The sequence below is a fragment of the Asanoa sp. WMMD1127 genome (assembly GCF_029626225.1).
Classification (GTDB): domain Bacteria; phylum Actinomycetota; class Actinomycetes; order Mycobacteriales; family Micromonosporaceae; genus Asanoa.
On record NZ_JARUBP010000001.1, the window covers coordinates 2,732,619 to 2,789,615 of the forward strand.

A 56,997-nucleotide genomic window follows, 5' to 3' on the forward strand; every position below is an offset into this window, starting at 1 on the left:
ATCGACTACGGCACTTCCCACACGGTGGCGGTTTTGGCCGAACCGGGTCGCGAGCCGCGGACCGTGCTGTTCGACGGCTCGCCGCTGCTGCCGAGCGGCGTCTGCGCCGACGGCACCGGGCGGTTGCTGGTCGGTCGCGACGCCTGGCACACGGGGTTGTCGACGCCGGCCGCCTTCGAGCCGTTTCCCAAGCAGCGCATCGGCGACGGGGTCGTGCTGCTCGGTGAGCGCGAGCTGCCGGTCGAGGAGCTGATCGCCGCGACGCTGGCCCGGGTCGGGCAGGAGGCGGCCCGGATCGCGGGGGCGCCGCTGGCGTCGGCCACGGTGACGTACCCGGCGGCGTGGGGCGCGCAGCGACGGCAGGTGCTGTCGGCCGCCGCCGCGTCGGTATTTCCGTCCGTCGACCTGGTGGCCGAGCCCGTCGCCGCGGCCAACCTGTTCGCCGGGGTCGCCGGCCAGGCGGTGCCGGTCGGGCGGTGCGCGGTGGTCTACGACTTCGGGGCGGGCACGTTCGACGTGTCGGTGGTCCGGCGGGAGCCCGCCGGCTTTGCCGTGCTGGCCAGCGAGGGGCGTGCGGACTGCGGCGGCCTCGACGTCGACGCGGCGATCGTGCGGCGGTTGGGCGAGACCGTCGGCCGGGCGGATGCGGCGGTCTGGGAGCGGCTGGCCAACCCGGCGTCCACTGGTGACCGGCGGGCCAGCCGGCAGCTCTGGGACAACGCGCGGTCGGCCAAGGAGATGCTTTCGCGGGCCGCCAGCACCGTTCTGCACGTTCCGTTGCTCGAGGTCGAGGTGACGCTCGGGCGGGAGGAGCTCGAAGAGCTCACGGAGCCGATCGTGGCCGGCACGATCGAGGCGACCAGGGCGGCGCTGTCGTCGGCGGGGATCGCGTCGGCGGACCTGGCCGCCGTCTACCTGACCGGCGGTTCGAGCCGGATGCCGGCGGTCGGCACGGCGTTGCACCGGGCCTTCGGGGTGGCGCCGGTGCTGGTCGAGCAGCCGGAGCTGGTGGTGGCGGAAGGCAGCGTGCGGTCGGCGACCGTCGACCCGCCGGCGGTGCCGGTCGCGACGCCGGTGCGGCCCGCGCGCCGTACCCGGCGGGTCGCGGTGTTGTCCGGTCTGGTCGTGCTGGTCGCGGCGGCCGCCGTGGCGGTGGTCCCGTTGCTGGGCCGCGGCGATGGTGGTGGTCGGAAAGCTGTGAACGCGGCGGTGTCGTTCTCGCCGTCGGTCTCCGCGCGGCCGTCGTCGTCGGTCACGCCGTCGCGTTCGCCCTCGGTCGATCCGTGCGTGCTGGGTCGGTGGCGGTCGACCGCGAAAGGCCAGATGATGATCAAAATCGACGGCGTGGAGACCGCGTTCAAGGGCGGCGGGGGAGTCGTACAGACCTACACGGCCGACGGCGCCGCCAAACTGGTCTACCGGAACACCACCTGGGCGGCGACGGTCAAGGGTTCGAAGTGGACCTACAAGGTCAACGGCACGGCCAGTGCCAAGGTCTTCCACCAGGGCGGCTACGAGTACGTGGCCGCCACCACCGGCGACGGCGAAGGCGTGCTCTACGAGGACGGCCGGCGCGACAACTCCATCAAGCTGGACCTGGTGAACGGCCGGGAGAAATACTTCTGCACGGGCAACACCCTGGTGTTCGTCAACGGCGGCGACACGTCGGAATGGGTGCGCCAGTGACTCACCCGGACGCGTCGAAGGTCTCGATCCTTACGCGATAGGCCGGCTCGCCGGCTTCCGGGTTGAGCAACACGACGAAGTCCGGCAGAGCGTCGGGCCCGGGCCCACCATCGGCGCGTTGCTGGCCCGGCTCGGCCGCCCAGTCGACGAGAGCCACGCGGACCCTCCAATGTGCACAGTCCGGCAACGGAACCCGCAGTCCCGTTTCGGTGCCCACGTGCTCGATGCCACTGATCACGGCATCGTGGTCCGGAGCGACGAACCGATAGGCGTCCGACACCACGGCGGCGTACCGCCGTTCCCGCCCACTCAACCCAGCCGGCGCCGCGACCGACCCGACCCGAGCGACGAACTGAAACGCCCCGTCGGCCCCGATGTTGATGGGCACAAAGGCACCGGCAGCGATGTGCCGCATGACGTCCTCGTCATCGAGCAGCTCACCCTCCCAGTCGGTGGTCGGCGGAAAGCTCGCAGGAGACCAGAGCCCGAACAGCCCCGCCTCGGTAGCCAACGCCTCGGTGACCTCCATGGTTGCCGAAACCTACACCCGAGCGACGGCCCCGCACATGGCACTCCGCGGCCACGGCCCCGGCGGCTGAGCCCCGGCTGCGCGAGGCAGGCCGGAAGGGCGGCTGCCGCCGCTGTCACTGCTCGCGACACCGACCCGCGACCGTGCTGCGCACAGGCCGCCGACGGCAGGTCCCGCAGCTTCACGGCTCGCGTCGCTCACCCGCCGCCCGCCGCCGGCCGCCGGCCGCCGGCCGCCCGTCGCCGGCTACCCGCCGCCCGCCGCCGGCCGCGCCGCCCGCAGCCGCCGGGCGGGACGCCGTCGACGGCAGGTCGCGCAGCTTCACGGCTCGTGTTGCTCACCCGCAGCCCCGCCGCCGCCGGTCGGGGCGGCGCCGACGGCAGTTCTTCGCCGCCGTCACCCAGGCGAGGGCGCCACCCGGCCGCGCGCGGCTGCGGACGCGGCTCCCTCGGCGCGCAACCGCCGGACTGCCCGCAAGCGGCGTTGCCCACCCCGCAGCTGCTGTGGGCGTGCCGCCCTTGACGCGGCGTCCCCGCGTCCCCGCGTCCCCGCGTCCCCGCGTCCCCGCGTCCCCGCGTCCCCGCGTCCCCGCGTCCCCGCGTCCCCGCGCTGGCGCGGTGCGGCGGTGGCGTGGTGGTCAGATGCCCTTCGGGTGCCAGACCGTCTTGGTTTCCAGGAACATGGTCATGCGGCTCAGGCCTGGGTCGGCGGACCAGTTGGGTCGGCCGGCCGGTGGGCGGACGACGCGTTTGAGGTTGCCGGCGGCCGCTTCTTCGAGCGACGCCGCCAGTTCGGCGTCTTCGACGCCGGCCAGGTCGATGGCGTTGACGTCCATGTGGGCGGCCAGCCACGGCGCGGTCTCGGCGGGGTTGCCGGTCAGGATGTTGACCACGCCGCCCGGTAGGTCGGAGGTCGCCAATACCTCCGCCAGGGTCACCGCGGCCAGCGGGCTCTCCTGGGCGGCCAGCACGATCACCGTGTTGCCGGTGACGATCGCCGGGGCCACGACGCTGACCAGGCCGAGGAACGACGGCGGGGCGACCAGGCCGACCACGCCGGTCGGTTCCGGCGACGACAGGTTGAAGTAGGGGCCGGCGACCGGGTTGGCGCCGCCGTAAACCTGCGCCAGCTTGTCGGACCAGCCCGCGTACCAGACCCAGCGGTCGATCGCCTCGTCGACCTCGGCGGCCGGTAGGCCCAGGCCGACGAACTGGTCGCGGCGGCCCTCCAGCATCTCGGCGACGCGGTAGAGGATCTGGCCGCGGTTGTAGGCGGTCGCGCCCGACCAGGCCTTCACCGCCGCGCGGGCGGCGACCACGGCGTCTCGGACGTCTTTGCGGGAAGCCAGGGCCACGTTGGCATCCTGTGCGAGGTAGGAGCGGCCGGACTCGCTGCGCGGGAACTTGCCGCCGATGAACAGTTTGTAGGTCTTGCGGACCGCCACGCGTGCGTCAGACATCGAGGTATGCCTCCAGCCCGTGGCGACCGCCTTCACGGCCGTAGCCGGACTCCTTGTAGCCGCCGAACGGCGACGTGGGGTCGAACTTGTTGAACGTGTTGGCCCAGACCACACCGGCCCGCAGGCGGTCGGCCATCCAGAGGATCCGGGAGCCCTTCTCTGTCCAGACGCCGGCCGACAGCCCGTAGGGCGTGTTGTTGGCCTTCTCCACCGCTTCCGCGGGGGTGCGGAACGTCAGCACCGACAGCACCGGGCCGAAGATCTCCTCGCGCGCGATGCGGTGCGCCTGGGTCACGCCGGTGAAGATCGTCGGGGCGAACCAGAACCCCTGGTCGGGTAGCTCGCACGGCGGCGACCACCGCTCGGCGCCCTCTTCGCCGCCGATGTCGGACAGCGTGCGGATGCGCTCGAGCTGAGCCGCCGAGTTGATCGCGCCGATGTCGGTGTTCTTGTCGAGCGGGTCGCCCACCCGCAGCCGCGCCATCCGCCGCTTGAGTGACGCCAGCACCGGCTCGTAGACCGACTCCTGCACCAGCAACCGCGAGCCCGCACAGCAGACATGGCCCTGGTTGAAGAAGATGCCGTTGACGATGCCTTCGACCGCCTGGTCGATCGGCGCGTCCTCGAAGAGCACGTTGGCGGCCTTGCCACCCAGCTCGAGCGTGACCTTCTTGCGCGAGCCGGCCACGGCGCGGGCGATCGCCTTGCCCACCTCGGTCGAGCCGGTGAACGCGATCTTGTTGACGCCGTCGTGCTCGACCAGCGCCCGACCGGTCTCGCCGGCGCCCGTGACGATGTTGACGACGCCCGGCGGCAGCTCGGCCTGCTGGCAGATCTCGGCGAACAGCAGCGCGGTCAGCGGTGTGGTCTCCGCCGGCTTGAGCACCACCGTGTTGCCGGCGGCCAGCGCCGGCGCGATCTTCCAGGACAGCATCAGCAGCGGGAAGTTCCACGGGATGACCTGGGCCGCGACGCCGAGCGGGCGCGGCGACGGGCCGAACCCGGCGTGCTCGAGCTTGTCGGCCCAGCCCGCGTAGTAGAAGAAGTGCGCCGCGACCAGCGGGATGTCGACGTCGCGGGACTCGCGGATCGGTTTGCCGTTGTCGAGCGACTCCAGGACGGCCAGCTCGCGGCCGCGCTCCTGGATGATCCGGGCGATCCGGTAGAGATATTTCGCCCGATCACGGCCCGGCATCTTCGACCAGACCTTGTCGTACGCGGAGCGGGCCGCCGCCACCGCGCGGTCGACGTCGGCCGGGCCGGCCTCGGCGATCTCGGACAGGACCTCTTCGGAGGCGGGATTGATCGTCTTGAAGCTCGCACCGTCGGTCGGGTCGACGAAGGCACCGTCGATGAACAGCCCGTAGGACGGCTTGATGTCGACGACCGCGCGGGACTCGGGGGCGGGGGCGTATTCGAACATCGTCAGTCCAGCGTGAAGTAGTCGGGACCGGAGTAGACCCCGGTCGTGAGCTTGGTGCGCTGCATCAGCAGGTCGTTGAGCAGCGTCGAGGCGCCGAACCGGAACCAGTCGGGATCGAGCCAGTCGTCGCCGGCGGTCTCGTTGACCACCACCAGGTATTTGATCGCGTCCTTGGTGGTGCGGATGCCGCCCGCCGGCTTGACGCCGACCTGGCGCCCGGTCAGGTCGCGGAAGTCGCGCACCGCCTCGAGCATCACCAGCGTCACCGGCAGTGTCGCCGCGACCGGGACCTTGCCCGTCGACGTCTTGATGAAGTCGCCGCCGGCCAGCATGCCGATCCACGAGGCCCGGCGGACGTTGTCGTAGGTGGCCAGCTCCCCGGTCTCGAGGATGACCTTGAGGTGGGCGTCGCCGCAGGCCTGCTTGACGGCGGCGATCTCCTCGAAGACCTCGAGGTAGCGGCCGGCCAGGAACGCGCCCCGGTTGATCACCATGTCGATCTCGTCGGCGCCCGCCGCGACGGCGGCCTTCGTGTCGGCCAGCTTGACCTCGAGCGGCGCCTGGCCGGAGGGGAAGGCGGTCGCGACGCTGGCCGTGTGGATGCCGGAGCCGGCCAGCGCCTCGGCGGCGACCGGGACCATCGCCGGGTAGACGCAGATCGCGGCCACCGGCGGGCAGGTCGGGTCCGCCGGGTCGGGCCGTCGCGCCTTCGCGCACAGCGCGCGGACCTTGCCGGGGGTGTCGGCGCCTTCCAGCGTGGTCAGGTCGACCATGCGGATCGCCAGGTCGATCGCCCAGGCCTTGGCGGTCGTCTTGATCGACCGGGTGCCGAGCATCGCGGCGCGCTGCTCCGCGCCAACCTGGTCGACCCCGGGCAGACCGTGCAGAAATGTCCGAAGGGCCGCGTCGGAGCTTGTTACTGAGGACAGGTCCGACGCCGTCGTCGCTGTCATGCGCACGAGTGTACGGGTGCCGCCAGAGCGCGCGGAGTTATCCACAGGCGGGCGGCTGTCCACAGGCCCGCCCACAGATCTCGCCCTACCGGTACGTTGACCAACCGTGGACGTACAAGTAATCAACCATCCCCTCGCCGCGACGCGCCTGACCGCGATGCGGGAGAAGGGCACCGAGCCCGGCAGCTTCCGGGCGGCGCTGCACGAGCTCACCACCATGCTCGTCTACGAGGCGGCGCGCGCCTTCCCGACCGAGAGCTACGCCATCGAGACCCCGGTCGCGCCGACCGAGGGCATCCGGCTGGCCAACCCGCCGCTGCTCGTCCCCGTCCTACGCGCCGGGCTGGGCATGGCCGACTCGGCGCTGGCGCTGCTACCCGAGTCGTCCATGGGCTTCGTCGGCCTGGCCCGCGACGAGGAGACCTTCGAGCCGCGCGCCTACCTGGAGTCACTGCCCGCTGTCCTGTCCGGCATCCCGGTGCTGGTCCTCGACCCGATGCTGGCCACCGGCGGGTCGCTCGAGCACTGCTGCCGCCTGCTGGCCGACCGCGGCTGCACCGACATCACCGTGATCTGTGTGCTGGCCGCCCCAGAAGGCATTGCCCGGCTGGAGCGCTCCGGGTTGCCGTTGCGCCTCGTGACGGCCTCGGTCGACGAGCAGCTCAACGAGAAGATGTACATCGTGCCCGGCCTGGGCGACGCCGGCGACCGGCAGTTCGGTGGAATGCCCCGATTTTGACGCATGGACGACCAGTGAGTGCGGCGCGGGCGCGAAGCGGCTACCGTTCCGGGCCATGACCACTGTTCCCATCGCCGAGGAGCTGTTGCTGCTCGCATACGACAACGAGTCCGGAAAAGCGACCGGTTCGCGCATCGGGCTCGACCTCGGCATGGCCGCGGCAGTGCTGGTGGAGTTGGCCCTCGCGGGCCGGATCGCGTACGCGGACGGCAACATCGTGGTGGTCGACTCGACACCGACCGGCGTGCCCGTGGCCGACGCCGTCCTCTCCAAGATCGAGTCAGACGTGCCCCACACGCCCGCGTCGTGGCTCCAGCGCCTTCGCCACAAGCTGCGCGACCGCATCCTCACGGACCTGGTCAACCGGGGCGTGATCCGCGACGTCGACGAGGTCGAGCTCGATTTCATCCACGTCCACCGCTACCCCTCGGTCGACGCGACGGTCGAGAACGAGACCCGCGGCCGCCTGGCCGCCGCCCTGGCCGGCGAGGGCGCCACCGACGAGCGCACCGCCGCCCTGGCGACCCTGATCGCCGCCACCCGCATGGAGGCCGCGCTGGGCCTGACCGGCGAGGAAGCCGCGACCGCCCACGAGAAGCTCGAACGCATTGCCAGCGGCGCCGGCTTCTCCGGCGGCGTCAGCCTCGACCAGTCGACAGTCCGCCCGTCGGTCGCCCTGGTCGTCATCGCCCTCGGCAAAGCCATCCAGGCGGCCCTGGGCACCCCCCGCCCGGTCACCCACTAACCGCCCTGCTCGCCCAGTCGACCAAGCCGGCGCCCGACGAGGCCCTGGCAATGCCCAGGCCGCAGGCATCGCGGGTGTGCGCGTCGCTGGTAAGTCGCTGTGGGCGCGGGCGATGGTGACATCGGACAGCGACCGCCCCACTACGCTGTGAAATCGTGGCGTCTGCCGTAAGTGACCCCGTTTCGCCCGGTGGGGTGCAGCGGATCACTCCGGCCTGGGTCGGTCCGGCCGTCACGGTCGCCGTGGCGGTGCTCTACCTCGGGGCCGCGTTCGCCGTGACCAGCGGCTTCTGGGGAGACCTCGGCACGGCCACCCCGGCAGTCAACCCACAGGACCACGTCTTCTTCCAATGGGTGCTCGCCCACGGCGGCCAGGTGGCCGAGCACGGGATCTATCCCTTCACCACCAAGTCGCTGAACATGCCCGACGGCGTCAATCTCATGGCGAACACGTCGGTGCTCGGGCTGGGCATCCCCATGTCGCCGATCACCCTGTTCGTCGGGCCGCAGGCCGCGTTCGCCGTGCTGCTGGTGATCGGGCTCGCGGGCACCGCGTTCGGCTGGTACTGGGCGTTCAGTCGCCACCTCGGCACCGGCAACCGGCTGGTCGCCTTCGCCGGCGGAGCGCTCTGCGGGTTCGCGCCCGGGATGGTCAGCCACGCGCAGGGGCACGTCAACTGGACCGCGCAGTTCGTGGTGCCCTGGCTGGTCGTCGCGGTCATCCGGCTCGGCCGGCCCGGCCGCGCGATCCGGCGGGGGATCTGGCTGGGGATCCTGGTCACCTACCAGGCTTTCGTCAACGAGGAGGTGCTGCTCTACACCGCCCTCGGGATCTTCGTCTTCGTGCTCTGCTACGTGATCTTCAATCCGCGGGCCGTCAAGGAGCGCGTCCCGAGCTTCCTCGGCGGGCTCGCCGTCGCGATCGTGCTGGCCGCCGCGCTGCTCGCGTACCCGCTCTGGGTCCAGTTCTTCGGCCCGCAGAGCTACCGCGGCGTCCCGACGGCGGTCAAGGACGTGAGCACCGACCTGGCCGCCTACCCGGCCTTCGCCCGGCTGTCGATCGCCGGCAGCACCGCCGAGGCCGAGCGGCTCACGCAGGGCCCGGCCGAGGAGAACAGCTTCCTGGGCTGGCCACTGCTGATCGTCTGCCTGATCGCCGTCGTGCTCACCTGGCGCCGGCGCACGACGTGGGCGCTGGTCGTCACCGGCTTCGTCTTCACCGCGCTCTCGCTGGGCCCGCGCATCATGATCGACCAGGACGACACCGGCGTCGACGGCCCGTGGCGGTGGCTGGAGAACCTCCCGATCTTCAACTCGGTCGTGCCGACCCGGCTCTCCCTGATCGTCGTCCCGGTGGCCGCCGCCCTGCTCACCGTCGGCGCCGGCCGCGCCCTCGAGCTCGGCCGCGGCCGCCGGCCCCCCGTCACCAAGACGATCCGCGCGCTGACCGCCGCCGCCGTCCTGGCCGCGCTCATCCCGCTCGCCCCCAAGGCGATCCCGACCACGGACGTGGCGCCGACTCCGGCGTTCGTCACGGCCGGCCTCTGGCGCGACTACGCCACCGACGGGCGCGCGCTCGTGTTCGTGCCGGTGACCGACAACATCTACCTCGACGGCATGCGCTGGGCCGCCCAGGCCCAGATCGGATTCGCGATCGCCGGCGGCTACTTCCTGGGCCCCGCGACCGAGGGCTCCGACAACCGCGCCATCTTCAACGCGCCGACCCGCTTCACCACGGCGCTGTTCGACCAGACGAGCCGCTCCGGCGACCTGCCGCCGGTCACCGACGAGACCCGCGCCAAGTTCACCGACGACCTGACGTTCTGGCGCGCCGACGCGTTGGTCCTGCCACAGACAGAGACCAACGCGGGCCAACTCCGGCTGCTGGTAGTCGACCTCACCGGCGAGATCCCGGACGACATCGGCGGCGCCTGGGTCTGGCGGCTCTAGATCACCAGATCCCGAGAGCCGCCGCCGTCTCGGTGCGCAACGCCCGCACGGACGCCGCCGCCCGCTCCCGCGCCGCGCCCACGTCACCGTCGACCACGGGCTCGACCACCTCGAGATACGCCTTCAGCTTCGGCTCCGTCCCGGACGGCCGCACCACCACCCGGGCCGACTCGGTGCGCAGGATCAGGACGTCGTTCTCCGGCGCCATGTCCTCGACCGCGATCACCGGATCGTCGAGCAGCGACCCGGGCGTCTTCGTCCGGATGTACGTCATCGCCGTCTCGATCTCCGGCAGCGCGTCGACGCGCACCGACAGCTGATCTGTCGCGTAGACGCCGAACTCGGCCGCGAGCTCGTCGAGCCGGTCACCGATCGTCCGCAGCGACGCCTTCAACCCCGCGGCCATCTCGGCCACCAGCAGCGCCGCCGTGATGCCGTCCTTGTCGCGCACCAACTCCGGCGCCACGCAGTAGCCCAGCGCCTCCTCGTAGCCGTACGCCAGATCCTCGCCGGCCCGCACGATCCACTTGAACCCCGTCAGCGTCGCCCCGTAGGGCACGCCCCGCCGCGCGCACAGCTCCGACAGCAACGACGACGAGACGATCGTCGTCGCATAGCGCCCGGCCACCCCGCGCCGCTGCAGGTGGTCGGCGAGCAGCACACCCACCTCGTCGCCGCGCAGCATGCGCCAGCCCAGCGGCCCCGGGATCGCCACCGCGCACCGGTCCGCGTCGGGGTCGTTGGCGATCGCGATGTCCGCACCGGTCACCGTGGCCAACTCGACCACCCGGTCGATCGCCCCGGGCTCCTCCGGGTTGGGGAACGCGACCGTCGGGAACATCGGGTCGGGCTCGGCCTGCTCCGCCACCTCGTGCGGCCGCGCGAACCCGGCCCGCGCGAACGCCGCCGCCAGCACCGGCGCGCCGACTCCGTGCAACGGCGTGTAGGCCACCGCGAGATCCCGCGGCCCGTCCGGGTCGACCACCCGGGCCGCATTCTCCACATAGGACTCGACAATGTCGTCGTCGAGGACCACACCCAGATCACCCAGGGGTACGGTCGACAGGCGCCCGACGGCCGCGATGGCGGCCGAGATCTCGGCGTCGGCCGGCGGCACGATCTGCGCGCCCGCGCCCAGAACGCCGCCCAGCTCCGCCCCGAGGTAGACCTTGTAGCCGTTGTCCTGCGGCGGGTTGTGACTCGCCGTCACCATCACGCCGGCGGCCGCGCCCAGCTTGCGCACGGCGTACGCCAGCACCGGGGTCGGCAGTGGACGCGGCAGCAACATGGCCTCGCGCCCGGCGCCGGTGGCGACCTGGGCCGTCCGCTCCGCGAACGCCCGCGAGCCGTGCCGCGCGTCATATCCGATGACCAGAGGCCCGGAAGCGCCGCGGGCCCCCAGCCAGTTGACCAGCCCGGCCGCAGCCTGGGTGACCACCGCCAGGTTCATCCCGTTGGGTCCCGCCCGCAGCGGGCCGCGCAGCCCGGCCGTGCCGAAGGTCAGCGGCCCGGCGAACCGGTCGGCCAGGTCGGCGGCGGTGCCGGGCAGCCCGTCGAGCACCCGGGCCAGCTCCGCCCGGCTCGCGTCGTCGGGATCGTCGGCGAGCCAGGCCCGCGCGCGGGCCGCCAGGTCGTCCAGCTCAGTCATCCCGCTTTGATAGCACGAGCCGGAGCCACGGGCCGGACCGGCCGGGTCAGCCGGTGGTGAGCTCGAACGACCGCACCATCTCGTCGAAGATCGGCTTGCTGTCGGCGAACCGCTCCTCGGTGCTGGTCAGGAAGAAGGAGTACGCCTTCCCGTCGGCGATCACCGCGCCCCAGACGCCGTGCCGAGCCGAGTCGCCGCAGGTGTATTCCAGCTCGCCCGACTTGCGCCCGGCCAGCTCGCCCTCGCGCAGCTCCACCCGACCGTACGGCTTCGGGCACGACTTGCTGTTGCCCTTGAGCCCGCGCTCGGCGGTCTGCAGGAACCCGGCCGCGGTCGCCTTGGAGCTGACGTCCTCGACCAGGATGCGGACCTTGCGCCCGGAGTCCTCGGGGTCGATGTAGTCGTAGTAGACCGACTTGCCCCCGCCGGCCTTCTTCCAGCCCTTGGGGACGTTGACGGAGACCCCGCGCTCGGTGTGCCGCTGCGTGGCGAACGACGCGGCGGACGGGGCCGCCGAGGTGCCACCCGCCTGCACGGGCGTGGTGCCGCCGTCGCCACCGTCGCCGCGGAACGCGAAGAAGCCGATGAGCACCAGGACGACGGCCAGGCCGCCGGCGACGCCCAGCTGGAGGTTGCGCGGCCAGCCCTTGACCGTCTCGACCAGATCGCCGCCGCGCCGCTTGAGCCCGGCCAGGCCGCCGCCGGAGGAGGACGACGGGGCGGACGGCGGCACCGGAGACCAGCTCGGCGCCGGCATCTGCCCGGTCGGGGCCTGCAGCGGCCCGGTGGGCGCCTGCGGCGGGGGACCGGACCCGAGCCGATCGGTGAGCGACTCGCCCGGCGCCAGCATCGCCCGCCCGCCGATCTTGCCGGTCGGCCGGTTGTCGGCCTGCGGTGCCGGCGGCTGCCAGGGGGAGCGCTGCGCGGGCACGACCGCATAGGGGTCGGTCATCATGTGCGCCGGCGCCTTGCTGGCCAGCGGGCCGGCGAGCAGCTCGCGCAGCATGCCGCGGGCGGTCGCGACGTCGTAGCGGCGGGCCGGGTCCTTCTCCAGCAGCCCCATCAGCACGTCGTTGAGCACGCCGGCCCGGTGGGTCGGTGCCGGCGGGTCCTCGACGACCGCGTGCATGGTCTCGATCGGGTCGCCCTTGTCGAACGGCGGCCGGCCCTCGACCGCGGTGTAGAGCGTGACGCCGAGCGAGAACAGGTCGCTGGGCGGGCCGAAGTCCTGGCCCATCGCGCGCTCCGGCGAGATGAAGTGCGGCGAGCCGAGCACCATGCCGGGCGTGGTGAGCTGCACGTCGGTGGGCATGCGAGCGACGCCGAAGTCGGTGAGCACGCACCGGCCGTCGGCGCAGATGAGCACGTTGGCCGGCTTGACGTCGCGGTGCAGCACGCCGTTGGCGTGGGCGATCTCCAGCGCGCCGAGCAGGGCGATGCCGATCTTCGCGACCGCGCGCGGCGCGACCGGGCCGTCCTCGATGACCATGTCGGCGAGGCTGCGGGCGTCGAGCAGCTCCATCACGATCCACGGCCGGCCGTTCTCGTGGACGACGTCGTAGACCTGGACGACCGACGGGTGCTGGAGCGCGGCGGCGGCGCGGGCCTCGCGCATCGTCCGCTCGTACATCGAGTCGCGGTCGCTGGGAGCGAGCCCCGGCGGGAGCACGACCTCCTTGACGGCGACGTCGCGGCGCAGCAGGACATCACTGGCGCGCCAGACGGTGCCCATGCCGCCGTGGCCGACCGCGGCCCGGAGCGAGTAGCGACCGCCGATCGTCGCACCCGGCGCCGCCCGGCTGGAGACAGCGGTCCCACCAGGTGCTGAGCTGCCGGATCCGGAGGTGGCGGAGCTGCTCCACGTCGGAATCTGAGTCACTGAAAAGCCGCCGGGGGGTCGAGGGCCAGTTACCAACCTCCCTATCTTGGGGGAGCCGGCCCGATAAGGGAAACCGCATCACCTGTTGTGATGGATCATCGACGTTGGGTACGAACGACCCGAACCGTCTGTGCCCGATCCCTCACGGGCCACGGCCCCCGGCGAGGCTTAGGATCCGTTAATGGCGCAGCGAAAGACGGAGTCGGGCTTCCCGGTCAAGCCGGTCTACGACCAGTCGGATCTCCCCGGTGACCTCGACAAGCGGGTCGGCCAGCCGGGCGAATACCCGTACACCCGGGGCGTCTATCCGACGATGTACACGTCGCGCCCGTGGACCATGCGCCAGTACGCCGGCTTCGGCACCGCCACCGAGTCGAACGCCCGCTATCACCAGCTGCTCGAGCACGGCACGATGGGCCTGTCGGTGGCGTTCGACCTGCCGACGCAGATGGGCTACGACTCCGACGACCCGATCGCGCACGGCGAGGTCGGCAAGGTGGGCGTGGCGATCGACTCGCTGGCCGACATGAAGACGCTCTTCGACGGCATCCCGCTCGACAAGGTGTCGACGTCGATGACGATCAACGCGCCGGGCTCGGTGCTGCTCCTGCTCTACCAACTCGTCGCCGAAGAGGCGGGCATCCCGGCCAGCGCGCTCAACGGGACGATCCAGAACGACATCCTCAAGGAATACATCGCGCGCGGGACCTACATCTTCCCGCCGAAGCCGTCGTTGCGCCTGGTCGCCGACACGTTCGCGTACTGCCGCGCGGAGGTGCCGAAGTGGAACACCATCTCCATCTCCGGCTACCACATGGCGGAGGCCGGCGCGACGCCCGTGCAGGAGATCGCGTTCACGCTGGCCAACGGCGCCGACTACGTACGCGCGGCGATCGCGGCCGGCCTGGCCGTCGACGACTTCGCCCCCCGCCTGTCGTTCTTCTTCGTCGCGCGCACCACGCTCCTGGAAGAGGTGGCCAAGTTCCGGGCGGCCCGGCGGATCTGGGCCAGGCTGATGCGCGACGAGTTCGGCGCGCAGAACCCGAAGTCGATGATGCTGCGCTTCCACACCCAGACCGCCGGCGTGCAGCTGACCGCCCAGCAGCCCGAGGTCAACCTGATCCGGGTGGCGGTGCAGGGTCTGGGCGCGGTGCTCGGCGGGACGCAGTCGCTGCACACCAACTCCTACGACGAGGCGATCGCGCTGCCGACGGAGAAGGCGGCCCGGCTGGCACTGCGCACCCAGCAGGTGCTCGCCTACGAGACCGACCTGACCGCCACCGTCGACCCGTTCGCCGGCTCGTACGTCGTGGAGGCCATGACCGACGAGATCGAGGCGCAGGCCACCGCCCTGATGGAGCGGGTGGCGTCCTACGGGTCGGCGGTCGACGCGATCGAGGCCGGCTTCCAGAAGAACGAGATCGAGACCTCGGCCTACCGCGTCGCGCAGGAGATCGACAACGGCGACCGGGTGGTGGTCGGGCTCAACCGCTTCCGGATCGCCGAGGAGGAGCCCTACGAGCCGCTGCGGGTCGACCCGGCGATCGAGGCGGCCCAGGCGAAGCGGCTCGCGGCGATCCGGGACGCGCGCGACGGTGCCGCGGTCGAGCAGGCCCTGGCGGCCGTCAAGCGCGCGGCGGCCGGCACCGACAACGTGCTCTACCCGATGCGCGAGGCCCTGCGGGCGTACGCCACGGTTGGCGAGGTTTGCAACGCTCTTCGCGAGGTATGGGGTGTCTACCACCCGGTCGAGAGGTTCTGACCGGACGCCTTGTTACGGTGCGTTAAACTCGCACTGGAACTGCACGGTTACTCAGAGCGACCAAGATCTGCCGGACCAGGTGTGCGGCTGCGACGACCCAGAACGTGTCAGCGTAAGTGGTCTCACCCGGCAAGGTGACCATCCGCCGGGTAGATTGATGACCAGATAACCGGATTTCCCGCGCGATCAGCGGTGTGCCCGTGTCCACCGCCACCATCACGCGTTGTAGGAGGTGTGGGACAGTTGGCAGGTTTCAATGCGCCCGCCGACGCGACCCCGCCACTCGACGAACGCTCCTACCAGGGCTTTCGTGACCCTGCGCGATCCGATCACTACCGTAATGATGTTGCGCAGCGTCACCGTCGGAGGTCTAGGCTAGCCGAGTCCCTTTCCGCCCAGAGTGATCGAGATTTTCACGTGACGAGTGCGTTGACGCTGCCGCCCGACAGCAGCCCGCTGGCGTCAGCTTGGCCGGAGACGCCCCCGGGCGCCGACCCCCTTCCAGGTCAGCTCGACCGCTGGCTTGCCGCGCGGGGCGCCGAACTCGTAGCCGTACGTCGTCACATCCATGCCCACCCGGAGCTGTCCCACCAGGAGTTCGAGACCGCTTCCCTGGTCGCCCGGGAGCTGGCCGTCGCCGGCCTGACGCCGCGCCTGCTGCCCAAGGGCAATGGCGTGATCTGCGACGTCGGCGAGGGCGACCGGGTGATCGCGCTGCGGGCCGATCTCGACGCGCTGCCGCTGCCGGACGGCAAGGACGTGCCCTACCGGTCCACCGTCGACGGTGTGGCCCACGCCTGCGGCCACGACGTGCACACCACGATCCTGCTCGGCACCGGCCTGGCGCTGGCCCAGCTGGCCGAGCGCGACGAGCTGCCCGGCCGGGTCCGCCTGCTGTTCCAGCCCGGCGAGGAGTGCATCCCGTCCGGCGCCCCCGAGGTGATCACCGCCGGCGGTCTCAAGGACGTCGCCGCGGTCTACGCGCTGCACTGCGCGCCGCAGCTGCCGGTCGGCCTGGTCGGCGTGCGCTCGGGCCCGTTCACCGCGGCCGCCGACACGATCGAGGTCAACCTGCGCGGCACGGGTGGCCACACCGCCCGCCCGCACCTGACCACCGACCTCGTGCACGCCATGGGCCGCGTGATCGTCGACGTGCCGTCGCTGCTCGACCGCCGCGTCGACGCGCGGGCCGGCGTCTCGATGGTCTGGGGCCGGGCGCACGCGGGCGAGGCCTACAACGCCATCCCGGCCGAGGCAAACCTCAAGGGCACGGTCCGCATCCTCAACCGCGAGGCCTGGCGCGAGGCGCCCGAGCTGATCACCAAGCTGATCCGCGACGTCGTGGCCGCGACCGGCGCCGAAGTGGAGATCACCTACACCCGCGGCGTGCCGCCGGTGATCAACGACCGGATGGCCACCGCGGTGGTCGCCGGCGCGGCCGGCGCCGCCCTCGGCCCCGACCGGGTGGTCGAGGCCGAGATCAGCATGGGTGGCGAAGACTTCGCCTTCTATCTCGAGCAGGTGCCCGGCGCGATGATCCGGCTCGGCACCACGCCGCAGGGCGCGGAGGTCAAGCCCGACATCCACCAGTCCACGTTCGACGTCGACGAGCGGGCGATCGGCTACGGCGTGCGCGTCATGGTGCACACCGCGCTGGCCGCCCTCGCCGCCGGCACCTTCTAAGCGTCCTCCCGCTCCGGCTCGTCGGCCCGCGCCGGCTGGGTCGGTATCGTCGGTCCGGCCAGCGCGACCGCGGGCCGGGGCCGGCGCCGTCGCACCCACCAGAAGGCGAGCAGACCCAGGCCGGCCAGCACGAGCCAGGGGATCAGCGCGCCCAGCACCGTCAGCACGACGCCCAGCGTGGCCACGAACGCGTTCCAGCCGCCGCGCAGGCCGGCCATGAAGCCCGTGTCGTCGTCGTCCGGCGGGAGCGCGGGCGCCTGCGCCTGGGGGCCGAGCAGGGTCGCGGTGATCGTGGACAGCGCCGTGAGGTCGTCGAGCCGCCGCTTCTTGCCCTCGAGCGACGCCAGGTCGGCCTCGCGCCGGCCGAGCTCGTTCTCCAGGGAGACCAGCTCGTTCATCGTCTTGGCCTGGGCCAGCAGGCGGCGGGCGCTCTCCACCCGGGCGCGCTGGGTGGTGATGCGGGCGTCGAGGTCGACGACGTCCTCCGTCACGTCCTCGGTGCTGATCTCGCGCCGGTCGTCGGTGCCCTTGCCGGCGATCTCGTCGACGACCGCGGTGAACCGGTTGGCCGGCACCCGCAGCGTGAGCACCGCCTCGGACCGGCCGCCGTCGTCGGTGCGCTTGTCGCCCCCGACGAAGCCGCCGGCGCCCGTGACCGACGACGTGATCTCGGCCGCCGTGCGCTCGACGTTCTCCACCCGGATCGTGATCGACCCGGTGTAGATGATCTGACGCTGGTCGACCGCAAGCTTTTCGGCGGGTGTTCCGCCCTGGGCCTGCTGCGCAGCCGACCCGCCCTCGGCCGCCTTGGCCTCCGGCGCGCTGGCGTCGCGGCCGGCGCCCGGGGCGACCGCCGCGTTGTCCCGCGTGCCGCCGTCGCTGGCGGCCATGGGTTCCGCGGCGCCGCTGCTGCCCGAATCCTCGGCGCCGCTGCAACCGGCCAGGGCCAGCCCAGCCGCGAGCCCACCGGCCGCGAGCGCGGCCAGCGCCCGCCCCCGTCGTACGCTGCCCATATCAGTCCCCTCCGAATTCGTCCGCGAGTTCGTCGGTCAGACGTGCCGCGTGCGCACGCCGGTTCCGGCAGACTCGCCAGGGGACATCACGATTCGGCAGCCAGGGGGTCACGAGATGCGACTGACCAAGTTCGGCCATTCCTGTGTACGCGTCGAGCAGGACGGCGCCGTGCTGGTCATCGATCCCGGCAGCTTCACCGAGCGGGCCGCGCTCGACGGTGTCGACGCCGTGCTGATCACACATGAGCACCCCGACCACCTCGACGTCGACGCCGTGGCCGACGCGCTGAGCAAGCGTTCCAACGTCACCGTCCACACCAACTCCGACGTGGCCGCCAAGCTCACCGCGCTCGGCGACGTCGTCACCACCGTCGAGACCGGACAGTCCTTTTCGGCCGCCGGGATGCCGGTGCGCGCGTTCGGCGGCGTACACGCCGAGATCCATCCCGACATCCCGCGGATCGCCAACCTCGGCTTCCTGGTCAACGACTCGCTCTATCACCCCGGCGACTCGTTCGACGTGCCCGAGGGAGCCCGCGTCGAGACGCTCTTCGTGCCGGTGTCGGCGCCCTGGTTGAAGATCAGCGAGTCGGTCGACTTCGTGCGGGCGGTCGCGCCGCGCCGGGCGTTCGCGCTGCACGACGGGATCGTCAACGACGCCGGCGGCAAGCTCGTCGACGGCGTCCTCGGGCGCCTGCTCAAGGTCGACTACCAGCGCCTGGCCCCGGGTACGAGCGTCGATGCCTGACCCGGTCGTCGAGCTCTACACCGCACCGCCGGACGGGTTCATCGCGGCCCGCGACGACCTGGTGGCGGAGGCCAAGGCGGCCGGCCAGAAGGACCGCGCCAAGCAGCTGGGCAAGCTGCGCAAGCCCACCGTCGCCGCCTGGGTCGTCAACCTCCTGGCGATCCGCAAGCCGGAGCTGATCGACCAGCTCGTGGAGCTTTCGGCCGCGCTGCGGTCGGCCCAGCGCGAGCTGAAGGGCGACGCCCTGCGCGAGCTGACCAGACAGCGCCGGGACGCGGTCAACGCGCTGGTCAAAGAGGCGGTGTCGCTGGCCACCAAGGCCGACCCGGGCAACCGCGGCAAGCTGCCGGTCGCCGACGTCGAGGCCACCCTGACCGCCGCGGTCTCCGACGCCGAGGTCGCCGAGCAGCTGCGCTCGGGCCGGCTGGTCCGGGCCGCCAGCTACGCCGGGTTCGGCGAGGTGCCCCGTCCGCAGCTCCGGCTCGTTACCGACGAGCCGCCCGAGCCCGCGCCGGCCGAGGAGGACGGCCGCGGCGCGAAGCGGGCCGCCGAGGCGGAGCGCGCGGCCCAGAAGCGGGCGGCGCAGCGGGAGCTGCACGCGGCGCAGACGGAGGAGAAGAGCACCGCCAAGGAGCTCGACAAGGCCACCAAGGCCGAGGCCGACGGCGTGGCGGCGGTCGAACGGGCGGAGGCGGCCCTGCAGGCGGCCGAGCGGGCCCGGGCCGACGCCGACGCCGCGCTCGGCCAGCTCCGGGCGGCCCGCAAGGCGGCCGAACGCGCCGCCACCCAGGCCCGCCGCCGCGTCGGCGAGGTCGAGGCGGTCATCGAGGCTTTGGACGAGGACGAATGACCCCGGAGCAGACCGCGCAGGCGTCGCGGGAGGTGGTGGTGGAGCTCGGTGGCGCGTACGCCGAGTGCCCCCGGACCTTGCGCCGCGCCCGCCAGCTCGGGCTCTCCGGTTGGGCGTTCTACGTGGCCGGTCGGGGTGGCGCGCTCGGTGACGTGCGGCCCGACACGGTCGCGGCGGCGCTCGGCTTCATCGCGCCCGAGGCGGTGGCCGACGGCTGGGACGGCGCCCGCCGGGTGCTGCCGCCGCCCGAGGTCGCGGCCGTGCACCTGGCCGAGTGCTGCCGGTGGGGCGTCGAGCAGCTCGGCGACTTCCCCCGGGTCGAGCGCCTGGTCGAGCTGACGCAGCGGGTGGTGCTGCACGCCGACGCGTCCGCGTTGCCGCTGTTCGCCGCCTGGCGGGCCATGCCGGTGCCCGACGACCGGCCGGGCGCCCAGGCGGCGGTGCTGCTGCACCTGCTGCGGGAGCATCGGGGCGGCGCGCACCTGCTGGCCGTGCGGGCGAGCGGGCTGAGCCCGCTGGAGGCGATCATCTCCGGACCGGAAGGCGAGGCGGGGGCCGTGGCGTGGGGCTGGCAGCCGCCGTACCCCGGTGTCGGTCCGCTGCTCCGCCGCCGGGTCTGGGCCGAGGCGGTGACGGACCGGATCGCGGCGTCGGCGTACGCGGCGCTCACCCTGGAGGAGCGGATCGAGCTGCTCGGCCTGCTCGACAGCGCGCGCAAGGGCATCCGTCCGGCGCGCACCGAGCCGGACCCGGACGGCGCCGCCCGCGCCTAATTCACTCGCGTCGACGCCCGGCGATGTGAGACAACCTCCGGGTGACGTTCCCCGACGGCTGGACCACGCGCCGGCCCACCCTCGACGACCTGCCGGCGATCCTGGAGCTGATGCGGGCGAGCGACATCGCGGCCACCGGCGAGCCGGAGACCGGCGAAGACGACATCCGGGCCGCGCTCACCTCGCCGCACGTCGACCCGGCAAAGGACCTCTGGCTGGCCTACCTGCCCGACGGCCGGCTCGGCGGCTGGGCCTACATCGACAACGAGAACGGCGGCGACAGCGAGTTCGTCGAGGTCTACGTGCACCCCGACGGCGGGGCGCCGGGCCGGGCGCCGCTGCTCGACCTGGTGGTGCGCCGGGTGGCGGAGCGGGCCACCGAGCGCGGCTTCGCCACGGTGACCGCCAAGGCCGGCGCGCTGCCGGCCGAGCGCGACTACGTCGCCGAGATCGAGGCGCGCGGGTTCACGTTCGTCAAGCGCTACGCCCGGATGCGCCGCCAGCTTGATGGCCAGATCCGGCCCCCGGAGCTGCCCGACGGCGTGACGATCCGGCTGGTGCGGCCGGACGACGAGGCGGACATGCGCCTGTTCCACCGGGTCTACGACACGGGCTTCCGCGACGCCTACGACTACCAGCCGCGCGACTACGACGCCTGGCGGACCTCCGTCGACAAGCTGAGCTCGGTGGCCTGGGACGAGTGGTTCGTCGCCGAGGTCGACGGCGTGCCGGCCGGCATCCTGATGTCGTCCGACCAGATGCTCGAGCAGAACGAGGGCTGGATCAAGAACCTCACCGTGCTGCGGGAGTTCCGCCGGCGCGGGGTCGGAGGCGCGCTGCTGCGGCACGCGTTCGCGGTCTACGCCGCCAAGGGCCGCACCCAGGCCGGTCTCGGCGTCGACCTGTCCAGCCCGACCGGGGCGGCCAACGTCTACCTCGCCGCCGGCATGACCCCGATCTACGAGGCCGACATCTTCGAACAGCAGATCGCGGCGGCCTAGACCTCTGGCGTCGCGGTCTTGGTGGGGCGGCCGCGGAGCTCGTTGACGTAGTCGTCGGGGGCGCCGGCCTTCTGGGCGGCGTTGGCGATCTCGGAGAGATACCACGCCGTCGGCAGGCCGCCCTCGTAGCCGTTGAAGACGTAGACCCAGACCGTCTGGTCGCCCTCCAGCGTGACCGCGCGCAGGTGCAGCTTGCGGTAGGTCTCACCGGTCACCCCCTCGACCTCGTCGAGCTGGGCGGCATCCCACGGGTGGACGTCGTAGAGCGCGACGAAGACCCGGTCGCCGGGTGACTCGACGATCGTGGTGACCGCGCCCTCCCACCCGATGACGTCTTCGCCCGCGAAGGTGAGACGCCAGCCTTCGAGCCAGCCGGTGCCCACCATCGGCGAATGCGGACAGTAAGCACGCATTCGGGCGGGATCGAGGTTTGAGCCGTACGCGGCGTAATGACGCACGGCGATGACGATAGCCCGGTTGGCCGGTGGTGGAGAATACGACACGTGACACGAATCGTTATCGTGGGTGGCGGCCCGGCTGGCTACGAGGCAGCGCTGGTCGCCGCGCAGCTCGACGCCGACGTGACCGTCGTCGAGGCGGAGGGCGCCGGCGGCGCCTGCGTGCTGTCGGACTGCGTGCCCTCAAAGACCTTTATTGCCAGCTCAGACGTGGTGACGGCCTACCGTGACACCGAGCGCTTCGGCGTCCACTCCGGTGGGCTCGACGCCGTGACGGTCGATGCCGCGGCGGTCAACGCGCGGGTGAAAAACCTGGCCCAGGCCCAGTCGAGCGACATTCACAACAAGCTCGTCAAGGCGGGCGTCACCTTCGTGGCGGGCACAGCCCGGCTTGGCGCTGACACGTTGGGTCACACCCATCGGGTCGAGGTCACACCGGCGAGTGGTGACGCGCCGTACGCGGTCGATGCCAGCACGGTGTTGATCGCGACCGGGGCCACCCCGCGCGTGCTGCCGACGGCGACGCCCGACGGCGAGCGGATCCTCGACTGGCGCCAGCTCTACGACCTCCCGGAGCTGCCCGAGCACCTGATCGTGATCGGCTCGGGCGTGACCGGCGCCGAGTTCGCCAGCGCCTACCTGGCGATGGGCGTACGCGTGACGCTGGTCTCCAGCCGCGACCGGGTGATGCCGCACGAGGACGCGGACGCCGCGCAGGCCATCGAGCGGGTCTTCCGCTCGCGGGGCATGACGATACTCAACAACTCCCGGGGCAACGCGGTGCGGCGCACCGCCGACGGCGTCGAGGTGGAGCTGAGCGGCGGCGGCACGGTCACCGGCTCGCACGCCCTGATCGCGGTCGGCTCCGTGCCCAACACCGAGGGTCTGGGGCTGGAGGAATACGGCGTGGCGGTGGCCAAGGGCGGCTACGTCACCGTCGACCGGGTCTCCCGCACCAACGTCCCGGGGATCTACGCGGCCGGCGACTGCACCGGCGTCCTGCCGCTGGCCAGCGTGGCGGCGATGCAGGGCCGCATCGCGATGTGGCACGCGCTGGGCGAGGCGGTCCAGCCGCTGCGGCTGCGCACCGTCGCGGCCAACGTCTTCACCGACCCGGAGCTAGCGACCGTCGGGGTCAGCCAGAACGACGTCGACGCGGGGCGGGTGCCGGCCCGCGAGGTGATGCTGACCTTGGGCGGCAACGCCCGGGCGAAGATGGCCGACCTGGGCGACGGCTTCGTCAAGCTGTTCTGCCGGCCCGCCAGCGGTCAGGTGGTGGGCGGCGTGGTGGTGGCGCCCAAGGCGTCGGAGCTGATCCTGCCGATCACGCTGGCGGTCGAGAACAACATGACCGTCGACCAGCTCGCGCACACCATCACGATCTATCCCTCGCTGTCGGGGTCGATCACTGAGGCGGCGCGTCAGCTGATGCTGCACGAACTGGAGTAGCGTCCAGCGGCGCCGGTTGGGGTTGGCTGCGCAGGGCCGCCGGCTTCCACAGGGCCAGCCCCCAGCCGGCGCCCGCGAACACGACCGCGGCGATCACCGCCACCACGATCAGGCGCCACCCCGACGAGGTGAGCGCCGCGCCGCCGAGGTGGCCGACCAGCGTGCCGTAGGTGGCCCAGCCCACCGCGGCCAGCGCCTGGTAGAGCGTGAAGTGCTTGTAGGGGTAGCGGGCGCGGCCGGCCGAGAAGCACGCGGCCATCCGGCCACCGGGCACGAACCGGCAGATCAGGATGACGACCGGCCCGGGCTCGCGCAGCCCGCGGGTCAGCTTGCGGGCGGCCCGCCGGGCCTTGCCGGTGGGGGCCGCCGCCGACTTGGCGACGTCGTCGGTCTGGATGCCGCAGCGCTGCCGCAGCCGGGCGATCAACCCGGTGCGGTGGTGGGTGGACCGGCCCAACAGATAGCAGGCCCAGTCGCCGACGATGACGCCGAGCGCGCCGACCGCGATCGTGGTGGGCAGGCTCAGGTGTCCGTATGCGGTCAGCGCCCCGCCTGTGATCATGATGGCCTGGGTGGGGATCACCGGCACGAAGGCGTCGACGATCAGCAGGCCGAGCAGCAACAGGTAAGCGGACACGGGAGACGTCACCGTGCCGAGCACGTCCGCCATCCGCCCCACCCTCCATCCCCGCCGGGCTCAGGATAGTTTCCGAAAAGCCCAGATGGGGGGCACTTGACCAGCGGCACCATGCCGCTGTCCGGCATTCGACCCTACAGACGTCGGAGTGCTGGCGGCGTACCGTGGAAATGTGCGGTCCGGCACGTCGGGTCCCCCGTTCCTGGTGTGCCGGGCCGCCACCCGCTGGGCCGTCGGCAGGTCCCGTGCCGACGGCCCTTGGTGTTACAGAGCCGCAACGACCGCGGCGTAGCGTGCGCCCATGGCGGACCTGTTCGAGGACTATCGGCTGGGCCCGGGCTGGGACGAGATGTTCGCCGCGGCGGGGATGCCACGGGAAAGCTACGAGACGCTGCACGCCACCCTCCAGCCGCTGTCCAGCGCCGACCTCGGCGTGCGGGCCGACGTGCTGGCGCGCGCCTTCCTGGACCAGGGCATCACGTTCGCGCTCAAGGGCGTCGAACGGCCGTTCCCGCTCGACATCGTGCCTCGGATCATCACAGCGGCCGAGTGGGCGGTGGTCGAAAGCGGTGTAGCGCAACGGATCCGGGCGCTGGAGGCGTTCCTGGCCGACGTCTACGGCGCCGGCGAGGTGCTGGCCGACGGTGTCGTGCCACGGGCCGTCGTGGTGACCAGCGCGCACTTCCACCGCGAGGCGGTGGGCATCAAGCCACACAACGGCGTACGCGTGCACGTCGCCGGCGTCGACCTCATCCGCGACGAGGCCGGGGCGTTCCGGGTGCTCGAGGACAACGTGCGGGTGCCGTCCGGGGTCAGCTATGTGATGGAGAACCGGCGGGCGATGAGCCACGTGCTGCCGGAGGTGTTCGCCTCCACCCGGATCCGGCCGGTCGAGTCCTACCCCAGCCAGCTCCTGGGCGCCCTGCGCGCCGCGGCGCCCGCCGGGGTGCGCGAGCCCACCGTGGTGGTGCTCACACCGGGTGTCCACAACTCGGCGTACTTCGAGCATGCGCTGCTGGCCCGTGAGATGGGCGTCGAGCTGGTCGAAGGGCGCGACCTGATCTGCGCCGGCAACCAGGTGGCGATGCGCACCACGGCCGGCGAACAGCGTGTCGACGTGATCTACCGGCGGATCGACGACGAGTTCCTCGATCCGGTGCAGTTCCGGTCCGACTCGATCCTCGGCGTCGCCGGACTGCTGAACGCCGCCCGGGCCGGCCAGGTGACGATCGCCAACGCGGTGGGCAACGGGGTCGCCGACGACAAGCTGCTCTACACGTACGTCCCCGAGCTGATCCGCTACTACCTCGGCGAGGAGCCTGCGCTGCCCAACGTGGAGACCCACCGGTTGGCCGACCCGGACGTCCTCGCGTACGTCCTGGACCGGTTGGACACGCTGGTGCTCAAGCCGGTCGACGGCTCCGGTGGCGCCGGCATCGTGATCGGCTCGCAGGCCACCGACGCGGAGCTGGCCGAGCTGCGGCTGGCACTCCACCGCGACCCGCGGGGCTGGATCGCCCAGCGCGAGGTCAAGCTCTCGATGGTGCCGACGCTGATCGGCAACCGCCTCCGGCCGCGACACGTCGACCTGCGGCCGTTCGCGGTCAACGACGGCGACCGGATCACGGTGCTGCCCGGCGGGTTGACCCGGGTCGCGCTGCCGGAGGGTGCGCTGGTGGTCAACTCCAGCCAGGGCGGTGGCTCCAAGGACACCTGGGTGCTGGCCGCTCCCCAGGCGCCCGTCGAGCCGCCGCCGGCGCCGATCTCCCACCGCAGCGCCGAGGCGCCACGCCCCGATCCCGGGCCGGGCGTCACCTCGGCCCAGCAGCAGCAACAGCAGCAGACGGGTGGTGTGCCGTGCTGAGCCGGATCGCCGAGTCGCTCTACTGGATCGGCCGCTACGTCGAGCGGGCCGAGGACACCGCTCGCATCCTGGACGTCCACCTGCACCAGATGCTCGCCGACCCGTGGGTGCCCGAGGAAACCGCGTGCCGCTCGCTGCTGTCGGTGATGGGCGCGCCGGTGCCGGACACGGGACCGCTCTCCGCCGCCCGCGTGGTCGCGCTGCTCGGGCTCGCCGCCGACAACCCCAGCTCGGTGGCCGGCGCGCTGGCCGCGGCCCGGGAGAACGCCCGAGGCGCCCGCGAGACCGTCTCGTCCGAGATGTGGGAGTGCCTCAACGCCACCTGGCTCGCCCTGCCGGAAGCGCGCGCCCGGGTGGAGCAGCAAGGCGTGCACGCCTTCTTCGGTTGGGTCCGCGACCGCTGCGCCGTGCTGGCCGGCCTCACCGACGCCACGATGAGCCGCGACGAGGGTTGGCTGTTCCTCGTGCTCGGCCGCAGCGTCGAACGGGTCGACATGTCGGCGCGGTTGCTGTCGACCCACGTCCAGGCCGGGGGCTCGATCCCGTCGTGGCTGACGCTGCTGCGGTCGTGCGGGGCGTGGGAGACGTTCCTGCGCACCTACCGCGGCTCGCTCGACGACCGGCACGCCGCCGAGTTCCTGCTCCTCGACCGGCTCTTCCCGCGGTCGGTGTTCGCGGCGCTGTCGACCGCCGAGTCGTGCCTGACCGAACTGGCGCCCGGCCCGGGCCGGGCCGGCGTCGCGACGGACGCGCAGCGGATCGTCGGCCGGTCCCGGACCAACCTCGAGTTCCGGGGCGTCGACGAGCTGCTGGCCGACCTGGCCGGCGTCCTGGACGGTGTGGAGCGCACGTGTTCGCAGGTCAACCAGGCGGTGTCCACCCGGTACTTCCGGCAGACCTCCGCGGTGAGCTGGGTTACGGGGGCGGTGGCGTGAACAGCTGGCGGCTGGAGATCGAGCACAGGACCGGCTTCCGGTACGACGGCCAGGTCGCCGCTTCCTACAACGAGGCCCGGATGACCCCACGGGACGAGCCGCACCAGGCGGTCCTCGACGCGCGGGTGGAGGTCTGGCCCGAGGCCAGCACCCATCGCTACGTCGACTACTGGGGCACGGTGGTGACCGCGTTCGACGTGCACACGCCGCACGACCGGTTGACCGTCACCGCCACCGCGGTGGTCGAGACGCTGCCGCCCGGCGACCTGCTGGCCACCGCGACCTGGGCCGAGCTGGCCGACCCGGGCACGGTGGACCGTTGGCACGAGCTGCTGCTGCCGAGCCCGCACACCGCGCTCGACGACGAGCTGACCGCACTGGCCGACGAGATCCGGGGTGGGCACGGCACGCCGCACGCCGCCGCTCGGGCCGTGTGCGAGACCGTGCGCGCCGAGGTGGCGTACGTGGCGGGTTCGACCGGTGTGCAGACCGACGCCGTGCAGGCCTGGCGGCAGCGCAGCGGCGTCTGCCAGGACCTCAGCCACCTGACCGTCGGGCTGCTCCGATCGATGGGCGTGCCGGCCCGGTACGTCTCCGGCTATCTGCACCCCACGCCGGACGCGCCGGTCGGCGAGACCGTCGTCGGCCAGAGCCACGCCTGGGTGGAATGGTGGGCCGGTCGGTGGATGGGCTTCGACCCGACCAACGGCGTGCCGATCGGCGAGCGGCACGTGGTGATCGGCCGCGGCCGGGAGTACGGCGATGTGCCGCCCCTCAAAGGCGTCTACGCCGGCCCGCCCAACACCGGCCAGGGCGTCGAGGTGAAGATCACCCGGGTCCGCTAGCGGTCGACGGTGTCGGTGGCGGCCATCACGCGCAGGGCGTTGGCGGCCAGGCCGATCCGCAGCGGCGTGTAGCCCCGCGGCTCCCCGTCGACCTCGACCGGCACCGGGCGGTCGGTCTCGACCAGGATCTCGTCGGTGGCCAGGAACGGATCCTCGCCGTGGGAGCGGCGGTGGCCGGTCGCCGCGTTGCGGGCCGTCTCGCGCAGGAGCCGCGCGCGGTTGGCGTCGCCGACGGGGTACGCGACCAGCAGCCGGTCGTCGGCGTCGGCGTCGGCGGTGATCGGGCGGCCGGCGTGGAACCCGCCATTGGCGACGTAGAGCTGATGGGTCACGTAGTCGTGCGACCGGCCGTCGGTGCGCACGGTCACCCGCATCGCCCGGTGGCGGGTGAGCAGGGCCAGCGCGGTCGCGGGATAGGCGAGGCGGCCGATGACCTTCTTGAGCCGCGGCGGGGCGGTCGCGAAGATCGCGGCGGACAGGCCGATGCCGACGTGGTTGGCGAACGGCATGTCGCCGGCCAGGCCCAGGTCGACGTCGATCACCTTGCCGCCGGTCAGGATGGCGACGGCGGCGTCGAGGTCGAGCGGGATGCCGAGCGTACGGGCGAAGTTGTTGGTCGTGCCCAATGGCAGCAGCCCGAGCGCGACGTCGCGGTGCGCCAGATGCCGGGCGGCAGCGCCGATCGTGCCGTCACCGCCGCCGACGACGAGCAGGTCCGGCCCGAGCTCCGTCGCCGACTCCAGGCTGCTGCGCAACTGTCTCGGGTCCTCGATCGGGAACCGGCCCAACAGCTCGAACCCGGCGGCCTCGACCCGGCGCAGCACCTCGGGATAGAGCCGGCGGCCCCGCCGGGAGTGGGCGTTGACCAGCAGCACGGCCCGGCGGCCCGTGCGGATCGCCGAGGTCAGCTCCGGCTTCGTGCGCATGGGGGGTCCTCGTCGGTCGGGGAGATATTCGGGTGCGTCCCGGGCGGCCGGCTCGCTAGCCTGGCGACATGGTTGGGCCAGCACGCACGACGACGCCGGGATGTCCCGGCGTGCCTCGCTGACCCTACCGTCATCGATCCAGCCCCGGGCGACTCCGCCGGGGCTGTGCTGTTGGTGGGGTCGTCGCGGCCGTCTCAACAGGAGCCACCATGATCGACCATCGCAAGCTCGGGCGTGAGCTCGGCATCTTCCATTCTGATCCACGCTCGGGTGCGGGCCTGCCGCTGTGGTTGCCGGCGGGCGCCGCGGCCCGGCACGCGGTCGAGGAATACCTGCGCGACCTCGAGCAGCGCAACGGCTACCAGCACGTCTACTCGCCACCGTTGGGGCGACGGGAGCTGTTCGAGCTGTCCGGCCATCTCGGCTACTTCGCCGACGACATGTTCCCGCCGATGCGGCTGTCGTCCGACGACGAGCTGATGCTGCGGCCCGCGCTCTGTCCGCACCACTGTCTGGTCTACCTCGCGCGCGGGCGCTCGTACCGGGAGCTGCCGTTGCGGATAGCGGAGATCGGCGGCATGTACCGCAGTGAGCGGTCCGGCGTGCTCGGCGGGTTGTCGCGGGTCCGGGCGATCCATCTCAACGACGCCCACATCTTCTGTGCCCTCTCGTCCGTCGGCGAGGAGGTGGCGTCGGTGCTGTCCCTGGTCGACGCCGCGCATGCGGCCCTCGGCGTGCGGGTGAGCTCGCTGCGGCTCTCGCTGCGGGGGCCTGGCGCGAAATACATCGGGTCGCCCGAGTCGTGGGAGATGGCGGAGTCGCTGCTGCGGTCGGCACTGGGCGACCGGTCCTATGTGGAGGCGCCCGGTGACGCGGCGTTCTACGGGCCTAAGATCGACATCCAGGTGGCGGACGCGGCGGGGCGGGAGTGGACCCTGTCGACCGTACAGCTGGATTTCGACAAGCCGGAGCGCTTCGATTTGTCCTATGTGGATGCGTCTGGTTCGCGGCAACGGCCTGTTCTCGTGCACCGCAGCCTGGTGGGCAGCATGGAGCGGCTGTTCGGTTACCTGATCGAGGCGCACGAGGGTGCGTTCCCGGTCTGGTACGCGCCGGTGCAGGTGCGGGTGCTGCCGGTGTCGGAGGGTGTCGCGGGGGCGGCGTACTCGTTCTCGGCCGCGGCGGCGTCGCGCGGTCTGCGGGTCGACGTCGACGTCGAGGGCGGGTCGCTGGGGGCCCGCATCCGCGACGCGGCGGCGCTGCGGGTGCCCTACGTGGCGGTGATCGGCGAGCGCGAGGCCGCCGGCGGTCAGGTGGCGTTGCGGCTGCGCGGCGGTCGCGAGCTGCCGCCGATGCCGATCGCGGACGCGCTCCGGCTGATCGGCGAAGAAGGAAGGCTCCCTTCCTGACGGGAGCGGTCAGCGCTGGTAGACGTCGGGCACGCCGTCGGCGTCGTCGTCGCGCTCTTCCTCTTCCACGAGCGTGCGGTAGTGGCGGTTGCGGGCGCGCAGCACCACGCTCGCCACTATCGCCGCCACCACCGAGCCGGCGAGGATGCCCAGCTTCGCGGCTTCGTCGCGGGGGCTGCCGGGGCCGAACGCGAGCTCGCCGATCAACAGCGAGACGGTGAAGCCCACGCCCGCGAGCATCGCCACGCCGAGCACGTCCCACCAGGACAGCCCTTCGCTGAGTTGGGCGCGGGTGAAGCGCTGCACCAGCCAGCTCGAGGCCAGGACACCGACGGTCTTGCCCACCACCAGGCCCAGCACGATGCCGATCGTCACCGGGTCGGTGACCGCGTCGCCGCCCGCGATCGTCACTCCCGCCGCGAAGAAGGCGAACAGCGGCACCGCGAAGCCGGCGGACAACGGGCGCCACCGGTGCTCGAAGTGCTCGGCCAGCCCAGGCCCCTCGCCAGGCGCGCGGCGGCGCACCGGGACGGCGAACGCGAGCAGCACGCCGGCCACGGTGGCGTGCACCCCGGACGCGTGCACCAGCGCCCACGTCACCAAGGCCAGGGGCAGCAGCAGCCACCACGACCGCACCCGGCGCTGCACCAGCACCGCGAAGGCGGCGAGCGGCACGAGCGCCAGCAGCAGGGGCACCAGGTGCAGGCTCGACGTGTAGAAAACCGCGATCACCACGATCGCCAGCAGGTCGTCGACCACCGCCAGGGTGAGCAGGAACGTTCGCAGCGAGCTGGGCAGGTGGGTGTTGATCAGGCCGAGCACGGCGAGCGCGAACGCGATGTCGGTCGCGCTCGGAATGGCCCAGCCCCGCGGCGCGCCGTCGGCCGCGGCGAGGTTGACCACCGTATAGATCAGCGCGGGCACTGCCATACCGCCGACCGCGGCGGCGACCGGCAGGGCAGCCCGCCGCGGATCGCGCAGGTCACCGGCGACGAACTCCCGTTTGAGCTCCAGGCCGGCGACGAAGAAGAAGATCGCGAGGAGACCGTCCGCCGTCCATTCGGCAATGGACAGGTTCAGGTGCAGGGCGCTGGGTCCGAAATGCGCGTCGGAGATCCGCTCGTAGGTGCCCGATACCGGGGAGTTCGCCAGAATCACCGCGATCAACGCGGCGGCGACCAGCAGCAACCCACCGGCCGTCTCCGTGCGCAGGATGTCGGCGATGCGGGTGGACTCGACGAGGCTGCCCCGACCGAAAAGTCGGTTTGCTGGCTTTTGGTCGGTCACAGGCGTCTCCCGGCACGGTCGGCAACGGCATCGCCGACCAGCCTTCCCGGCACACCTCCCTCGACCCTACTTGGTCAACTCGTGGTTGGCTGTGGCCCGTGCTGCATCTACGGATCATCGTGCCGGCCGCGCTCCGGCCGGACGTCGAGCGCCTGTTGCACGGCACGGCGGCCGTGACCCATGTCGTCGTGCTCCCCGGCGCGGCCACCCAGCCGGTCGGCGACCTCGTGCTGGCCGACGTCGTGCGGGAGGGTGCGAGTGACGTCATCGAGGCGCTGCGCGCCCTCGGGGTCGAGGCGATCGTCGCGGAGAACGTCGACGTGCCGCTGTCCCGGTACGCCGACCGGGCGGCCCGCCGCACGCCGGGCCTCGGCGTCGACGCGGTGGTGTGGGAGGAGATCGAGCACCGCACGGGCGAGGAGACGGAGCTGTCCGGCGCGTACCTGGCCTTCATGATCGTCGCCACCGCGATCGCCGGCATCGGTGTGCTGCTCGACCAGCCGATCCTGATCGTCGGCGCGATGGTGGTGGGTCCGGAGTTCGGTCCCCTGGCCGCGTTGTGCGTCGGCCTGGTCCAGGGCCGGTGGGCCCTGGTGCGGCGCTCGCTGATCGCCCTGGTCGTCGGGTTCGCGGTGGCGATGCTGGTCACGGTCGGCACCACCTGGCTGCTCGACGCGGCCGGCCTCGTCAGCAAGGAGATGCTGGTAGCCCCACGGCCGCTGACCGACTTCATCTGGCGGCCCGACGCGCTGTCCTGGGTCGTCGGCTTCCTCGCCGGCGTCGCCGGAATGCTGTCGCTGACCTCCGCCAAGTCGGCGACGCTGGTGGGCGTGCTGATCTCCGTAACCACGGTCCCAGCGGCGGCGAACGCCGCGGTGGCCCTGGCCTACGGCGTACGCGGGGAGGCGGTGGGTTCGGCGGCTCAGCTCGCGATCAACCTTGCCGCGATCGCGCTGGCAGGGGTGCTCACCCTGCTGGTCCAGCGGTTGTGGTGGCGGCGCACACGCCGGGCCCGGCCGGCGCCCACACCGATCGCCGGCAAGCGCGCCGACGCGTCCACGCCCTGAGGTCCGCGGCGCGGCTGCGGCCTCGCGGCACGGGTGGTCGTCCGGTCGTCGGGCGCTCGAAACTACCTATGAACCGATGCCATCGCGAAAACCCTTGGCGCCCGGTGATACGTCCGTCGACTGGAATACCGCAGGTATTCGGTGGCGGTTGGAATAGCGAACCTTTTCGACATGCCAACCACCCGGCGCCGCATGCTTCTTTGATTGTCTGCGTTTCGCAGCGGTCGTTTTGAGTCGACGGCCTGGGCCGACGCGGAATCGCCACTCGTGTCGCGAATGACTCGTCGCAGACCTGATCTCCGGCCTATGACCGCGCGGCGGTGGCATCCCGCAGGCGATCGCGGCTCTGGTTTACCATACGATTCGGTTTCGACAGGCACCGGAGTGGCCGCCGCCGTCTTCGCCGTTTACTGCTCAGCAAGCCCGGCTGCGTCCGGCTCACGAAACGCGACCGAGTCGGCGCGAGTTCCCTAGGGGCGGAGCTGATCGCCTCGGGCTGACCAGGCCCGGCTGTGGCGGGCTTGGCAGAGGTGATCGGAGTCGAGGCCGCCAGCCCAGTGGACGCGGCGCTGATCGCCTCGGGCTCACCAGGCCCGGCTGCGGCGCGCTTGGCAGAGGTGATCGGAGTCGAGGCCAGCCCAGCGGGCGCGGCGCTGATCGCCTGGGGCTCACCAGGCCCGGCTGCGGCGGGCTTGGCAGAGGTAATGGGAGTCGAGGTCAGCCCAGCGGACGCGGCGCTGATCGCCTCGGGCTGACCAGGCCCGGCTGCGGCGGGCTTGGCAGAGGTGATCGGAGTCGAGGCCAGCCCAGTGGACGCGGCGCTGATCGCCTCGGGCTGACCAGGCCCGGCTGCGGCGGGCTTGGCAGAGGTGATCGGAGTCGAGGCCAGCCCAGCGGACGCGGCGCTGATCGCCTCGGGCTGACCAGGCCCGGCTGCGGCGGGCTTGGCAGAGGTGATCGGAGTCGAGGCCAGCCCAGCGGACGCGGCGCTGATCGCCTCGGGCTGACCAGGCCCGGCTGCGGCGGGCTTGGCAGAGGTGATCGGAGTCGAGGCCAGCCCAGCGGACGCGGCGCTGATCGCCTCGGGCTGACCAGGCCCGGCTGCGGCGGGCTTGGCAGAGGTGATCGGAGTCGAGGCCAGCCCAGCGGACGCGGCGCTGATCGCCTCGGGCTGACCAGGCCCGGCTGCGGCGGGCTTGGCAGAGGTGATCGGAGTCGAGGCCAGCCCAGCGGACGCGGCGCTGATCGCCTCGGGCTGACCAGGCCCGGCTGCGGCGGGCTTGGCAGAGGTGATCGGAGTCGAGGCCAGCCCAGCGGACGCGGCGCTGATCGCCTCGGGCTGACCAGGCCCGGCTGCGGCGGGCTTGGCAGAGGTGATCGGAGTCGAGGCCAGCCCAGCGGACGCGGCGCTGATCGCCTCGGGCTCACCAGGCCCGGCCGCGCCCATCTCGGATAGGGATCGGCCGGCCGATGGTGCGCCCGTGGCACCCCCAGCCGCCAGGCCCGGAACGCCGCCGGGTCGGGGCGCAACCCGCTCGGCCGGCACCGCTGGGACGGGCTCGATGTCGACCGGCCCGGCGCGGACGGACTCGACCGGCCGGGCCGCTGTCAGTCGCTGATCCCACGCCGCCAGCACCTCCGCGTCACCGGGAACATGGCCATACGCGCGGCGCAACTTCCGGGCATGCCGCTGTGCCAGCCCCCATTCCCGATGTCGCGCATGCTCATGACGAAAATCATCACCCGCGACCGAATAATCGCGGCGTCGATTTTTATCTCGCGCGGCGGCCAACCGAGCCGCCGGAAAGAGTTGGAGCTGCCGCATATAGAAATTGTCTCGAAAGCCAGCTCACACCGCCACCATTCGATCTTCCAGAATAGTTCCGTCAGTGAAAATTTGGCTGTGCCAAATGGGAAACCGCACGCCCTACCAGGGCGATCCCACTCCCGCTCTCGTTCCGCTGGCCAAGCCGTCGCTGACCACGTAGATAGAAGCGGGGCATGCGTCTTACCCAGCCTTCAGATGAACGCTCCGGGTTGCCGGCCGACTCCGCTCTGCCTCCATCGACACATCACCCTCGTAAGCCGCCGGCGATGCGACACCGGCTCATTTGCGGTGCGTGGCCCTCCGCGGTGCGTGGCCCTCCGCGGTGCGTGGCCCTCCGCGGTGCGTGGCCCTCCGCGGTGCGTGGCCCTCCGCGGTGCGTGGCCCTCCGCGGTGCGTGGCCCTCCGCGGTGCGTGGCCCTCCGCGGTGCGTGGCCCTCCGCGGTGCGTGGCCCTCCGCGATGCGTGCATCGAAGCAGAGCAAAGGAGCGTAGCGTTACGCCGTGCGCCGCTGGCGATGCGACGCCGACCCAGGCGCGATACGTCGATGGAAGCAGAGCAAAGGAAAACTGGAGCGTCACGCCGCGACGGCGACGGCTGCGGCGAGGCCGATCCAGAAGATCTGCAGGGCGGTCCGGCGACCGATCGGTTCGACGGGGCGGCCGCCGAGCGAGAGCTTGCGTCGGGCCGCGGAGACGTTGGCCGGGAACATCGCGACCATGAGCAGTGCCAACCCGATCGCCGCGAAGCGGGCGGTGGCCGGGATGAGCAGGCCGACGGCGCCGATCAGCTCCAGCACGCCGGTGACCGTGACCAGCAGAGCCGGCCGCGGCAGCCCAGGCGGCACCATCGCGATCATGCCCGCCCGCATCTTGGGCGCGAAGTGGGCGAGGCCGGTGACCACGAACATGACCGCGAGCCCGACCCGGAGCGCGGGCAGCCAACCGTCGAGGGCGTCGATGCCGGCGAGGCCGGCCACGCGGGCGAGGACGAAACCGACAACGAGGAAGACGAGGGGTGCCATGACGGATCTCCAATCTTGTCATTGTCAAGTTAGCACCTCAACTTGTCAGTGGCAAGTTACAGTGGCGGCATGAGAGACACCCGGCCCTATCACCACGGCGACCTGCGCCGGACCCTGCTCGCGGCGGCCGCCGAGGCGATCACCGAGAGCGGCCCCGCCGCGTTGAGCCTGCGCGACCTCGCCCGCCGGGCCGGCGTCTCACATGCCGCGCCGGCCCACCACTTCGGCGACAAGGCCGGCCTGCTCACCGCGCTGGCCGCCGAGGGCTTCGACCTGCTGGCCGACGAGCTCGACCGCACCCGGGCCGCCGGCGGCGGGGTGCTCGAGGCCGGCGTGGGCTACGTCCGGTTCGCGGTCGCCCATCCCGCGCACTTCGACGTGATGTTCCAGCCGAAACTGTTCAACCGCACCGACCCGGAGCTACTGGCGGCCGAGGATCGTGCCTCGGGCGCGCTGGCAGCTGCCGTCGCCACAGTGGGCGCGAAGGAGCTACGCGGCTCCGACGCGCGCATCGCCGGCCTGTCCGCCTGGTCGATCGTGCACGGATTCGCGACGCTGTGGTTGAGCGGAGCGCTCCGGACGGACCTGGGCAATGATCCGGAGGAGGCGGCCCGCGCCGTGATCCGGCCGCTGTTCGCGCGGGGCTGAGCTACCAGCTGGTGGGGGAGGGCATGCCTTCCGCGTACCCGGCCGCCGACTGGACCCCGACCACGGCCCGCTCGTGGAAGTCCGGGATCGAGGCCGCCCCCGCATAGGTGAACGCGCTGCGTACCCCTGCGACGATCTCGTCGATCAGGTCCTCGACGCCGGGGCGGGCGGGGTCGAGGTACATCCGCGCCGACGAGATGCCCTCCTCGAACACCGCCTTGCGGGCCCGGTCGAACGGGCTGTCGTCGGCGGTGCGGGCGCTGACCGCGCGGGCCGACGCCATCCCGAAGCTCTCCTTGTAGCGCCGCCCGTCGGGGTCGGTGTAGAGGTCGCCGGGCGACTCGTAGGTTCCGGCGAACCAGGACCCGATCATCACGTTGGACGCCCCCGCGGCCAGGGCCAGCGCCACGTCGCGCGGATGGCGTACGCCGCCGTCGGCCCAGACGTGCCGACCCAGCGCCCGGGCCGCCAGAGCGCAGTCGAGCACGGCCGAGAACTGTGGCCGGCCGACCCCGGTCATCATCCGGGTCGTGCACATCGCGCCCGGTCCGACGCCGACCTTGATGATGTCGGCGCCCGCGTCCACCAGGTCACGCACCCCGGACGAAGTCACCACGTTGCCGGCGACGAGTGGCACGCTCGGGTCGAGCGCCCGCACCGACCGCAGCGCGGTCAGCATCTTCTCCTGGTGGCCGTGCGCGGTGTCGACGACCAGCGTGTCGACCCCGGCCTCGAGCAGCGCCGCCGCCTTGCCGACGACGTCGCCGTTGATGCCCACCGCGGCCGCGATCCGCAGCCGGCCCTTGGCGTCGAGCGCCGGCCGGTAGAGCGTCGCGCGCAGCGCCCCCGCCCGGGTCAGCACGCCGACCAGCCGGCCCTCGACGTCGATCACCGGTGCGATCCGGCGCCGGCCGGCCGACAGCGCGTCGAAGCCGCGTCGCGGGTCGGCCTCGGCCGGCACGGTCAGTAGCTCGGTCGACATCACGTGCCGGACCTGAGCGAACCGGTCGACGCCGACCAGGTCCGCCTCGGTGACCACGCCGACCGGGCGCTGACCCGCGTCGACCACGACCACCGCGCCGTGGGCCCGCTTGGGCAGCAGGTGGATGGCGTCACCAACCGTGTCGGTCGGGCCGAGCGTGATCGCGGTGTCGTGCACCAGGTGGCGCTGCTTGACCCAGCCCACCACGTCGGCGACCACGTCGATCGGGATGTCCTGCGGGATCACGGCCATCGCGCCCCGGCGGGACACCGTCTCGGCCATCCGGCGGCCGGCGACGGCGGTCATGTTGGCCACCACGAGCGGGATGGTGGTGCCGCTGCCGTCGTCGGTCGACAGGTCGACATCGAGCCGCGACACCAGCTCCGACCGGTTCGGCGTCATGAAGACGTCGCTGTACGTCAGATCGTGGCCGGGCGCGTTGCCGTCGAGAAATCTCACCCGGCCATCATTCCCGCGGCGCCGCCCAACCGCTAAGCGATCGTGCAGATCGGGGCGCCGGCGGTGACCGTGGCGCCGACCGCGGCCGCGAGCCCGGAGACGGTGCCGGCCTTGTGCGCGGTGATCGGCTGCTCCATCTTCATCGCCTCGAGCACCACGATCAGGTCTCCCTCGGCGACTTCGTCACCGTCAGCGACGGCGACCTTGACGATCGTGCCCTGCATCGGCGAGCTGAGCGTGTCGCCGCCGGACGCGCTCGGGCCGCTGCGCCCGGCCGACCGGCGCGCGGGGCGGGCCAGGGTGGCGGCGGCCGCCGTACCCTGGCCGAAGCCGGCGGGCAGGCGCACCTCGAGCCGCTTGCCGCCCACCTCGACCACGACGGTCTCGCGCTCCGCCTCCGCCGACGCGGCGGCCGCCGCGGCGTCGAACGGCGCCACCGTGTTGTCCCACTCCGTCTCGATCCACCGGGTGTGCACCCGGAACGGCTCCTCGGTGAACGCCGGGTCGCGCACCACCAGCCGGTGGAACGGCAGCGCGGTGGCCATGCCTTCGACCACCATCTCGTCGAGCGCGCGCCGGGACCGCTCCAGCGCCTCGGTGCGGGTCTCGCCAATGACGATGATCTTGGCAAGCAGCGAGTCGAAGTTGCCGCCGATGACGTCACCCTCGGTGATGCCGGCGTCCACGCGTACGCCCGGGCCGCTCGGCATCCGCAACGTCGTCACCGTGCCGGGCGCGGGGAGGAAGTTGCGGCCCGGGTCCTCGCCGTTGATCCGGAACTCGAAGGCGTGGCCGCGCGGCGTCGGATCCTCGGTGTGCCGCAGCGGCTCGCCGGCCGCGATCCGGAACTGCTCGCGCACCAGGTCGATGCCGGAGGTCTCCTCGGAGACGGGGTGCTCGACCTGCAGCCGGGTGTTGACCTCGAGGAACGAGATGGTGCCGTCGCCGCCGACGAGGTATTCCACGGTGCCGGCGCCCTCGTACGCCGCCTCCCGGCAGATCGCCTTGGCACTCTCGTGGATCTGCTTGCGCTGCTCGTCGGTGAGGAACGGCGCGGGGGCCTCCTCGACGAGCTTCTGGTGGCGGCGCTGCAGCGAGCAGTCGCGGGTGCCGACGACGACCACGTTGCCGTGCCGGTCGGCCAGGACCTGGGCCTCGACGTGCCGCGGCTGGTCGAGGTAGCGCTCCACGAAGCACTCGCCCCGGCCGAACGCCGCGACCGCCTCACGGGTCGCGCTCTCGTAGAGCGCTGGGATCTCCTCGATCGTGCGGGCCACCTTGAGGCCGCGCCCGCCGCCGCCGAACGCCGCCTTGATCGCGACCGGGAGGCCGTGCTGCTCGGCGAACGCGACCACCTCGTCGGGGCCCTTGACCGGGTCCGGGGTGCCGGGGACGAGCGGGGCGCCGGCGCGCTGGGCGATGTGCCGGGCAGTGACCTTGTCACCGAGATCCCGAATCGCCTGTGGCGACGGGCCGATCCAGGTCAGGCCCGCCTCGATCACCGCGGCCGCGAATTCGGCGTTCTCCGAGAGAAAGCCATAACCCGGGTGTACGGCGTCGGCGCCGGCCCGCTGGGCCACGTCGATCAGCTTGTCGATGCGCAGGTACGTGTCGGCGGCGGTCGCGCCGTCCAGTGCGTACGCCTCGTCGGCGAGCACGGCGTGTGGCGCGTCGCGATCGGAGTCGGCGTAGACGGCCACGCTGCCCAGACCGGCGTCGCGACAGGCGCGGATGACCCGCACCGCGATCTCACCACGGTTGGCGATCAGAACCTTGCGCATATTCGGGAGTGTATCGGCGGGGATGATCAACTTACCCGGGAGTTGCTGTGGGATGTGCAACGCTTGGCACGTGTCGGCAACTCGGATGATGATCCTCGGCGCGGTGCGGCTCATGCAGCCGGTGCACGGCTACGACGTGCGGCGTGAGCTGCTCAGTTGGGGCGCCGATCGGTGGGCCAACGTACAACCTGGATCGATTTATCACGGGCTGCGCAAGCTGGCCGAGGAGGACATGCTGCGCGAGGTCGGCACCGACCAGGTCAACGGGCGGCCGGCGCGCACGTCCTACGAGATCACGGCCAAGGGCGAGGCCGAGTTCGAGACGCTGCTGCGCGACCTCTGGTGGAACGTGGCCATGCCGGCCGATCCGTTCTTCGCCGCCTTCTCCTTCCTGCCGTCGCTGCCGCGGGAGGAGGCGTCGGCCGCCCTGCGCAACCGGGCCACGGTGCTGCGGGCGACGGCCGACGGGATGCGGTCCTCGCTGGAGTCGCGCTGGATCAACGAGCTCAAGCCGACGCACGTGGCCTGGATGTTCGAGCTCAGCATCGCGCGGATGGAGGGAGAGATCGCGTGGTGCGAGCGCATCGCGGAGTTGATCGAGTCGGGAGTGTCGTACCTGCCCGATAGCCTCCGCGAGTCTCCCGAGTTCCGCGACTATCTCGACAGGACAAGCAATATTCAACGTTGACCAGTCGAGTTATATCGCGTTAGAGTCCCGGGTGACATCAGTCGACCCGGGGGTGGTTCATGATCATCGAGACCAGCGGGCTGCGGAAGTCGTTCCGCTCCCGCCAGGGCAGAGAGAAGAAACTGGTCGAAGCCGTGCGCGGCGTCGACCTGCGCGTCGACGAGGGTGAGATCTTCGGGTTCCTCGGCCCCAACGGCGCCGGCAAGACCACCACGCTGCGGATGCTGGCCACGCTGATCGTCCCCGACGGCGGCGCCGCCACGGTCGCGGGCGCCGACCTGCTGCGCGACCCGGGTGAGGTGCGCCGCCGCATCGGCTACGTCGCACAGGGCGGCAGCACGTGGGACGACTCGACCGCGCGCGAGGAGCTGGTGCTGCAGGCCCGGCTCTACGGCATCGGCAAGGCGGCCGCGCTGGAGCGGGCGGCCCGGGCGCTCGACGCCTTCCAGCTGGCCGAATACGCGGACCGCAAGTGCAAGACCTACTCCGGCGGCCAGCGGCGCCGGGTCGACATCGCGCTGGGCATCATCCACGAGCCGCGGGTGGTGTTCCTCGACGAGCCGACGACCGGCCTCGACCCGCAGAGCCGGGCGCACATGTGGGACGAGATCCGCCGGCTGCGCGCCGAGGGCATGACGGTATTCATCACCACCCATTACCTCGAAGAGGCCGACGCGCTCTGCGACCGAGTGGCGATCATGGACAACGGCGAGGTCGTGGTCGAGGGCACGCCGGCCGCGCTCAAGCGGTCCATCTCCCACGACGTGATCACCGTCGGGCTCAACGGCGCGACCGCCGAGGCGGCCAACCTGCTCGACTCGGCCACCTTCGTCTCCCGCCTGGAGAAGCTCGACACCGGCGAGGGCCTGCGACTGTTCGTCGAGGACGGCGCGACCGCCATGCCCCAGGTGCTGCGCGAGCTCGAGCGCAACGGCGTCACCCTGAAGTCGATCGAGCTGCACCGGCCGAGCCTCGACGACGTCTTCCTCACCAAGACCGGCCGTTCGCTGCGGGAGAAGTGACTCGAGATGAAGTTCCTCCGTGACTGCTGGCTGATCTTCTCGCGCCAGATCCAGCTGCTGCTCCGCAACCCGATCTGGGTCTTCGTCGGCGTCTTCCAGCCGGTGATGTACCTACTGCTCTTCGCACCCCTGCTCAAGCCGGCCCTGTCGCCGCTCGGCGTCACCACCGACGCCGAGGCCTACCGGGTGTTCGTCCCCGGCCTGCTGGTGCTGCTGGCGATCTTCGGCGGCCTGTTCCAGGGCTTCGGCCTGATCGCCGAGCTGCGCGCGGGGGTGATCGAGCGGTCCCGGGTGACGCCGGTCAGCCGGTTCGCGCTGCTGCTGGGCCGCTCGCTGCGCGACGTGGTGTCGCTGATCGCCCAGGCCGGCATCATCACGATCCTGGCGCTCTTCTTCGACCTGCGCGTCTTCATCGGCGACCTGCTGCTGGCCTACCTGATGCTGGCGCTGATCGCCCTGATGACCTCGGCGGTCTCCTACGGGGTGGCGCTGGCCGTCAAGAGCGAGGACGCGCTGGCCCCACTGATGAACACGGTGGCCCAGCCGGTGCTGCTGCTATCCGGCATCCTGCTACCGCTCCAGTTCGCGCCGGGCTGGCTCGAGGCGGTCGCCAAGTGGAACCCGTTCTCGTGGGCGGTCGACGGCACGCGGGCGCTGTTCGCCGGCGACATCGGCAACGACCGCGTCTGGCAGGGCCTGCTGATCGTCGCGGTGCTCACCGTGCTGTCGGTCTGGTGGGCGGCCCGGGAGTTCGCGCGCAGCGTGCGCTGATTCCGGGCTGGGGTGTCCGCGGGCCGGGGGGGCCGCGGGCACCCATTCCTGTGCAAGCGCTCTCTCCGCGTACCGTGAGGTCGTGCCCCGCCTCGTCCACGACCGGATAACCCTGCTGCTGTACGCGCAGCTGGGCGTGTGGGGCTTCTTTCTCTACGGTTTCGGGCCGGTGGTGCCGCTGCTCCGCGACGAGCAGGGCGTCAGCGCGGCGCTGGCGAGCCTGCACGGCACCGGTCTCGCGGCCGGCATCCTGATCGCGGGCTTCATCTTCTCCCCGGTGTCCCGGCGGATCGGTCGCGGCGCCACGATCTGGACCGGCCTCGCCGGCGTGGTGCTGGTCGTCGGGATCCTCTGGGTCGCCCGACCGCTGCCGGTCACGGTCGGCGCGGCGGTGGTGGTGTCGGTGTTCGGCTCGTTCATCGTCAACGGCGTCAACGCCGCTCTGTCCGATCATCAAGGTGCGGCGGCGCCGGCGGCACTGAGCGAGGCGAACGCGACGGCGGCCTTCACGGGCGTGGTGGCGCCGCTGGTGGTCGGGGCGTTCGTGGCGGCCGGGCTGGGTTGGCGGCCGGCGCTGTCGCTGGTGGTGGTGCTCATCGTCGGCGTGCTGGTGCTCGGTTCGCTGTGGCGGGTGGGCACGCCGGCGCGCCGTGCTGTTGCCTCCGGCGGCTCTGTTTCGTCGGGCACGTTGTCGCGGCCTTACTGGATCGCCCTGGTGCTGTTGGCGGCGACCTCGTCGATCGAGGTGTGCTTCTCGCTGTGGGCGGTCGACGTGCTGCGTACCCACGCCGGCATGGCGTCGGGACCGGCCGCGGCGGGCTTCGCGGCGGTGCTGGCGGGGATGTTCGTGGGCCGCCTGGCCGCGGGCCGCATCGCTCTGCACGTGCCGACGGTGCGCCTGCTGTTGCTGTCGCTGGTGGTCACGTTCGGCGGCTTCGCGTTGTTCTGGGTGGCGACGGCGCCGTGGTTGGCCGTGGTCGGCCTGCTGGTGGTGGGCCTGGGCATGGCGGTGCAGTACCCGCTGGTGATCTCGCTGGCTCTGGCCGCCGCCCCCGGCCAGGCGGACCGAGCGTCGGGCCTGACCTCTTATCCCGTGGCCTTCGGCTTCGGCGTGGCGCCGGTGCTGTTGGGGGCGTTGGCCGACCGCTCGGGTACGCACCTGGCGTTCCTGGTGCTGCCGGCCTTCATCGGGGCGGCGGTGCTGCTGACGGCGTGGTTGGCGCGGTCGCTAGCTCTTCCAGAGGTCGGTGAGCCGCACTCCGAGATCGTCGAGCAGGTGGCGTAGCAGCGGCAGCGACAACCCGACGACGGTGCCGTGGTCGCCCTCGATCCGCTCGACGAACGGCCCCCCGAGCCCGTCGATGGTGAACGCGCCGGCGACGTGCAACGGTTCGCCGGTCCCGACGTACGCGGCGATCTCGTCGTCGGTGAGCTCCGCGAAGTGCACGACGGTAGACCCGACGGCGCCGACGGTCACGCCGGCCAGGTCGATCAGGTAGTGCCCGGTGTGCAGGACGCCCGACCGCCCCCGCATCCGCCGCCAGCGTTTTGTCGCGTCGTCGGAGTCGGTCGGCTTCCCGTAGACGGCGCCCTCGAACTCCAGCACGGAGTCACACCCGAGCACCAGCAGCCGCCCACCGGGCCCGACACTGATCCCCTCGGCGGGCAACCGCCGCGCGACCTCGGTCGCCTTCATCCGCGCCAGGGTCAGGCAAAGCTCCTGCGGGCTGTCCTCCCGCACGACGGACTCGTCAACCCCACTGACCACGACCTGGGGATCGATCCCGGCCGCGTTGAGCAAGGCCCGCCGGGCGGGACTCGCAGACGCCAACACCAACGTTGTAGTTCCAGCCGCTCGCACGAAAAGCTACGCTACCGTCCCCCTTTCCCGACGATGCCGACGGGCACGCAGGATGAGCACGAAGGCCGTAATAACACCCGCAACGGCAACCAAAACCCCGACCCACGGTGGCCGGTCGCTGTCCCGGGGTGGCGCGGCCACGCTCGAGGTTGGCTGCGGTGGCGAGGGGGTGGCTTGGGAGAGCGGGGGGACGTCGGCGGTCAGCGCGGCAACGATGTTGAGCACACCAAAGCCATACTGATCGTCCCGACCGGGCGGACCCTTGTCGGTCGCGGTAGCGGTAAGCCGATGCACCACCTCGGCAGCAGACAACTCCGGAAACCGACTACGCACCAACGCCACGGCCCCAGAAACGATCGCAGCGGCGTCCGAGGTGCCCGTGCCAGCGCCATACGCGCCGCCAAGCCTCGTTGTCATGATGTCTTCGCCTGGCGCGGTGAGGGCAACGCTCTCCCCGGTTGCGGATATAGCCGCGATGTCGCCGTTATGGTCCGTTGCTCCTACTGCCAACACGCCGGGATACGCTGCCGGGAAGCCTACATTTGATCTTGGTTGGTTTCCTGCGGCCGCGACCACCACTACATCGGCATCGACTGCAGCCTCGACTGCAGCGCGCAGCCGGTCCGACGGATTCCCGCCCCCAGAAACGTTGATTACTTCGGCGCCGTGGGTCGTTGCCCAAGCGATTCCTTCCGCGACAGCGTCCTGTCCCTTTGGGCTATCCCCTAGGCCAGCGGCCACCGGCAGGATTTTTGCCTTTGGTGCAAGGCCGAGCGCGCCGGCCGAACCGTCGCCGTGGGCTGCGATAATGCCCGCCATACCCGTGCCATGGCCAGTGGAATCCGTGTGGCCATCGGAGCCTGCTGTGCCGAGAACGTTTGTGCCGGGAAGGACGTTGCTACGCAAGTCTGGATGGAGCTCCACTCCACTGTCGACGACCGCTACAGTTACACCAAGACCTTGGCTGAGCTCGTGCGCCGCGACGGCGTCCAACGCTCGAAGATGCCATTGTTGATCACGGGTGACGTCCGCCGCGACGCTTCCTGGTGCCGCTAATAAGCACGCAACTAGCGACACTGCGAGTCGAAACATCACCGTTGTCCCAGGCCGATCGCCGGCCCTGGGTCTATCTCTGCCTTGGGTGGCGGCAACACCACAGGCGGGACACCTTGGCGCAGCTCCCAAACAGTGTCGGGATCGCGGCGTTTAATCTCAGCGTCACTGCTGGGGCTTCGTTGGGCTGGGATCGGTGCGGGATGGCCGCCTGCGATCACCCCGCCGGGCGGATTCACTCGGGGTGCGGCTCCTGGTGGCGGTTCACTGAGAGGTGCGGGTGCCCGCTGCGAATGGCGAGTCGGCGCAGCCCCAATGACCCCTCCAGGCGTGATCGCTTTGCCTGTGGTGGAGGCGGTGTAACCGGAGCGGGTTGAACGGGCGGCCGGGTCCGTCCCGCGTGGCTGTTTGAGGTCTGAAGCAGGCGAGCCGCCGACAACTCCCCCGGGGGAAGTGATCTTTCCCTGGGGTTGTCTTGCGGGCGCTGCCGGTTGCGTCGGAACTGCGTTGCTGACGGCTGACGGTAGGGTTTGATGCGTCGGTTTAGGGCCGGTGCCGGAGATACCAACGGGAGGACTCAACGTCTGGACTTTCGGTATAGCAGTCAGCCCGCGTGCTGACGGTGAAGGCTTGCCTTCCCACGCGTCCGACGCGTAATACGGCGGTGGCTGGCGGAATTGGTCTTGGGCTTGCACAAGCGCGCTGCTGAGATCGGACATCACTGCGCGAGCCCTCGTGTTCAGGCGCTCTAGGTCGGCGTCCGTTACCGGGGAAGGGCCGATCGTCGTGCCGGGGAGTTGGGAGGTCTTTGTGGACTCTATTAGGGCGTCGTGGTGCTTTCGGGCCTTTAGCTTTTCGGCATACTCCGACTGGATGGCGGCGACCTTTGTGCGCGCCGACTCCAACGTTGTCGTCGCCGTGGTCAGGGCGCCGTAGTTCGTGGCGGCTACCTCGTGCGTCGTGCGGACGTGGGCGATCAGGTAGTCCAGCCGCGCGATGAAGGCGCGCGATGCCGGGCTCTTCTCGGGCGGCCACGCCTCCGCCAGCTGGTCCCGGTAGACCTGCAATCGCGCCATGTGGGTGGCGGTCAGCTCTGAAAGCTTCCGCAAGCCCGAAGCATGGCGCCAGTGGGGATCAGTCTGCTGCGGCTCCAGCATCCGCCACATCGACGGGGTGTCGTGGCGCGACCAGTCCGTCGCGGTGGGAAGGCGACCACCCTCCAGCGGGTCACGCATCCGGCTCACCCCAGCCCGCGGGCGTTTTGTCCAGAGCGGCCTTGACCTCGTCCACCCGGGCCAGCGCGAACGCGTCCGTGTCGCGGTAGTTGCGGCTCACTTCGCCCGCCGCGACGGCGAAGCCGCCGGTGACGTCCTGGTAGTAGTACACGGTGTAGGCGGTGTCCTGCGCCGACGCCACATGGCGATCGAGGAAGCTCAGCAACTCCGGAAAATCGGTATAAGCCGGTGGTAGCTCCGCCAAAATGTCGTCGAAGATCGGCGACACGTGCGGGGCGAAGTTGTCTCTGACCTCGGCGTCGAGTGCCGCGGCGAACTCTTCCATGCGGCCGATGTCCGCCTCGATCTGGGCGTAGTCGCGCAGCCAGGCCGGTGGGAGGTCTTCGTTGGACAGTGCCATCCCGACCGACCTCCTCGCGCGTCACCGAGTCGTTGCTGACCGTGAGGTTAGTCCCGCCGCACCAGCCGCGCAGCCCCCAATGTGCGACTTAGCGCGGCAACCCCGACGCCCGCCAAGCGCCGGGACCTGGCAGCACCGGGCCCGGTCGGGCGGATCGCACCCATTGCGACGAAACCGGCGCGGCCGAAAAAGGCACAGGGCGGAACGACAGGACCCCTACCAGGGCCGCCAGCTCCTCGGGGGTGGGCGTACCGCGGGTGACCTTGAACAGGGGTTCCTCCGACATCCCACCAGCGTACGGTCGGTCTGCGTCACATGAGCAACTGCCGGCCGTGTGGCGTTCGGCGGGCACAGGTACGGTTTTGGGTGATGTCGATGACTCAGCCGCAGCTCGTCGCCGACCGGTATCGACTCGTCGAGCCGCTCGGTCAAGGCGGCATGGGCCGGGTCTGGCGCGCCCTCGACGAGGTGCTGCACCGCGAGGTCGCGATCAAGGAACTGGTGCCACCGCCGGGGCTCACCGACGACGAGCGCCGGGAGATGCGGGAGCGGTCCTTACGCGAGGCGCGCGCGATCGCGCGGCTCAACCACATCAACGTTGTACGCATCTTCGACGTCCTGCGCACCGACGGCGACCCCTGGATCGTCATGGAATACGTCGCCTCCCGTTCGCTGCAGGACGTGATCGCCGGCGACGGGCCACTGCCGCCCGCCCGTGTCGCGGAGATCGGCCTCGGCATGCTGGCCGCCCTCCGCACCGCCCACCGCGCCGGGGTCGTGCACCGCGACATCAAGCCCGCCAACGTGTTGCTCGCGGAAGACGGTCGGGTCGTGCTCACCGACTGGGGGCTGGCGACCATCCCAGGCGACCCGACGGTGACCCGCACCGGGCTGGTGCTCGGCTCGCCCGCTTACATCGCCCCCGAACGCGCCCGCGACGGCACGTCCGGTCCCCGCACCGACATGTGGTCCCTCGGCGCGACCCTCTACGCCGCCGTCGAAGGGCAGTCGCCGTTCGCGCGGCCCTCGGCCCTGGCCACCCTCGCCGCGCTGGCCACCGAGCCGCCGGCCCCGGCGCGCAAGGCCGGGCCGCTCCGGCCCGTCCTCAATGGACTCCTGCGGAAGGACCCGGCCGACCGGATCGACCCGGACGAGACCGACCGTCTCCTGCGCCGGGCCGCCGGGCGCAAGACCATCCCGCGTCGCGCCCTCCTGGACGGCGTACGCCGGCCCACCGCCCTCCGCGGCCTCCCGGCCGCCCCCGCATCGCCGGCCGCGCCAACCCCCCAAAGCCCGGCCCCGGCCAACGGCCTGGCGGCCGCACCGCAGAGCGCTCCTCCCGTGCCGCGGCAACGCCCGCCGCACAACCCACCCGGCGCCGGCGTCTGGCCGATCTCGCCGGCCGCGGCCCCGACGTCGCCGGCGGCACCGACGGCGGCCGCCGCCGCCCCGAGCGCGCCGACCACACCGACCCCCGGCAGCGAGGACGACCGACCACCGGTCATCCCCGGCTCCCCGGCGGGCCCGACCACCCGCCCGACCTCACCGGCGGCCCGCCCGACCTCACCCGCCGCCCGCCCGACCTCCGCCCCGCCGGTGACCGGCGACGTCGCGCCCACGGCCCGCCCCACCTCCGCCCCGCCGGCGGCACCCGCCTCCCCGGCCGGCCCGACCGCCCGCCCCACCTCGCCCGCCGGCCGCGCCGCGGTCCCACCACCGCCACCGCCACCCCCGACGGCCCAGGGCACCATCCACCAGAGCACCGGAAAGAGTCCACGAAGGACGGACCACCGCACCCGCTCGCTGGCCGTGCTCGCCGCCGCCACGGCCGCGGTCGTGCTCATGATGGCCGTCGTCCTGCTCCTGCTGCGCGACGACGGCGGCAAGGGCACCAACGGCGCCAACCCCAACCCCAGCGCCAGCGCGCCCAACCAGGGCGGCGGCCAGCCGGGGGCCAACCAGACCGCGTCCGGCGCGCCGACCCAGTCGCCCACCGGCCAGGAGCCGGGACAGGGGGAGGGCCAGGAGCCGACGGCCCCACCACCGCCGCAGGGCGAGCCGGGCTTCACGCTGCCCGCCGGCTGGACCATGCGCGACGACGGCAGCGGCTTCAAGGTGCCCGTCCCCAACGGCTGGACCTTCAGTCGCGATGACGACGGTCGGGCCAAGTGGACCGAGCCCAACGGCAACCGCTTCCTGCTGATCGAAGGGACCCGCAACCCGAAGCCGGACCCCCGCCAGGACTGGCTCACCAACGAGCAGTACCGCAAGGGCGGCTACAACAACTACCGCCGAATCCGGATCGAGACGGTCGACTACTGGGACAAGGCCGCCGACTGGGAGTTCACCTACACCAGCAACAGCGGGACCCGCCTCCACGTGCTCAACCGTGGCTTCGTCACCGCGAAGGACCAGGCGTACTCGATCTATTTCAGCACTCCCGACAGCCAGTGGCGGGCCAGCCGGGGCATGCTCAACGTGATCATCGAAGGGTTCAAGCCGGCGAGGCAGTGAGAAACCCCCTTCCGGTGGGTATTGACCCCCGCGGAACGGAAGGAGGTGACGACATGGTCCATCGACGACACGGGTCCCTGGCGAGCTATCTGCTCTGGGCGCTGGTCGCGATCGGTGACCTCATGCTCGTCGTGGTCAACGCGGGCCTCACCGTGCTGATCGGCCTCCTGTGCCTGGCGACCGGCGGTGTGGCCGCCGGCTGCGCGTCGCGCGTGCGGCGGGCGCGCCGGCTCGCGGCCGCCTCGGCCGTGCCTCTGGAGCGCAACGCATAGTACTGTCGCGGGCCATGCGGCTCGACGAGGTCACGGACATCTGGGATCGCCTGTTCGGCGCTCAGCCCGACCCACCTTCCTGGCTGGTCGTGGTGACCGCCCTCCTGGCGCTCGCGGTGGTCCTGGTCCGCGGGCCGTGGCGGGTGGCGCGCAACGCCATCACGATCGCCCACGAGGGCGGCCACGCCCTGGCCGCGCTGCTCACCGGCCGCCGGCTGCGCGGCGTCCGGCTGCACTCCGACACGTCCGGCCTGACGCTTTCCGCGGGGCGGCCGACGGGTCCGGGCATGGCGATGACCCTCTTCAGCGGGTACGTCGCCCCGTCGCTGCTCGGTCTCGGCGGAGCGGTGCTGCTCGGCGGCAACCACATCACGTTGCTGCTGTGGGTGACCGTCGCGTTGCTGCTGGCGATGCTCCTGCTGATCCGCAACCCGTACGGCGTCTTCTCGGTCGTGGTCACCGGCGCCGTGGTGTTCGCCGTCTCCTGGTTCGGCTCGCCCCAGGTGCAGGCCATCTTCGCGTACCTCGCGGTCTGGTTCCTGCTGATCGGCGGTGTGCGGCCGGTCGGCGAGCTGCAGACGCTGCGCAGCCGGGGCCGGTTGCCCGACTCCGACGCCGACCAGCTCGCCCGCGTCACCCACGTCCCGGCCCTGCTCTGGGTCACCCTGTTCGGCGTCGTCACCCTCGTCGCCCTGGCCATCGGCGCCTGGCTGCTCGGCGAGCCGATCCTCCGCACCGCGGGAATCGCCACTTGAGGCAACCGAACCGCGGGCTGCCGCGTGTTGCTTTTCGTGGACGGCGCGGACTTCGACGAGTTCTACCGGGCCAGCCGGCAGCGGCTGCTCGGTTTCGTCTACGTGCTGACCGGTGATCTGTCCGAGGCGCAGGACGCCGTCCAGGAGGCCTACATCCGGGCGTGGCAACGCTGGTCGACGGTGCGTGACTACGACGACCCGGAAGCGTGGATGCGGGTCGTGGCCGCGCGGATCGCGGTCAGCCGCTGGCGGAGCCTGCGCAGCCGGGCCCGCGCCTACCTGCGGCACGGCGCCGTCGAGTCGGTGCCGCCACCCACCACCGACACCGTCGAGGTGGTTGCCGCGTTGCGCCGGTTGCCGGAGGAGCAACGCACGGCGATCGCGCTGTACTACCTGATGGGCATGCCGGTGGCCGAGGTCGCCCGGGAGACCGGCGCGCCCGAGGGCACGGTGAAGGCGCGCCTGGCCCGCGGCCGCGTGGCGCTGGCCGGGCTGCTCGCCGTCGAGCTGGGGGAGGTGGCCGATGCGTGACGAGATCGACCTCGCCCAACGGCTCGCCGCCGACCTCGGCCGGGTCGAGTGGGCCAACGGCGAGGAGCTGCGCCGCATCGGTCGCCGCCGCAGCCGGCGGGCCGCGCTGTCAGCCTCGTTGTGCGTACTCCTGCTGTTCTCCGGCATCTGGATCGCGGCCACGCGGCCTTTTCAGCAACCGGCCGAGCAGGTGGATCTGTTCGGCGCGGCCGGCGCACCGGCGGTGCCCGAGCCCGTGGCCACCACGATCGGCCCGCAGGACCCGGCCTGGATACCGCCGGAAGCGCTGCTGACGCCGGAGGACGTCGCGCCGGGGCTCATCGCGACCGACGTGTCCGTCGACCAGAACCGGCCGGTCGGCGACTGGGTGCTGCCCGTCGCGTTGTGCAACACCTATGCGACCGTGCCGACCTACCAGGGCGTCTACCAGTTCCGCCGGCAGCAGACGGTCGGCTATCCACCCAAGGTGCCGGGTGAACCCAAGACCGCGCTGTCCGTGCTCCGCCAGACGGTGATGCGGCTGCCCGGCGATGTCTCCCGGCAGCTGGTGGCCGAGGCGGTCCAGCTGACCAAGGCCTGCCCGAAGTACGTGGCCGACGGGACGCTGTCCGCCGACGACCCCACGGGGTTGCCGAAGAAGGTGCGCACCACACACGCCTGGGTGCTGGTCGACCAGGGTTTCGCGGGCGACGACTCATTGCTCTTCCAGCACAGGGTGACCGCCATGACCGGCCAGCGGGATGCGGACCTCGGCGCGTCGGCGGTGCTCGTGATCCGCGTCGGCGACCTGGTCGCGACCGTGGAGCAGGTGGGCGACGAAGGCCCGGCCGTCCCGCTGAAGCTGGCCACTCGCGCCGCCGCCTGGTTGTGCACGGCCGCCACGCCGCCCTGCTGACCGAGGCCCGCTCAGGCGCCGCGGGCGAGCTCCGCCACCGCGCGCCGGTGCGCGTCGTCGTCAGCCAACCGCGCCAGCACCGCGTCGCTGATCTCCGCGAGCGCGTCGAGCTGATCGGGCGTCAGCAGATCCAGGAGGTACGTCCGGACGGCGGCCACCCGGTCGTCGGCCGCACCCTCGACGGCGGCCCGGCCGGCCTCCGTCAGCCGGAACACGGCGCCACGCGAGTCCTCGACACAGTCCTCCCGGGCGACCAGGCCGCGGGCCTGCATGCGCCCCAGGTGGTGGGAGAGCCGGCTCTTCTCCCACTGCACCTCACAGCGCAGCGCCAGCCCGCGCAGCCGGTGCTCGGGGGCCTTGAGCAGCGCGGACAGGATCCCGTAGTCGGCGTCGGACAGCCCCGTCTCCTGCATCAGCTGCCGGTTGAGCTGGCTGGCGAGCAGCCCCTGCATGCGGCGGTAGCGGTCCCACGCCCGCTGCTCGCGCGCCGACAGCGCCTTGGGACGCGTACGGGTGCCGTTGGTGGCCATCCTGTGACGATAGCCATTGGTTGACGTATCAGCCAGTTGCGTTATGGTTGACGCGTCAACCGTCCCCCATCGGAGGTACCCCTTGACCGACTACGGGCACGAGCTGTTGTTCGGCACCTTCGTCACCCCGCGGGCCGACGCGCCCGAGCGGGTGGTCGCGCTGGCGCAGGTCTCCGAGCAGGCGGGGCTCGATCTGGTCACCGCGCAGGACCATCCCTACCAGGCGGCGTTCCTCGACACCTGGACGCTGCTGTCGATGATCGTCGGCCGCACGCAGCGCATCCGGGTCTCGCCCAACGTGGCCAACCTGCCGCTGCGCCCGCCGGCCGTGCTGGCCCGCTCCGCCGCGACGCTCGACCTGCTCAGCGGCGGTCGGGTCGAGCTGGGGCTGGGTGCCGGCGCCTTCTGGGACGCGATCGCGGCCAACGGCGGCCCGCGCCGGACCCCGGCCGAGTCGGTCGAGGCGCTCGAAGAGGGCATCGCGGTGATCCGGGGGATCTGGGGCCAGACGGGCCCGTCGGTACGCGTCGACGGCCGCCACTACCAGGTCAAGGGCGCGAAGGTCGGCCCCGAGCCGGCACACGACATCGGGATCTGGGTCGGCGCCTACAAGCCCCGGATGCTCCGGCTGATCGGGCGGCTGGCGGACGGGTGGCTGCCGTCGCTGGGCTACGTCGACGTCGACCAGCTGTCGGCGCTGAACCGGCTGATCGACGACGCGGCCGTCAACGCCGGGCGGTCGCCGGCCGACATCCGGCGGCTCGTCAACATCAGCGGCGTGTTCGGGCGCTCCGGCGGGGGCATCTCCGGTACGCCAAGCGAGTGGGCCGAGCAGCTGGGTGAGCTCACGCTGGCCCATGGCTTCAGCGCGTTCATCCTGGCCTCCGACGACGCGTCGACGATCCAGCGGTTCGGCGTCGAGGTCGCGCCCGCGGTGCGCGAGCTGGTCGCGGCGGAACGCGCCCGCCCGCGCGCCACGCCGCAGGACGATGACGCGGGCCAAGGCGGCGTCGAGCCCGCCGTCGAGGGCCGTGCGCGCGAAGGGGAAGGCCCGCGGGAGTCGATCACCGTGTCGGGCGAGATCCCCGGACTCGGCATCGTCCCCACCCCGGACGACGGCACGCGGCTGGCCAGCCGCACCGTCTGGGACGAGAGCGAGCGCCCGGTGGCGCCGCGGATCGACGCGGAGCGGACCTACACGCGGCACGAGCGGGCCCGCGGCCAGCAGCTCGTCGACATCCACGACCACCTGCGGCAGGAGCTGGCCCAGGTGCGCGACCTGATCGACCAGGTCGAGGCCGGCCTGATCGGGGTGGGCGACGCGCGCTCGGCGATCAACGAGATGACGCTGCGGCAGAACAACTGGACGCTGGGCACCTACTGCGAGTCGTACTGCCGGCTGGTCACCACCCACCACACCATCGAGGACGCCTCGATGCTGCCGTTCCTGCGGCAGGCCGACCCGCGGCTCGGCCCGGTGACGCTGCGGCTCGAGGACGAGCACAAGGTCATCCACGAGGTGATCGAGAGCGTCGACCGCGCGCTGGTGGCGCTCGTCGGCGGCGAGGGCGACCTCAAGGGCCTGCGGGCCGAAGTCGACCTGCTCACCGACACGCTGCTCTCCCATCTGTCCTATGAGGAGCGTTCGCTGGTCGAGCCGCTGGCGCGCTACGGCGCCCACTGAGCGGCTAGAGCGGGATGTTGCCGTGCTTCTTGGGCGGCAACGTCTCCCGCTTGGTGCGCAGGGCTCGCAGGCCGCGGACGATCTGCACCCGCGTCTCGTGCGGCGGGATCACCGCGTCGACGTAGCCCCGCTCCGCCGCGATGTAGGGGTTGGCCAGCGTGTCCTCGTACTCCTGGATCTTCGCGGCGCGCAGGGCGGCCGGGTCGTCGGCCTCCGCGAGCTCGCCGCGGTAGAGGATGTTGACCGCGCCCTGCGCCCCCATCACGGCGATCTGCGCGGTCGGCCACGCGAAGTTCAGGTCGGCGCCGAGGTGCTTCGAACCCATCACGTCGTACGCCCCGCCGTAGGCCTTGCGGGTGATGACGGTGAGCTTGGGGACGGTGGCCTCGGCGTACGCGTAGATGAGCTTGGCCCCGCGCCGGATGATGCCGTCCCACTCCTGGCCGGTGCCGGGCAGGAAACCGGGAACGTCCACAAAGGTCAGCACCGGGATGTTGAACGCGTCGCAGGTCCGCACGAACCGGGCCGCCTTCTCGGACGCCGCGATGTCGAGCGTGCCGGCGAAGTGCAGCGGCTGGTTGGCCACCACGCCGACCGGTCGGCCCTCGACCCGGCCGTAGCCGACCACGATGTTCTGCGCGTAGAGCGGCATCACCTCGAGGAACTCGCCGTCGTCGAGCACGTGGGTGACCGCGGTCTTGATGTCGTAGGGCTGGTTGGCCGAGTCGGGCACCAGCGTGTCGAGCTCGCGGTCGTCGTCGGTGATGTCGAGGGTCGCCGGGGCCGGGAAGACGGGCGGCTCGTCGAGGTTGTTGGCCGGCAGATAGGACAGCAGCGCCTTGACGTAGTCGATCGCGTCGTCCTCGTCGGTGGCCAGGTAGTGCGCATTGCCGCTGCGGGTGTTGTGCGTGCGGGCACCGCCGAGGTCCTCCATGCCGACGTCTTCGCCGGTGACCGTCTTGATCACGTCGGGACCGGTGATGAACATGTGCGACGTCTGGTCGACCATCACGGTGAAGTCGGTGACCGCCGGCGAATAGACCGCGCCACCGGCGCAGGGACCCATGACCAGCGAGATCTGGGGTACGACGCCCGAGGCGCGCACGTTGCGGAAGAAGATCTCGCCGTAGAGGCCGAGCGAGACCACGCCCTCCTGGATCCGGGCGCCGCCGGAGTCGTTGATGCCGATGATCGGGCAGCCGGTCTTCATGGCGAGGTCCATCACCTTGACGATCTTCTCGCCGAAGACCTCGCCGAGCGAGCCGCCGAACACGGTGAAGTCCTGCGCGAACACGCAGACCTGGCGGCCGTCGACGGTGCCGTAGCCGGTGATCACGCCGTCGCCGTACGGCCGGGTCCTGTCGAGTCCGAAGGCGACCGAGCGGTGCCTGGCCAGCTCGTCGAGCTCCACGAAGCTGCCCTCGTCGAGCAGCATCTCGATCCGCTCGCGAGCGGTCTTCTTGCCGCGCGCGTGCTGCTTCTCGACCGCGCGCGCCGAGCCCGCGTGGGTGGCGTCGTCGACCCGGGCCGCGAGGTCGGCGAGCCGCCCGGCGGTGGTGCGGATGTCGACCTCGGCACTGCGTTGATCTGTCACGGCCCGATCGTAACGACGGTTCAGTCCGCCGAGGTTGTGCGGTTCGTCTCGACGCGTCCGTAGCGTTTCGCGGTTAATGCCCGATTCGTTAGACCTCACGTGATGACGGTCGTCGGACTCCTGTTCCTGATCGGAGGCGCCGGCGTCCTCCTCACCATGAACCGGCTGCTGTGGCCGCTCGACGAGAGCGACCCGGCCGGACGCCCGGGCGGACCCGGGCGCGCGTCGGTGGCGGGCGGCCGGCCGGGGCCGGCCCGCCACCCACGCCAACGCCTCCCGACCCGCGCCACCGCCGCGCGCCGGCCGAAAGCCGCGACCGCCGGTCACGCCGCCGGCTCGCCGCCGCCGGCAGCGCTCGGCGCGCGCCCGCCGGTCACCGCCCAGCGGACGCCGGTGTGGGTGGGGTCGACGGCGCGCCGGATCCCGCCGCCGGCGACCGAGCAGGCCGCGCCGGCCGGAACGTCGGCAAGAGACGCCGCGGGGCGGGCCCGGTCCGGGGCCCGCACGGCGGCGCAGGGCAACGGGTGGCGCCCGGCGCCACCGGTCGATCCATCGTCAGCTCGCCGCCCAGCCTCCGCGCCGGCCAGGACGCGCCAGACCGCGGCCGCGCCGCAGGATCAGGCCGCGGTGCCGCGGCATGCTGCCGAGGAGCGGCCGCCGACGTCGTCGTGGGCGCAGGTGCGGGTGGTCACCGTTCCGGACCGGGCGCCGGCGCCGGCGGGCGGGCGGGTCTACGGCGGGGGCGCCCGCCGCGCGGACGGCCCGGCCAACCGCTGGTCGTAGGCTTGCCGGGTGCCCGGCTCGCCGTACACCGACCTGGATCGTCCGCCGCTCAACGCGCGCGCTCTCGAGCGTGCCCTGATCGGTCCCGGCGAGCTGTGGACCCGGATCGACCTCAAGGCGGAGACCCCCTCCACCAACGCCGACGTCGCGGACGCCGCCCGCAGCGGGGTGCCCGAAGGGCTGGTCGAGGTCACCGAGTGGCAGACCGCCGGCCGGGGACGGCTGGGCCGCACCTGGGTGTCGCCGCCCCGGGCCGGGCTCGCCGTCAGCGTCCTGCTCCGCCCCGGCGCCGCCGACCCGGAGCGGGATTGGCCTGCGCTGCCGCCCAAGGCGTACGCCTGGCTGCCCCTGCTCGCCGGTGTCGCCCTCGCGGAGGCCGTGATCCGGCTCGCCGAGCTGCCCGACGGCGTGCTGCCGGAGCTGAAGTGGCCCAACGACCTGCTGATCGGCGGCGCGAAGTGCGCGGGCATCCTCGCCGAGGGCGTGCCGGACGGCGCGGGCGGTCCGGCCGTGGTCATCGGCCTCGGGCTCAACGTGACGCTCCGCCAGGAGGAGCTGCCGCGGAGCCCGACCGGTCTGCCGGCGACCTCGCTGCGGCTGGCCGGCGCCGAGGTGACCGATCGTGACCCCCTGCTGCGGGCCACGCTGCGCGGCCTGGCGACCTGGTACGAGCGGTTCCGCCTGGCCGGGGGCGATGCCGCGGCGAGTGGGCTGCGGGGCGCCTACCTGAGCCGGTGCGCGACGGTCGGCCGCCAGGTGCGGGTGCTGCTGCCGGGCGGCGACGAGTTCGCCGGCGAGGCGACGGGGGTCGACGACACGGGTCGGCTGGTCGTCCGCAGCCCCCACGGCGACCGCACCGTGGCCGCCGGTGACGTGCTGCACCTGCGCTGAGATACGACAACAGCCGGGGGTACGCGCCGGCAGGGCGAGGCAGTAGGTTCACCCCGTGGCATTTCCCGAAGACGTGCTGACCAGTGAGGAGCGCGTGGTCCTGCACGTGCACCCGCACTGGAAGACGCTCGCCCGCCCCATCGTGTTGGGCCTTCTGGTGGTCGCCGCGGCAGTGGTCGCGTTGATCTTCGTGCCCAGCGGGCTCGGTCAGCTGATCATCGGTGGCGTCGCGCTGCTCGTCCTGCTCTGGCTGCTGCTGCGGCCGGTGCTCGTCCGGCAGACCACCCACTACGTCTTCACCGACCAGCGCATCCTGCTCCAGGTCGGCATCTTCAACCGCGACCGGCGCGACATCCCGCTGAGCCGGGTCAACGACCACTCGATGAACCAGCACTTCGTCGAGCGCCTGCTCGGCACCGGCACGCTGGTCATCGAGTCGGCCGGCGAGCGCGGCCAGCAGGTCCTGCACGACATCCCGCGCGTCGAGAAGGTGCAGACGCTGCTCTACGAGCTCGTCGAGGCCGACCACGACCGCGACAGCCTCGACGAGGGCGAGATGCGCGACATCATGCGCGAGCACCGCGAAGCGACCGCCGGCGACAACCCTTAGAACTCGGCGAAGACGTACGGCGGGCGGGGCGGGAACAGTACGCGCAGCGCTTCGGCGGCCTCGACAGGCACCGTGCCCAGGCCGCGCAGGGTGATCTCGGCCGGGTCGAGCACGCCGTAGACCAGCGCCGACAGCCCGGCCGCGGTCAGCGACACGGCGGCCGGCGCGTCGCTGCGGTCGACGGCCAGCGTCCCCGATGTCCCGTCGAGGTGGTAGCGGCCGCCCAGCAGCGCGTCGTCGACCACGTCGACGGTGATCGCCACGGGGCCCGCCGCGATGCCTTCGAGGCCGTCGAGCGAGAGCACGCGGGCCATCGGCGCGTTGGAGCCGGCCGAGCGCGTGTCGGCGGTAGTCGCGACGCGGATGTCGTCGGCCCACAGCTCGGGCGTCTCGCCGGGCAGCAGCCCCAGCTTGACCCGGTCGACCTGGTCCGCGTGCCGGGCCAGGAACTGCAGCAGCAGGGCCCGCCCGC

At 71.9% G+C, this 56,997-nt stretch carries 53 protein-coding genes (2 of these 53 running past the window's edge); 30 read left to right on the forward strand and 23 right to left on the reverse strand.

The genetic code is table 11. The features are described 5' to 3' along the window. Positions 1–1,686, forward strand: the 3' portion of a protein-coding gene (locus tag O7635_RS13130; RefSeq protein ID WP_278080686.1) for an Hsp70 family protein. It extends 27 nt beyond the left edge of the window; only the last 1,686 of its 1,713 coding nucleotides appear in the window; its start codon lies off the left edge, out of view; its stop codon occupies positions 1,684–1,686. 1 nt (position 1,687) lies between these two features. On the opposite strand, the gene O7635_RS13135 is transcribed toward O7635_RS13130, so the two are convergent. From O7635_RS13135 to deoC, 5 genes are all read right to left on the reverse strand, one after another. Beyond that, the gene (locus O7635_RS13135) at positions 1,688–2,215 is read right to left on the reverse strand and encodes a hypothetical protein (RefSeq protein ID WP_278080687.1); all 528 of its coding nucleotides are present in this window, start codon (positions 2,213–2,215) and stop codon (positions 1,688–1,690) included. Positions 2,216–2,396: 181 nt separating this feature from the next. Continuing rightward, complete coding sequence (locus O7635_RS13140; RefSeq protein WP_278080688.1) at positions 2,397–2,540, reverse strand: hypothetical protein; 144 nt, start codon at positions 2,538–2,540, stop codon at positions 2,397–2,399. Positions 2,541–2,852: 312 nt separating this feature from the next. Beyond that, the gene (locus O7635_RS13145; RefSeq protein ID WP_278080689.1) at positions 2,853–3,674 is read right to left on the reverse strand and encodes an aldehyde dehydrogenase family protein; all 822 of its coding nucleotides are present in this window, start codon (positions 3,672–3,674) and stop codon (positions 2,853–2,855) included. Beyond that, positions 3,667–5,097 (reverse strand): aldehyde dehydrogenase family protein, encoded by a 1,431-nt coding sequence (locus O7635_RS13150; protein ID WP_278080690.1) that lies wholly within the window; start codon positions 5,095–5,097, stop codon positions 3,667–3,669. Before O7635_RS13150 ends, O7635_RS13145 begins: the two co-directional genes overlap by 8 nt. Before the next feature lie 2 nt (positions 5,098–5,099). Continuing rightward, positions 5,100–6,056 (reverse strand): deoxyribose-phosphate aldolase, encoded by a 957-nt coding sequence (deoC, locus tag O7635_RS13155; RefSeq protein WP_278080691.1) that lies wholly within the window; start codon positions 6,054–6,056, stop codon positions 5,100–5,102. Between the two features lie 100 nt (positions 6,057–6,156). Between deoC and upp the strand changes: the two genes are divergently transcribed. From upp to O7635_RS13170, 3 genes are all read left to right on the forward strand, one after another. Further along, complete coding sequence (upp, locus tag O7635_RS13160; RefSeq protein ID WP_278080692.1) at positions 6,157–6,789, forward strand: uracil phosphoribosyltransferase; 633 nt, start codon at positions 6,157–6,159, stop codon at positions 6,787–6,789. A 55-nt stretch (positions 6,790–6,844) separates the two neighbouring features. Further along, a complete protein-coding gene (locus tag O7635_RS13165) occupies positions 6,845–7,534 on the forward strand; it encodes a GPP34 family phosphoprotein (protein ID WP_278080693.1) in 690 nt (229 codons plus the stop codon). A 155-nt stretch (positions 7,535–7,689) separates the two neighbouring features. After that, complete coding sequence (locus O7635_RS13170; RefSeq protein WP_278080694.1) at positions 7,690–9,483, forward strand: hypothetical protein; 1,794 nt, start codon at positions 7,690–7,692, stop codon at positions 9,481–9,483. Between the two features lies 1 nt (position 9,484). Here O7635_RS13170 and O7635_RS13175 read toward each other — a convergent pair whose 3' ends face one another. After that, complete coding sequence (locus tag O7635_RS13175) at positions 9,485–11,131, reverse strand: phospho-sugar mutase (RefSeq protein WP_278080695.1); 1,647 nt, start codon at positions 11,129–11,131, stop codon at positions 9,485–9,487. A 46-nt stretch (positions 11,132–11,177) separates the two neighbouring features. Then, positions 11,178–13,010 (reverse strand): serine/threonine-protein kinase, encoded by a 1,833-nt coding sequence (locus tag O7635_RS13180; protein WP_347405276.1) that lies wholly within the window; start codon positions 13,008–13,010, stop codon positions 11,178–11,180. A gap of 181 nt (positions 13,011–13,191) precedes the next feature. On the opposite strand from O7635_RS13180, the gene O7635_RS13185 reads away from it, so the two are divergent. Both O7635_RS13185 and O7635_RS13190 read left to right on the forward strand, forming a co-directional pair. Next, positions 13,192–14,772 (forward strand): methylmalonyl-CoA mutase family protein, encoded by a 1,581-nt coding sequence (locus O7635_RS13185; protein ID WP_278080696.1) that lies wholly within the window; start codon positions 13,192–13,194, stop codon positions 14,770–14,772. A gap of 417 nt (positions 14,773–15,189) precedes the next feature. Next, entirely contained in the window at positions 15,190–16,455 is a 1,266-nt protein-coding gene (locus tag O7635_RS13190; RefSeq protein WP_278080697.1) for an amidohydrolase, read from the forward strand. Here the strand turns inward: O7635_RS13190 and O7635_RS13195 are convergent. Further along, positions 16,452–17,468, reverse strand: coding sequence for a DUF4349 domain-containing protein (locus O7635_RS13195; RefSeq protein WP_278080698.1), 1,017 nt, complete (start codon positions 17,466–17,468; stop codon positions 16,452–16,454). The genes O7635_RS13190 and O7635_RS13195 overlap by 4 nt on opposite strands. Before the next feature lie 115 nt (positions 17,469–17,583). Between O7635_RS13195 and O7635_RS13200 the strand changes: the two genes are divergently transcribed. From O7635_RS13200 to O7635_RS13215, 4 genes are read left to right on the forward strand one after another with little or no spacing between them, the layout of a single operon-like run. After that, positions 17,584–18,216, forward strand: coding sequence for an MBL fold metallo-hydrolase (locus tag O7635_RS13200; RefSeq protein ID WP_278080699.1), 633 nt, complete (start codon positions 17,584–17,586; stop codon positions 18,214–18,216). Further along, complete coding sequence (locus O7635_RS13205) at positions 18,209–19,066, forward strand: hypothetical protein (protein WP_278080700.1); 858 nt, start codon at positions 18,209–18,211, stop codon at positions 19,064–19,066. The genes O7635_RS13200 and O7635_RS13205 overlap by 8 nt, the downstream gene beginning before the upstream one ends. Then, on the forward strand, positions 19,063–19,839 hold the full coding sequence (locus O7635_RS13210; protein WP_278080701.1) for a hypothetical protein: 777 nt from the start codon (positions 19,063–19,065) through the stop codon (positions 19,837–19,839). The genes O7635_RS13205 and O7635_RS13210 overlap by 4 nt, the downstream gene beginning before the upstream one ends. Positions 19,840–19,880: 41 nt before the next feature. Next, positions 19,881–20,840 (forward strand): GNAT family N-acetyltransferase, encoded by a 960-nt coding sequence (locus O7635_RS13215; protein WP_278080702.1) that lies wholly within the window; start codon positions 19,881–19,883, stop codon positions 20,838–20,840. On the opposite strand, the gene O7635_RS13220 is transcribed toward O7635_RS13215, so the two are convergent. After that, positions 20,837–21,298, reverse strand: a complete 462-nt coding sequence (locus O7635_RS13220; protein WP_278080703.1) for a gamma-glutamylcyclotransferase family protein — start codon at positions 21,296–21,298, stop codon at positions 20,837–20,839. The two genes, O7635_RS13215 and O7635_RS13220, sit on opposite strands and share 4 nt — an antisense overlap. 45 nt (positions 21,299–21,343) lie before the next feature. On the opposite strand from O7635_RS13220, the gene O7635_RS13225 reads away from it, so the two are divergent. Continuing rightward, a complete protein-coding gene (locus tag O7635_RS13225; RefSeq protein ID WP_278080704.1) occupies positions 21,344–22,747 on the forward strand; it encodes an NAD(P)H-quinone dehydrogenase in 1,404 nt (467 codons plus the stop codon). On the opposite strand, the gene O7635_RS13230 is transcribed toward O7635_RS13225, so the two are convergent. Then, positions 22,704–23,417, reverse strand: coding sequence for a DedA family protein (locus O7635_RS13230; protein ID WP_278080705.1), 714 nt, complete (start codon positions 23,415–23,417; stop codon positions 22,704–22,706). The two genes, O7635_RS13225 and O7635_RS13230, sit on opposite strands and share 44 nt — an antisense overlap. A 268-nt stretch (positions 23,418–23,685) precedes the next feature. On the opposite strand from O7635_RS13230, the gene O7635_RS13235 reads away from it, so the two are divergent. Genes O7635_RS13235 through O7635_RS13245 form a run of 3 tightly spaced genes read left to right on the forward strand, consistent with a single transcriptional unit; the run spans position 23,686 to position 27,028 of the window. Beyond that, on the forward strand, positions 23,686–25,248 hold the full coding sequence (locus tag O7635_RS13235; protein ID WP_278080706.1) for a circularly permuted type 2 ATP-grasp protein: 1,563 nt from the start codon (positions 23,686–23,688) through the stop codon (positions 25,246–25,248). Continuing rightward, positions 25,242–26,183 carry an alpha-E domain-containing protein gene (locus O7635_RS13240; protein WP_278080707.1) on the forward strand — a complete coding sequence of 314 codons (942 nt, stop codon included), beginning with the start codon at positions 25,242–25,244 and terminating at the stop codon, positions 26,181–26,183. Before O7635_RS13235 ends, O7635_RS13240 begins: the two co-directional genes overlap by 7 nt. Continuing rightward, the gene (locus O7635_RS13245) at positions 26,180–27,028 is read left to right on the forward strand and encodes a transglutaminase family protein (RefSeq protein ID WP_278080708.1); all 849 of its coding nucleotides are present in this window, start codon (positions 26,180–26,182) and stop codon (positions 27,026–27,028) included. Before O7635_RS13240 ends, O7635_RS13245 begins: the two co-directional genes overlap by 4 nt. Here the strand turns inward: O7635_RS13245 and O7635_RS13250 are convergent. Next, positions 27,025–27,954: a YegS/Rv2252/BmrU family lipid kinase gene (locus O7635_RS13250; RefSeq protein WP_278080709.1), complete on the reverse strand. Its 930-nt coding sequence runs from the start codon at positions 27,952–27,954 to the stop codon at positions 27,025–27,027. The two genes, O7635_RS13245 and O7635_RS13250, sit on opposite strands and share 4 nt — an antisense overlap. A gap of 209 nt (positions 27,955–28,163) precedes the next feature. Here O7635_RS13250 and thrS point away from each other — a divergent pair, with 209 nt between their 5' ends. Further along, on the forward strand, positions 28,164–29,363 hold the full coding sequence (gene thrS / locus O7635_RS13255) for a threonine--tRNA ligase (protein WP_278080710.1): 1,200 nt from the start codon (positions 28,164–28,166) through the stop codon (positions 29,361–29,363). 9 nt (positions 29,364–29,372) lie between these two features. Here the strand turns inward: thrS and nhaA are convergent, their stop codons facing one another. Further along, a complete protein-coding gene (gene nhaA / locus O7635_RS13260; protein ID WP_278080711.1) occupies positions 29,373–30,650 on the reverse strand; it encodes a Na+/H+ antiporter NhaA in 1,278 nt (425 codons plus the stop codon). Positions 30,651–30,748: 98 nt separating this feature from the next. Between nhaA and O7635_RS13265 the strand changes: the two genes are divergently transcribed. Next, a complete protein-coding gene (locus O7635_RS13265; RefSeq protein ID WP_278080712.1) occupies positions 30,749–31,717 on the forward strand; it encodes a DUF389 domain-containing protein in 969 nt (322 codons plus the stop codon). Between the two features lie 304 nt (positions 31,718–32,021). Here O7635_RS13265 and O7635_RS13270 read toward each other — a convergent pair whose 3' ends face one another. After that, the gene (locus O7635_RS13270) at positions 32,022–33,542 is read right to left on the reverse strand and encodes a hypothetical protein (RefSeq protein ID WP_278080713.1); all 1,521 of its coding nucleotides are present in this window, start codon (positions 33,540–33,542) and stop codon (positions 32,022–32,024) included. Between the two features lie 577 nt (positions 33,543–34,119). Then, positions 34,120–34,566 (reverse strand): DoxX family membrane protein, encoded by a 447-nt coding sequence (locus tag O7635_RS13275; RefSeq protein ID WP_278080714.1) that lies wholly within the window; start codon positions 34,564–34,566, stop codon positions 34,120–34,122. A gap of 69 nt (positions 34,567–34,635) precedes the next feature. On the opposite strand from O7635_RS13275, the gene O7635_RS13280 reads away from it, so the two are divergent. Then, positions 34,636–35,214 carry a TetR/AcrR family transcriptional regulator gene (locus O7635_RS13280; protein ID WP_278080715.1) on the forward strand — a complete coding sequence of 193 codons (579 nt, stop codon included), beginning with the start codon at positions 34,636–34,638 and terminating at the stop codon, positions 35,212–35,214. A gap of 1 nt (position 35,215) precedes the next feature. Here the strand turns inward: O7635_RS13280 and O7635_RS13285 are convergent, their stop codons facing one another. Both O7635_RS13285 and O7635_RS13290 read right to left on the reverse strand, forming a co-directional pair. Beyond that, positions 35,216–36,655 (reverse strand): GuaB1 family IMP dehydrogenase-related protein, encoded by a 1,440-nt coding sequence (locus tag O7635_RS13285; RefSeq protein WP_278080716.1) that lies wholly within the window; start codon positions 36,653–36,655, stop codon positions 35,216–35,218. A 32-nt stretch (positions 36,656–36,687) separates the two neighbouring features. Continuing rightward, positions 36,688–38,436, reverse strand: a complete 1,749-nt coding sequence (locus O7635_RS13290) for a biotin carboxylase N-terminal domain-containing protein (protein ID WP_278080717.1) — start codon at positions 38,434–38,436, stop codon at positions 36,688–36,690. Positions 38,437–38,506: 70 nt separating this feature from the next. Here O7635_RS13290 and O7635_RS13295 point away from each other — a divergent pair, with 70 nt between their 5' ends. From O7635_RS13295 to O7635_RS13310, 4 genes are all read left to right on the forward strand, one after another. Continuing rightward, positions 38,507–39,124, forward strand: coding sequence for a PadR family transcriptional regulator (locus O7635_RS13295; protein ID WP_347405277.1), 618 nt, complete (start codon positions 38,507–38,509; stop codon positions 39,122–39,124). 62 nt (positions 39,125–39,186) lie between these two features. Beyond that, positions 39,187–40,146 (forward strand): ATP-binding cassette domain-containing protein, encoded by a 960-nt coding sequence (locus O7635_RS13300; protein ID WP_278085469.1) that lies wholly within the window; start codon positions 39,187–39,189, stop codon positions 40,144–40,146. 6 nt (positions 40,147–40,152) lie between these two features. Then, on the forward strand, positions 40,153–40,917 hold the full coding sequence (locus O7635_RS13305; protein WP_278080718.1) for an ABC transporter permease: 765 nt from the start codon (positions 40,153–40,155) through the stop codon (positions 40,915–40,917). An 82-nt stretch (positions 40,918–40,999) separates the two neighbouring features. Then, the gene (locus O7635_RS13310; RefSeq protein ID WP_278080719.1) at positions 41,000–42,202 is read left to right on the forward strand and encodes an MFS transporter; all 1,203 of its coding nucleotides are present in this window, start codon (positions 41,000–41,002) and stop codon (positions 42,200–42,202) included. On the opposite strand, the gene O7635_RS13315 is transcribed toward O7635_RS13310, so the two are convergent. The 4 genes from O7635_RS13315 to O7635_RS13330 all read right to left on the reverse strand — a co-directional run bounded on the left by O7635_RS13315 (position 42,146) and on the right by O7635_RS13330 (position 45,752). Then, on the reverse strand, positions 42,146–42,778 hold the full coding sequence (locus tag O7635_RS13315) for a nucleoside triphosphate pyrophosphatase (RefSeq protein WP_278080720.1): 633 nt from the start codon (positions 42,776–42,778) through the stop codon (positions 42,146–42,148). The two genes, O7635_RS13310 and O7635_RS13315, sit on opposite strands and share 57 nt — an antisense overlap. 6 nt (positions 42,779–42,784) lie before the next feature. Next, complete coding sequence (gene mycP / locus O7635_RS13320) at positions 42,785–43,771, reverse strand: type VII secretion-associated serine protease mycosin (RefSeq protein ID WP_278080721.1); 987 nt, start codon at positions 43,769–43,771, stop codon at positions 42,785–42,787. Between the two features lie 1,287 nt (positions 43,772–45,058). Then, positions 45,059–45,466, reverse strand: a complete 408-nt coding sequence (locus O7635_RS13325) for a hypothetical protein (RefSeq protein ID WP_278080722.1) — start codon at positions 45,464–45,466, stop codon at positions 45,059–45,061. An 88-nt stretch (positions 45,467–45,554) separates the two neighbouring features. Next, positions 45,555–45,752, reverse strand: a complete 198-nt coding sequence (locus O7635_RS13330; protein ID WP_278080723.1) for an acyl-CoA carboxylase subunit epsilon — start codon at positions 45,750–45,752, stop codon at positions 45,555–45,557. Positions 45,753–45,835: 83 nt separating this feature from the next. Here O7635_RS13330 and O7635_RS13335 point away from each other — a divergent pair, with 83 nt between their 5' ends. From O7635_RS13335 to O7635_RS13355, 5 genes are read left to right on the forward strand one after another with little or no spacing between them, the layout of a single operon-like run. Continuing rightward, entirely contained in the window at positions 45,836–47,980 is a 2,145-nt protein-coding gene (locus tag O7635_RS13335; protein WP_347405278.1) for a protein kinase, read from the forward strand. A gap of 53 nt (positions 47,981–48,033) precedes the next feature. Continuing rightward, on the forward strand, positions 48,034–48,252 hold the full coding sequence (locus O7635_RS13340) for a hypothetical protein (protein ID WP_278080725.1): 219 nt from the start codon (positions 48,034–48,036) through the stop codon (positions 48,250–48,252). A 14-nt stretch (positions 48,253–48,266) separates the two neighbouring features. After that, positions 48,267–49,007, forward strand: a complete 741-nt coding sequence (locus O7635_RS13345; RefSeq protein ID WP_278080726.1) for a M50 family metallopeptidase — start codon at positions 48,267–48,269, stop codon at positions 49,005–49,007. A gap of 36 nt (positions 49,008–49,043) precedes the next feature. Next, positions 49,044–49,538, forward strand: a complete 495-nt coding sequence (locus O7635_RS13350; protein WP_278085470.1) for a SigE family RNA polymerase sigma factor — start codon at positions 49,044–49,046, stop codon at positions 49,536–49,538. After that, positions 49,531–50,433 carry a hypothetical protein gene (locus O7635_RS13355; protein ID WP_278080727.1) on the forward strand — a complete coding sequence of 301 codons (903 nt, stop codon included), beginning with the start codon at positions 49,531–49,533 and terminating at the stop codon, positions 50,431–50,433. Before O7635_RS13350 ends, O7635_RS13355 begins: the two co-directional genes overlap by 8 nt. Before the next feature lie 11 nt (positions 50,434–50,444). Here O7635_RS13355 and O7635_RS13360 read toward each other — a convergent pair whose 3' ends face one another. Further along, positions 50,445–50,963 (reverse strand): MarR family winged helix-turn-helix transcriptional regulator, encoded by a 519-nt coding sequence (locus O7635_RS13360; protein WP_278080728.1) that lies wholly within the window; start codon positions 50,961–50,963, stop codon positions 50,445–50,447. A gap of 82 nt (positions 50,964–51,045) precedes the next feature. On the opposite strand from O7635_RS13360, the gene O7635_RS13365 reads away from it, so the two are divergent. After that, complete coding sequence (locus tag O7635_RS13365) at positions 51,046–52,647, forward strand: LLM class flavin-dependent oxidoreductase (protein WP_278080729.1); 1,602 nt, start codon at positions 51,046–51,048, stop codon at positions 52,645–52,647. Between the two features lie 4 nt (positions 52,648–52,651). Here the strand turns inward: O7635_RS13365 and O7635_RS13370 are convergent, their stop codons facing one another. Next, positions 52,652–54,241, reverse strand: a complete 1,590-nt coding sequence (locus O7635_RS13370; protein WP_278080730.1) for an acyl-CoA carboxylase subunit beta — start codon at positions 54,239–54,241, stop codon at positions 52,652–52,654. A 102-nt stretch (positions 54,242–54,343) separates the two neighbouring features. Between O7635_RS13370 and O7635_RS13375 the strand changes: the two genes are divergently transcribed. Genes O7635_RS13375 through O7635_RS13385 form a run of 3 tightly spaced genes read left to right on the forward strand, consistent with a single transcriptional unit; the run spans position 54,344 to position 56,525 of the window. Further along, on the forward strand, positions 54,344–55,024 hold the full coding sequence (locus O7635_RS13375; RefSeq protein ID WP_278080731.1) for a hypothetical protein: 681 nt from the start codon (positions 54,344–54,346) through the stop codon (positions 55,022–55,024). 9 nt (positions 55,025–55,033) lie between these two features. After that, a complete protein-coding gene (locus O7635_RS13380) occupies positions 55,034–55,915 on the forward strand; it encodes a biotin--[acetyl-CoA-carboxylase] ligase (RefSeq protein ID WP_278080732.1) in 882 nt (293 codons plus the stop codon). A 55-nt stretch (positions 55,916–55,970) separates the two neighbouring features. Continuing rightward, positions 55,971–56,525: a PH domain-containing protein gene (locus tag O7635_RS13385; protein ID WP_278080733.1), complete on the forward strand. Its 555-nt coding sequence runs from the start codon at positions 55,971–55,973 to the stop codon at positions 56,523–56,525. Here the strand turns inward: O7635_RS13385 and O7635_RS13390 are convergent. Beyond that, positions 56,522–56,997 carry the final stretch of a GNAT family N-acetyltransferase gene (locus O7635_RS13390; protein WP_278080734.1) on the reverse strand. It continues 706 nt past the right edge of the window, so only the last 476 of its 1,182 coding nucleotides appear in the window; its start codon lies beyond the right edge, outside the window; it ends in the stop codon at positions 56,522–56,524. The two genes, O7635_RS13385 and O7635_RS13390, sit on opposite strands and share 4 nt — an antisense overlap.

Coding starts and splice junctions, on each gene's coding strand:
- O7635_RS13135 (WP_278080687.1), bottom strand. CDS start 2,215: ATGGAGGTCACCGAGGCGTTGGCTACCGAGGCGGGGCTGTTCGGGCTC.
- O7635_RS13340 (WP_278080725.1), top strand. CDS start 48,034: ATGGTCCATCGACGACACGGGTCCCTGGCGAGCTATCTGCTCTGGGCG.
- O7635_RS13280 (WP_278080715.1), top strand. CDS start 34,636: ATGAGAGACACCCGGCCCTATCACCACGGCGACCTGCGCCGGACCCTG.
- O7635_RS13230 (WP_278080705.1), bottom strand. CDS start 23,417: ATGGCGGACGTGCTCGGCACGGTGACGTCTCCCGTGTCCGCTTACCTG.
- O7635_RS13270 (WP_278080713.1), bottom strand. CDS start 33,542: ATGCGGCAGCTCCAACTCTTTCCGGCGGCTCGGTTGGCCGCCGCGCGA.
- O7635_RS13325 (WP_278080722.1), bottom strand. CDS start 45,466: ATGGCACTGTCCAACGAAGACCTCCCACCGGCCTGGCTGCGCGACTAC.
- O7635_RS13150 (WP_278080690.1), bottom strand. CDS start 5,097: ATGTTCGAATACGCCCCCGCCCCCGAGTCCCGCGCGGTCGTCGACATC.
- O7635_RS13375 (WP_278080731.1), top strand. CDS start 54,344: ATGACGGTCGTCGGACTCCTGTTCCTGATCGGAGGCGCCGGCGTCCTC.
- O7635_RS13330 (WP_278080723.1), bottom strand. CDS start 45,752: ATGTCGGAGGAACCCCTGTTCAAGGTCACCCGCGGTACGCCCACCCCC.
- O7635_RS13200 (WP_278080699.1), top strand. CDS start 17,584: ATGCGACTGACCAAGTTCGGCCATTCCTGTGTACGCGTCGAGCAGGAC.
- O7635_RS13165 (WP_278080693.1), top strand. CDS start 6,845: ATGACCACTGTTCCCATCGCCGAGGAGCTGTTGCTGCTCGCATACGAC.
- O7635_RS13145 (WP_278080689.1), bottom strand. CDS start 3,674: ATGTCTGACGCACGCGTGGCGGTCCGCAAGACCTACAAACTGTTCATC.
- O7635_RS13290 (WP_278080717.1), bottom strand. CDS start 38,436: ATGCGCAAGGTTCTGATCGCCAACCGTGGTGAGATCGCGGTGCGGGTC.
- O7635_RS13250 (WP_278080709.1), bottom strand. CDS start 27,954: ATGCGCACGAAGCCGGAGCTGACCTCGGCGATCCGCACGGGCCGCCGG.
- thrS (WP_278080710.1), top strand. CDS start 28,164: ATGATCGACCATCGCAAGCTCGGGCGTGAGCTCGGCATCTTCCATTCT.
- O7635_RS13275 (WP_278080714.1), bottom strand. CDS start 34,566: ATGGCACCCCTCGTCTTCCTCGTTGTCGGTTTCGTCCTCGCCCGCGTG.
- O7635_RS13235 (WP_278080706.1), top strand. CDS start 23,686: ATGGCGGACCTGTTCGAGGACTATCGGCTGGGCCCGGGCTGGGACGAG.
- O7635_RS13360 (WP_278080728.1), bottom strand. CDS start 50,963: ATGGCCACCAACGGCACCCGTACGCGTCCCAAGGCGCTGTCGGCGCGC.
- O7635_RS13335 (WP_347405278.1), top strand. CDS start 45,836: ATGTCGATGACTCAGCCGCAGCTCGTCGCCGACCGGTATCGACTCGTC.
- O7635_RS13195 (WP_278080698.1), bottom strand. CDS start 17,468: ATGGGCAGCGTACGACGGGGGCGGGCGCTGGCCGCGCTCGCGGCCGGT.
- O7635_RS13305 (WP_278080718.1), top strand. CDS start 40,153: ATGAAGTTCCTCCGTGACTGCTGGCTGATCTTCTCGCGCCAGATCCAG.
- O7635_RS13205 (WP_278080700.1), top strand. CDS start 18,209: ATGCCTGACCCGGTCGTCGAGCTCTACACCGCACCGCCGGACGGGTTC.
- O7635_RS13210 (WP_278080701.1), top strand. CDS start 19,063: ATGACCCCGGAGCAGACCGCGCAGGCGTCGCGGGAGGTGGTGGTGGAG.
- O7635_RS13355 (WP_278080727.1), top strand. CDS start 49,531: ATGCGTGACGAGATCGACCTCGCCCAACGGCTCGCCGCCGACCTCGGC.
- O7635_RS13345 (WP_278080726.1), top strand. CDS start 48,267: ATGCGGCTCGACGAGGTCACGGACATCTGGGATCGCCTGTTCGGCGCT.
- O7635_RS13185 (WP_278080696.1), top strand. CDS start 13,192: ATGGCGCAGCGAAAGACGGAGTCGGGCTTCCCGGTCAAGCCGGTCTAC.
- O7635_RS13175 (WP_278080695.1), bottom strand. CDS start 11,131: ATGACTGAGCTGGACGACCTGGCGGCCCGCGCGCGGGCCTGGCTCGCC.